Consider the following 56,237-nt stretch of genomic DNA (forward strand, 5'->3'; position numbering starts at 1 on the left):
GGGGGAATTCACCGCGCCGGAGAGCGGCGCATAGGCGAACCAGCCGAAATCGGCGGCCCCTTGGGGCGTCAGAAATCCTCCGACGGCGATCAGCGAACCGAAGAGATAGAGCCAGTACGCGAGCATGTTCAGCCGGGGAAAGGCGACATCGGGGGCGCCGATCTGGAGCGGCATGATCCAGTTCGCGAATCCGGCGAACAGCGGCGTCGCGAACATCAGCAGCATGATCGTGCCGTGCATCGTGAATGCCTGGTTGAACTGCTCGTTCGACACGATCTGGTGGCCGGGACGGGCCAGTTCGGCGCGCATCACCAGGGCCAGCAGACCGCCGAGGCAGAAAAAGGCGAACGCGGTGACCAGGTAGAGCGTGCCGATCGTCTTGTGGTCAGTGGTCGTCAGCCACTTCACGGGAAACTTCATGCCCGGTAGGTGTCCGGAGCCGTCGCGGTCCTCACCGGCGCGGGGGACGAGACGGGGTGGCAAGTCTCACCCCGGAGGGTGTGAAGATCGGGGCCATGCCGGACACCAAGGGTTCATGAGCACGGACGACGCCTTCGCCGAGGCCTATCGCGCGCACTACTGGGCGGTCAGCCGCTTCGTGGCGCGGCGGCTGGACGGGCAGGCACACGAGGTCGAGGAAGTGGTGGCGGAGGTCTTCTCCATAGCCTGGAGACGCCGCACCGAGCTCCCCGATGCGCCGCTGCCCTGGCTGTACGGGGTGGCCCGGAACACTCTGGCCAACACGGTGCGGGGGCTGAGCCGTTACCGGCGGCTGCTGCACCGGCTCGGCAGTCACGAGGCGGCGCACCGCCGGCAGACCGTGGACAGTCCGGACGCCGAGCGGCCCGGCTCCTGGGTGCACGAGGCGCTGGCCCGGCTCTCCCCCGCCGACCAGGAGGTGCTGCGGCTGACGGCCTGGGAGGAACTGACCATCGAGGAGCTGGCGGTGACCCTCGGGTGCGGTCAGAGCGCGGCGGCCATGCGGCTGCACCGGGCGCGCGGCCGGCTCCGTACCCAGATCGAGCGGATGCGCCAGCGCGGCACTGCCCGATCCGAGGCGCCCCCACCACGGCCCGAGGCGCCCCCCTCGCCGGAACCGGCGCCGCGCCCGGCCGCCTCCCGTCCCTTCACCCCCTACCCCGTACCGACCCGAGCGGGAGGCCGCCGCCATGACTGAGGAACTGGAGCTGCTGCGCCGCGCCGACCCCGTCTCCGCCGACGAGGGGCCCTGGCGCGACCGCCCGCTGACCGCACGGGCAAAGGCCCAACTGGCGGCACTGACGGCCGGTGCCGAGCCGGGCGGCCGCCCGCGTCCGCTGCGCCGGCGGCCCCTGCTGATGGGCCTGGCCGCCGCGTCGGCGGCGGCCGCCGCGGCCCTGGTGCTGACCTTCTCCGGCGCCGGCAGCAGCCCCGCCGTCGCCGCGCCGCTCGCCCTGTCCGTACACGCCGACGCGCCGTCCGTGTCGCTGGACACCCTCGCCCTCCGGGCGGAGGCCAGGGCGCGGGCGGCGGGCCGCGAGGACGGGCCGCGGCGGGGCAGCCACCTCCAGAGCTGGTACATGAGCATGGAGTCGGGCCCGGACGCCGCGCCCCCCGTAACCGTGCCCGAGGAGCGCATCACCAGCTGGAACGACGACGGCAGCGGCTCGGAGCTGGTCGTGGCCACCGACCCGCGGCACCCGGGCCGTCCGGTGATCCACGACAACGACGGTACCTGGCAGACCGTCAGCGACCGCAAGGTGCTGCACCGCAAGACCTACCCGGCGGGCTCGGAGGCCCGGCACAGCGGGCTGGCCGCCCGTACGAAGCCCGCGACGGACGCCGGGAAGCTGCGCGAACAGCTCTCCTGGCTGTACGGCGGAGCGGACGGCACCAGTACGACGCCGCAACTTCTGTCGGCGCTCTCCTCGTTCCGTCAGGAGTGGACGCCGGGGCCACGGGAGACGGCCGCCGTCGTCCGGATGCTGGCCGATGCGGACGGTCTGCGGCCGGCGGGGGTGGTCACCGACCGGCTGGGCCGGCGCGGGCAGGCGTATGTGTACGACGGCCCGGACGGCGCGATGAACTCCACCCGCCAGATGGTGATCCTCGACCCGCGGACCGGCGACCTCCTCGGGCTGGAGATCACCTTCACCAAGGACGAGCCGGAGTTCAAGATCAAGTCGGGTGAGGTCATGTCGTACGAGGCGTGGATGCCGTGAGGTCGCGGCGGCCCGGACCGCGGCACCGGGGTACCGGGCCGGGGCGCCCCCGAGTGGCGGGGCGGGCCGTCATGGCTGATCCTTGAGGGAACGCGACGATCCACCTCGGCGCGGCGGTGCGGTCTGGCCCGCCGCGCCGTTTTCCTGCCCGGCCGCACCCGCCTCCCATGGGGCATGGCACACGTCACAACGGGCCGATGGTTGCAGCGGATCTTCGCGATATGGATCACAGCCGCAGGTGTCCCAAAGTGTTTCCCGAAAGGGCGTTTCCCCTGCAAGGAGCGGGTATACGGCCGACTGCGCGGTCGTCCGCGCACCGTCCGTGATGATCCGGTCTGCCCCTATGGTCGACCTTTGCCCGTCGCGTCATGACGGGTTTTGCCCGCCTCCCCACGGCGGGCGATGTCATGTTGTCGTCCAAGAGAGCGCAGGCGAGCGAGCACGTGCCGACGCAGTCCCCCGTTGCCCCCGGGCCCCGTCACCCCGTCGGCAGTCGAGCAGATGCGGCATCCGGTGCCCCGCAGGACCGCGCCGCGGATTCCGCGCAGCACGCATCGGGCGAGGTGACCGTCGTCGACCCCGCGATGGTCAAGCGCGCGGTGTCGGCCGCGGCGCTCGGCAATGCGATGGAGTGGTTCGACTTCGGCGTGTACAGCTACATCGCGGTCACCCTCGGACATGTCTTCTTCCCGTCCGGGAATCCGACCGCGCAGTTGCTGTCGACGTTCGGAGCGTTCGCGGCGGCGTTCCTGGTGCGGCCCATCGGCGGCATGGTCTTCGGGCCGCTCGGTGACCGGATCGGCCGGCAGAAGATCCTCGCGATCACCATGATCATGATGGCGGCGGGCACCTTCGCCATCGGGCTGATCCCGTCCTATGCCTCCATCGGCGTCGGCGCACCGATCCTGCTGCTCGTCGCCCGCCTGGTACAGGGCTTCTCCACCGGTGGTGAATACGGCGGCGCCTCCACCTTCATCGCCGAGTACGCGCCGGACAAGAAGCGCGGATTCCTGGGCAGCTGGCTGGAGTTCGGCACCCTGGCCGGCTACGTCGGCGGCGCCGGCCTGGTCACGCTGATGACCGCGCTGCTGTCCACCGAGGACCTCAACTCCTGGGGCTGGCGGATCCCGTTCCTGATCGCCGGACCGATGGGCATCATCGGCCTCTACCTGCGGATGCGGCTCGAAGAGACCCCGGCCTTCGCGCAGTTGGAGAAGGAGGCGCGGACACAGGAGAAGGCGCGCCGCGAGGCCGAGAAGCGGATCGGCCTCCGCGAGATGATCTTCGGTCAGTGGCGGGCGCTGCTGCTGTGCGTCGGGCTGGTCCTGGTCTTCAACGTCACGGACTACATGCTGCTGTCGTACATGCCGAGCTATCTGACCTCGGAGCTCAAGTACGACGAGACACACGGGCTGCTGGTCGTCCTGGCGGTGATGGTCCTGATGATGGGCGTCCAGCCGTTCGCGGGCAAGCTCACCGACCGCTTCGGCCGCCGGCCGATCATCGGCGCGGGCTGCCTCGGCTTCCTGCTGCTGTCCGTGCCCGCCCTGCTGCTGATCCGGCAAGGGTCGCTGGCCGCCATCGCGCTGGGCATGGCCGCGCTGGGCCTGCTGCTGGTCACCTTCACCGCGGCGATGCCGTCCACGCTGCCCGCGCTGTTCCCGACCAAGGTCCGCTACGGCTCGCTGTCGATCGGCTTCAACGTCTCCGTGTCGCTCTTCGGCGGGACGACGCCGCTGGTGGTCACCGCGCTGATCGGCGCGACCGGCAACAAGATGATGCCCGCCTACTACATGATGGCGGCGGCCGTGATCGGCGGCATCGCCGTCCTGCTGATGTCGGAGAGCGCCGGTAAGCCGCTGCCCGGCTCCCCGCCGGCCGTCGAGACCGAGGCCGAGGCGCAGGAGGTCCGGCACGCGGCGCGCGGCGCGGCCAAGGCCGACGCGGCGGTCTGATCCGCGGACTGCCCCAGGCGTAGCGGGCCCGGCCGGATGCTTCCGGCCGGGCCCTCGGCGTCCCCCCGGGCAGGGGCGGGAACCGGCCACGCCCCGCCGCCGTCTGTGTCGCTGCCGATCACTTGACCGGCGGCGGTGAACGGGGGACGAGGATGGGCACGGCTACGGGCGCGGTGGCTGCACGCACCACAGGGCGGCGGCGCGCGCTGCTGGTGGTGCTGATGTTGCTGGCCGTGCAGCTGGTGTCGCTGGCCAGACCGGCGTACGCCTGTGGGTGCGGGGCGATGGTGCACGATCCGAAGACCACCATGGCGGTGGACCGCGAGACCTCGGTGGTGCGCTGGGACGGCCGGTCCGAGCGGATCGTGATGAGCCTGACGGTGAACGGCACCGCCCCCGACGCCGCGTGGATCATGCCCGTGCCACACCGGGCCACGGTGAAGCTGGGCGACCCCGGCCTGTTCGACCAGCTCGCCGCGCTGACCGCACCGTCCGTCGAGCGGCGCCACCACTTCTGGCCCCGGGGCGGCGACTGGCCGTTCGCGGGGGACGGCACCGCCGCCGGGGCCCCGGCTCCCGGAGCCCGCGGCCCCGGGGTCGGGGTGGTCGGCCGCGAGCGCCTGGGCCCGTTCGACGTGGCCCGGCTGACCGCCACCGACCCGCAGGCGCTGCGCAACTGGCTGAAAACCAATGGGTTCCAACTCCCCGACGCACTGGCCACCGAACTCCGCCCGTATGTGGCCCAGCGCTGGGAGTACGTCGCAATCCGCCTGGCCCCGGCCACAGCGCACCGCCCGCTGACCGGCACCCTCGAACCGCTGCGACTCTCCTTCGCCAGCGACCGGCTCGTCTACCCCATGCGACTCTCCCGCCTCGCCAAAACACCGCAGTCGCTGGGCCTTTACGTCCTCGCACCACACCGGATGGAGCCACGCAGCGCCCTCGGCGGCACCGATCCCGAGGTCTTCTTCGCGGGCCGGATCACCCCCGTGGGCGCCCTGCGCGAACTCGGCGGCACCAAGCGCACGTTCCTGACCGCGCTCGACCAGACCTTCCCGCAGCCCCGGCACATCACCGGCGACCACGAACTCGTCCGCACCGCCGGGGACACCCCGTTCCAGCGGGTCACCTACGCCTCCGCGCTCCTGAGGGTGGGCGGAATCCCGGCCTGGCTACTGACGGTCGGCGGCACACTGCTGCTCCTGGCGGCGGCCACGCTGGTGGCCGTGCTGCGCAGCCGCCGCCCCGTGCCGCCGCCGCGCCCGGTGCGGCCGCCCCTGACGTGACGGCGCCGAGGCCACCGGGCGGGGTGCCGCACGGCCGTGGCACCCGGCCCTGATCTGCGCCCCTCGGCCCGCGTGCGGCACGATGGTCGGTATGAGCATCGTGAAGATCAATGTACTGACCGTCCCCGCCGAGCAGCGCGAGGTCCTGGAGCAGCGCTTCGCCGCGCGCGCCGGGACCGTGGACTCCTCGGACGGCTTCGAATGGTTCGAGCTGCTGCGCCCCGTGGAGGGCACCGACCAGTACCTCGTCTACACCCGCTGGCGGGACGAGGAGTCGTTCCAGGCGTGGATGGAGGGGCCGATGAAGGCCGCGCACCAGCAGGGCAGCGGTGCCGCAGGCGGGGAGCGGCCCAAGCCGGCCGCGTCCGGGTCGACGTTGTGGTCCTTCGAGGTGGTGCAGCAGACCGGGCCGAAGCAGGGCTGAGTGTCACCGGCGGCGTCACCCGAAATGCGTTGCGCGGGGCCCCGGCCCGGCCGTGACAATGGCGCCATGAGTGACGCCGCCACCCTCCGTCTCCCCTGGGCCGTCTCGGCCGAACCGGTCGGCTCGCCGGACGCCGCGGCGCTGCTGCGGGACTACTACACCGAGGTGGCCGACCGCTACTTCGCGCTCCATGAGGACCGCCGCTCGACGGCGACGGAGATCGACGAGGGGCTGGCGGAGTACCCGAGCACCGATCTGGCACCGCCGGGCGGGGTGCTGCTGGTGGCGCGGCACGGCGGGGACGTGGCGGGCTGTGCCGGAGTGCGGCTGCTGGACGCGCGCACCGCGGAGCTCAAGCAGATGTTCGTACGGGCCGCCTGGCGCGGGCGGGGCGGCGCGGGCGCGCTGCTGGGGGCCGCCGAGACGGCCGCGCTGCGGCTGGGCGCCGAGCGGATGCGGCTCGACACCCGGCGGGATCTGGTGGAGGCCGTCGCGCTCTACCGGCGGCACGGGTTCGAGGAGATCGAGCCCTACCACGACGATCCCTACGCGGAGATCTTCTTCGAGAAGCGGCTGGCCGGGGGCCGTTGACGGTCCGGGGCCGGCGCCGCCCCCGCCGGCCGGGCTCACTTCGCCAGGTCCGGTGGCTGGGGCGCGGGCGGCGGGGTGCGCGGCACCGGCGGCCGGGCGTCGCCGTTGTGCGGCTCCTCCGCGTCCGAACCGCACAGCTCCGCCGTCAACTCATGGACGAGTTCGGTGAGATCGGTGGGCCGGTCCCTGGTCCACCAGTCACCCAGCATCTCCGCGAGCGACTCCTGACGCGCCGCCGCGAGCCGCTCCGCGGTGTCCCGTCCGCGGCCGGTGAGCAGCAGCAACAGCCCCTCGCGGGTGGCGAGTCCGCGTACCTCCATCTGCCGGACGCTCTCGCTGATCACGCCCAGCGGCACGGTGCTGCGTTCGGCGAGCAGTGCCGGTTCCACCGAGCCGTAGCGGTGGATGCGCAGGATCAGCCAGGCGGCGGCCGGTTTGAGGTCCAGTCCGGCCCGCGCGGCGATCTTCTCGTAGATGTGCTTACGGCCTTCCCGGCTGCCGAGGGTGGACAGGGCGCGGGCGACCTCGTCGCGTGAGGACCGCTCGACGGGGTTGGAGGACAGCACCTGGCTGGTGTCGGGCGCGGTGACACTGCTGCGCAGCGGCTCCTCCTTGAGGAACCAGGCCAGCGCGAAGGCCACCAGGACGACCGGGACGGCGTAGAGGAAGACATCGGTGATCGAGACGGCGTAGGCGTCCAGGACACCGGCCCGCAGCCCGGCCGGCAGCTGAGCCACGGTCCGCGGGTCCTCGGCGATCCTGGAGGGGGTGATGCCGGGCGGCAGTTGCTGCCCGGCGACGGCGTCCGCGATCCGCGGGCCGAGGTGGCCGGCGAAGATCGTGCCGAAGATGGAAACGCCGAACGAGCCGCCGATGGAGCGGAAGAAGGTGGCGCCGGAGGTGGCCACACCGAGGTCCTGGTAGGGCACCGCGTTCTGCACGATCAACACCAGCACCTGCATGACCAGGCCGAGTCCGAAGCCGAAGACGAAGAAGCAGGCGCTCATGCCGGCGACGCCGCTGTCCGGGTCGAGCTGGTGCAACAGCAGCAGACCGAGCGCCACGACACCGGTGCCGGCGATCGGGAAGACCTTGTAGTGGCCGGTGTGGCTGACGATCTGCCCGGAGCCGGTGGAGGCCAGCAGCATGCCGATCACCATCGGCAGCATGTGCACCCCGGACATGGTCGGGCTGATGCCCTGGACGACCTGGAGGAACGTCGGCAGATAAGTCATCGAGCCGAACATCGCGAAGCCGACGACGAAGCCGATGACGGCGGTGAGCGAGAAGGTGCGCAGCCGGAACAGGCGCAGCGGCAGCACGGGTTCGGCGGCCCGCCGCTCGATGCCGACGAAGACGCCCAGCAGGGCGAGGCCGAGGACGCCGCACCCCACGACCGGCCAGGACGCCCAGGGGTAGGTGACGCCGCCGAACGAGGTCATCAGCACGAAGCAGGCGGCGACCGCGGCGATCATCACGGTACCCAGGTAGTCGATCCGGTGCCGGGTGCGGGGGCGCGGGATGTGCAGCACGGCGGCGATGACGGCGAGCGCGACGATGCCGACGGGGACGTTGATGTAGAACACCCAGCGCCAGCTGAGCTGGTCCACGAACAGCCCGCCCAGCAGCGGACCGAGGACGCTCGCACCGCCGAAGACGGCACCGAACAGGCCCTGGTACCTCCCCCGTTCGCGGGGCGGCACGATATCGCCGACGATCGCCATCGACAGCACGATCAGCCCGCCGCCGCCCAGCCCCTGGAGGGCCCGGAAGGCGATCAGTTCGCCCATGTTCTGCGCGATACCGCACAGCACCGAGCCGATCAGGAAGATCACGATGGCGGTCTGGAAGAGCTTCTTGCGGCCGTACTGGTCACCGAGCTTGCCCCAGAGGGGCGTCGCGGCCGTCGCCGCCAGAAGGTAGGCGGTGACGACCCAGGAGAGGTGGTTGAGGCCGCCGAGGTCGCTGACGATGGTGGGCAGCGCGGTGGCGACGATGGTCTGGTCGAGCGCCGCGATGAGCAGGCCGAGCAGCAGCGCGCCGATCGCGACGAGGACGGTCCGCGGGGACCGGTCCTCGCCGGGGACGGCCGGAGCGCCGGTGTCCTGCGCCATGAGCGTCTTCCTCCGTTCCGGAGCGTCCCGTGCGGTGCCGGGGACCCGGAGCGGCCGGTGCGGTGCCGGGCCGTCCGTCCCGTCCCGGGCCGCCGCCGGCCGCCCTTGCCGTGCTGTGTCTCCTTCGGACTTCTTCCATCCTGGGCGGTTCCGCCGGATATGGCCCGCCGAGCGGCGCTCGGCATCAGGGGTCTCCCAAAGGACACGCGGGGTATGCCGGGCGGATGTCTTCGAGCGCCTGCGCGGACCGGTGCGGCGTCTGGATAATCGCTGCCGGTTCGATGCCTCCAGGGAGGGGAACACCCGTGACGGCACAGACCTGTCCGCACTGCTTCGCCCCCGTACGCGGCCACGGCCGGCCGGCCTGCCTGTGTGCGGCGACCGCGGCGGACGACTTCGATCCGCTGCGCGTTCGGCCGTACGTGTCACTGCCCGACGGGAAGGCGGAGGCATACGACCACGACGGCGGGGCGGACGGCACCGCGCTCGGCCGGGGTGACCTGCTGGACGACTTACCCGGGGTGGACGCGGCGGTGCACTACGCCGACGGGCCGTCATCGTCCGCCACCGGACCGCCCCCGGCCCCGGCCCCGGCCCCGGCCCCCGGGCAGAGCCTGACCCCCGGTCCGCCGGACGCGGTACCCGCCGACCCCCTGATACCCCGTATGCGTCACCGCCCCGCCGGCCCGGCCTCCCGGACGTGCAGCGCGTCGGAGGGACCGGAGGAGGAGCCGGCCGCCGGCAGCTCCACCGCCGCCCCGCGCCGGCGACGCGCGCTGCCGGCCGTACTGCTCACCGCCGGGGCCGCCCTGGCCGCCACCGCCGTACTGATCGGCACCGACGCCCTCTCCGGCGGCGACCGGACCCGGACGGCGGCGCCCGACCGCGGCACCGCCTCCCCCGACGCCGCCCTCCCCACCGGCAGCACCTCCGCCCGCGCACCCGGCGGCGCCCCCTCCCCCACCGCGACCCGCTCCCCGTCACCGGACGCGACCACCCCCGCGGCGAGCCTGCGGCCCTACCGGACCCCGGCCCCGCCTCCCCCCGCCCCCACCCGGGCCTCCGGCAGCGTCTCCGACTCCCCCGCCACCCCCGGCCCCAGCGCCCCGCCCACCGGGCCGATCGTGCTGCGCGAGGGGGCCGGCGGCCCGGAAGTGGTGGAGCTACAGGGGCGGCTGCGGCAGCTGGCGGTGTATCCCGGCCCGGAGGACGGCCGCTACGACGCGGACGTACGGGACGCCGTGGCGCGCTACCAGCGGGCCTATGGGGTGGCGGGCGATCCGGACGGGGTCTACGGCGCGCCGACCCGGGCGTCCCTGGAGTCCCGGACACACGCTCCGCAGACCTAGGGCGTGTCCCGGCGCGCAGAGCGCTGACCAGCCCCGATGCAGGGCGCTGACCAGCCCGGTTGTCCGCAGCCGCCGCGTTTTGTATCGTGAAGAAACAAAGTGGTTCCGCCCGCACTCCCTGACCGGCGGGCGGGACCGCTCTGTTTTCTTCCCTACGTGTCTTCCGTACGTGCGCGATCCGCACCGTCCGTAGCGCCCAGGAGCCCGCCGATGACGGCCACCACCACGCTCACCGCCCGCGCCCTGCTGCTGGACATGGACAGCACGATCGTGAACTCCGAGGCCGTAGTGGAGCGCTGCTGGCGCCGCTGGGCAACCGAGCAGGGGCTGGACGGCGACACGATCCTCCAGGTCGTCCACGGCCGGCAGGGCTGGGCCACGATGGCCGCGCTGCTCCCGGACCGCCCGATGGAGCTCAACCTGGCGGACAACCGCCGGATGCTGGCCCAGGAGACCGCCGATATGGACGGTGTGGTGCCGGTCCCCGGCGCCCCCGCGTTCATGGCCGCCCTCGCCGCGCTGCCGCACGCGCTGGTGACCTCCGCCGATATCGCGCTCTCCGACGCCCGGATGGCCGCGGCCGGGCTGCCGATGCCGGACGTGCGGATCACCGCGGAGAGCGTGAGCGCCAGCAAGCCCGACCCGGAGGGCTTCCTCAAGGGCGCCGCCGAGCTGGGCTTCGCCCCCGGGGACTGCCTGGTGTTCGAGGACTCCGAGGCGGGCATTGAGGCGGGCCGGGCGGCCGGGATGCGGGTGGTCGGCGTCGGCGACCGGGCGGCCGCGTTCGGGCCCACCGTGCAGATACCCGACCTCACCCACGTCCGCGTCGAGGCGTCGGCGGACGGCGTGATCGCGGTGCACATCGGCGGCTGAGCGCCGGGCGGCCCGGGACCCCGGGGGCCGGCCCCCGTCCGGGGCGGCGCCGGGCACACCGGGCCGGCCGAACCTCTCCTCTACACCCGCCCACCCCCCGAAGGGGGGTGGGCGGCGGGGAAAAAACTCAGCCCGCGATCGCCTCGTACAGGCTGAAGCCCGCCAGCAGCAGCATCACGGCCGCCGCGATCTTGGTGATGAGCGCGAGCGGCACATACTTCATCAGCGTGCGGCCGCCCAGGATGCCCAGGCCGGCCACCGCCCACAGCGCCAGGACGGCGCCGACGCCGACCGAGAGCGGGTCGTCGTAACGGGCCGCGAGGTTGGCGGTCATGATCTGGGTCAGATCACCGAACTCGGCGACCAGGATCATCATGAAGCCCGCCCCGGAGACCTTCCAGAAGCTCTGGTCGGTGGGCTTCTTCACCTCTTCCTCGTCATCGCCCTCGCGGAACAGCAGCACGGCGGCGCCCGCGAGGAAGAGGACACCGACCACGCCCTGCACCACGCGGTGCGGCAGCAGGGTCAGCACGCTGCCCGCGGCGATGGCGAGGGCGACATGCACCAGGAAGGCCGCGGCGACACCGGCGAAGACATAGGAGGCGCGGTAGCGGGTGCCGAGCATCAGGCCGGCGAGGGCGGTCTTGTCGGGAAGTTCGGCGAGGAAGACGACGCCGAAGACGACGGCGGCGATGGTGAAGCTGAACACGGGGTGGGATACCTCGATCGGTCGGGCCGCGCCAAAGAGCCCGGGAAAGGGGTCGCTTCGGCACGGCAGCGTCGAACACTGCGGCCGAAGGTCTCGCTGGCGCGGCACTGCTGCGTACCACGCTCCGGGCGCCGGCTCGCCACAACGGGCGGGCAGTATGTCGACGGTCCGGCAGAGAGCTACTCCCCTTCTGCTGGCGTCAAGGGTACGCGGTGCAGCCTTCCGCGCGCGACCAGCTCCAGCACCACCGCACAGGCCGTCGCCTGCACCGCCAGCAGCGCCACCAGGACGAACAGCTGCACCGCACCGGCCTGCACGGGCGAGGCCCCGCCCAGCAGCATGCCGACGAACGCACCGGGGAGTGTGACCAACCCCACGGTCCGGGTCTGGTCGAGCCCCGGCAGCAGCGCGTCCGACGCGGCCGGGCGGGCGACCTCCATCCGCGCGTCGCGGTCGAGCAGCCCCAGCGCCAGGCCCGCCTCGAACTCGCCGCGCCGGGTCTCCAGCTCGTCCAGCGCCCGCCGCCCGGCCAGGACGGTGGCGGTCAGCGCACCGCCGATCAGAATGCCGGTGACCGGGATCAGGGTGAGTCCGCGCGGCGGCACCAGACCGGCGAGCAGCAGCAGACCGACGACCGGGACGACCCCGACGGCGATCGGCGCGGCGGCCCACCACCAGGTGCGGTTCCGGGTGATCCGGCGCCCGGCGGTCCGTACCGCCACCGCGAACATCAGCAGGAGGAAGGCCAGCAGCCGGGGCACGGCGTGCACCACCCAGCCGATGAGGTAGGAGACGGCGGCGAGTTGGGCGGCGGCGCGCAGTCCGGCGACGGCGATCGCCCGGGTGTGGCCGAGGCGGGCCAGTGCGGCGACGGCCACGGCGGCGATCAGCAGGACGGCGAGGACGATCCCGAGAGTGGCGTTGACCGGCAGCAGCACGCGCTCACTGTAGGGGCGTGACGAGGGGCGCATACGCCGGAGCGACACAACCGGAGTGCCGTTGTGCAGTTATGCCGCCCCGTCAGCCCTTGAACTGACGTGGGCATGTCGTCACCCTGTTACCTGGTGCACGTCTCACGGAAACCCCACAGCGACACCATGAGCCGCGCACCGCACGTCAACTTCCCCCCACATTCCGGGAGTTTCGATGAAAAAGGTCTACGCGCGTCGAGTTTCCCTCGCCGCGGGCTCGGCCGCGGCCCTGGTCTGCACGCTGGCGCTGAGCTGCCAGTCCGCCCAGGCGGCACCGCCCAGCCCGCCGGACGCCGCGACCGCTCGGAAGTACCTCGCCGACATCAAGGAACAGGCCGAGGGCCCGCAGGACGGCTACAGCCGCGACAAGTTCCCGCACTGGATCGACCAGGGCAAGAACTGCAACACCCGCGAAGTGGTGCTCAAGCGCGACGGCACGGACGTACAGCAGGACAGCGGCTGCAAGGCGACCAGCGGCAAGTGGGTCTCCGCCTACGACGACGCGACCTGGACCGACCCGGCCGACCTCGACATCGACCATGTCGTACCGCTGTCCGAGGCCTGGAAGTCGGGCGCCGCGCAGTGGACCACCGAGCGCCGCAAGGAGCTGGCCAACGATCTCACCCACTCCCAGCTGATCGCCGTCACCGACAACCTCAACCAGGAGAAGGGCGACCAGGACCCGGCGAAGTGGCTGCCGCCCAAGACCTCGTACCACTGCGAGTACGCCCGGATGTGGGTGTCGGTGAAGCATGAGTACGACATGACCGCGGACTCCGCCGAGAAGGCCGCGCTGAAGAAGATCCTCGACGGCTGCTGAGCCCCGCTCCTCAGGGCTGCCGACCCGTGCGCCCGCCGGCCGGAAAATGACCGGCCGGCGGGCGCGCCGCCTCCCGGCCACCCGCCGCGCCCCTGGTGCTCCTATCCTCTGACCACGACGAAGGGGAGGCACCCGATGGCCGGACTGCGCTTGGGGCCGCTGCTGCGGTATGTCGACGCGGACAGCGCGACCGTATGGGTGGAGACCGACCGGCCGTGCGTGGTGCACGTCCGCTGCGACGACGGGGCGGCCGGCGCGGAGCACACCTGGCAGGTCGCCGGGCACCACTACGCGCTGGTCCCGGTGACGGGTCTGACGCCCGGCAGCGAGACGCCCTACCGGGTCCTCCTGGAAGACCCGGGGGCGACTCCCACCGGCAGCGGGGAGGAGGTCTGGCCGCTGCCCGGCAGCCACTTCCCCGCGAGCGCGATCCGTACCCTCCCCGCCTCCGCACAGGAGCCCCTGCACTTCGCCTTCGGCTCCTGCCGCTGGTCCGCGACGCCCTCGAAGGCGCACCACGACCCGGTCGGCCCGGACGCGCTGGACACCCTCGCCGCCACCCTGGCCGCCGGTTCCGGACGGCAGCGCCCCGACGTCCTGCTCCTGCTGGGCGACCAGGTCTACGCCGACCAGACCTCCGAGGCGACCGCGCAGGCGCTGGCCGGCCGCCGCGACCTCACCGAGCCGCCGTGGAAGCAGGTCGCCGACTTCGAGGAATACACCTACCTCTACTACGAGTCCTGGCTCGACCCGGAGGTCCGCTGGCTGCTGTCCACGGTCCCCAGCTGCATGATCTTCGACGACCACGATGTGATCGACGACTGGAACACCTCGGCGTCCTGGCTGGCCCGGATGCGCGCGACCCCGTGGTGGCGGGAGCGGATACTCGGCGGCCTGATGTCGTACTGGGTCCACCAGCATCTGGGCAATCTCTCGCCCGCCGAACTGGCCGCCGACGAGCTGTACGCGCAGGTCCGGGCGGTGCCGGACGCGACGGACCTGGTGCGGGAGTTCGCGGCCGGCGCGGACAACGATCCGGCGCACGCGCGCTGGAGCTACCGCCGCGACTTCGGCCGGGTGCGGCTGGTCATGATCGACACCCGGGCCACCCGGGTCCTGGACGAGGGCCGCCGGGCGATGCTCGACAAGACCGAGGGCGAATGGCTGCGGCAGGCGGTGCTGGACGGGCGCGGCAGCTACGACCATCTGCTGCTCGGCAGTTCGCTGCCCTGGCTGCTGCCGCATCTCATCCATGCCGGGGAGGGCTGGAACGCCGCGCTGTGCGCCGGTGAACGCGGCCCCCGCTGGGCCCGCCGCAGCGAGCTGCTGCGCCAGCGCGCCGACTTGGAGCACTGGGCGGCCTTCCCCGGATCGTTCACCGCGCTCACCGAGCTGATCGCCGAGGCCGGCTCCGGTCCCGGCGCCCCGGCCACGGTCTGTGTGCTGTCCGGCGACGTGCACCACGCGTATGTGGCGGAGCCGCACTGGCGCGGCGCCGGTCCGCACCCCACGAGCCGGGTGCTTCAGCTGACCTGCTCCCCCGTCCACAACAGCATCCCCGGCTCGCTCCAGGCCGGTTTCCGCTTCGGCTGGAGCCGGTCCGGCCGCTGGCTGGGCAAGCTGCTGGCCCGGCACGGGCGGCTGCCCCGGCCGGCGGTGAAGTGGCGGCGCACCGGCGGTCCCTGGTTCGGCAATCAGCTGATGACGCTGACCCTGGCGGGCCGGGCGGCGCGGCTGGCCCTGGACCAGACCCGCCGGGAGAAGCGGGGCGGTGTCCGGCTCGTCACGGTCTGGCGTGCCGCGCTGACCGATACCCGCGGGGGCGGGGAAACCGGTGGCACGGGCGGTCCGTCGGCGGGCACCGAACGGCCGAAGTCCGGATGATGCGGGCGTTCCGGCGTCCGTGACGCTCCGTCTGTGCGCCGGAGGTGTGCGTTCTGCGAATCCGCCGCGTTATTTTGCCCACTCGACTCCTCCGCCGGCGGAACGGGCGGTGATGATGGGGCGCACTTCTGCTCGTCGCCCGACTTCCCGGGCGGCCGCGCCCCGGCCGTCCACCGCCCCAGGGAGAGCCGCTTTTGGCCGCCGACCACTTCGCCGACCACCGCCCCCGGCCCGCCCTCGCGCTCGTCGGCGCCGGGCCGCGCGGGACGAGCGTGCTGGAGCGGATCTGCGCCTCGGCCGCCGAACTGGCCCCGGGCTCCCGGCTGACCGTCCATGTCATCGATCCCGCCCCGCCCGGCGCCGGCCAGGTGTGGCGCACCGCCCAGCCGCCCGAGCTCCTGATGAACACCGTGGCCTCGCAGGTCACCCTGTTCACCGATGACAGCGTGGCGTGCGCCGGCCCGATACGCACCGGGCCGAGCCTGTACGACTGGGAGGGGTGCGAGGTCGGCCCGGACGACTATCCGGGGCGCGCGCTGTACGGGCGCTATCTGGAGTGGTTCTTCCGCCACACGGTGCGCACCGCGCCCCAGGGCGTGCGGGTGGTGATGCACCCGGCCCGCGCGATGCGGCTGGCCGAGGCCCCCGACGGCTCCCAGTCCCTCACCCTCGACAACGGCCGGACGCTGCACGGCCTGGGGGCGGTGGTCCTCGCCCAGGGCCATCTGCCGGCCGTCGCGGACGCCGAGCAGCGGCGGCTGGCCGACTACGCCGCCGGGCACGGGCTGCACTATCTGCCGCCCGCCAACCCCGCCGATCTCTCCGCCGCCCTGGAGGCGCTGGCGCCGGGCCGTCCGGTACTGCTGCGCGGACTCGGCCTCAACTTCTTCGATCACATGGCGCTGCTGACGACGGCCCGGGGCGGGCGGTTCGTCCGGGGCACCGACGGGACGCTGACGTATCTGCCGTCCGGCCGCGAACCCCGGCTGTACGCGGGCTCCCGGCGCGGCGTTCCGTACCACGCGCGCGGCGACAACGCGAAGGGCGCGCACGGCCGTCATCTGCCGCTGCTGCTCACCGAGGACGTGATAGCGGCCTTCCGCAAGCGCGCGGACTCCGGTGAGCTGCCCGACTTCCTGGCGGAGGTCTGGCCCCTGGTGGCCAAGGAGGTGGAGACGGTCTACTACGAGGCGCTGCTGGCGCGGCGCGATGCGGGCGGTATGCCGGACCCTCTCTTCCGGGAGCGGTTCCGGCAGCGCTTCCTGGGCAGCGCGCACCGCAGCCCCGAAGAGGCCGCCGCCCTGGACGCGTTCGGGATCGGGCCGGGCGAGCGCTGGGACTGGGACCGGGTCTCCCGGCCGCACGCGGAGCGGTCGTTCGCCGGCCGCCCCGCCTTCCGGGAGTGGCTGCTGGACCATCTGCGGGCGGACATCGCCCACGCCCGCCAGGACAATGTGTCCGGCCCGGTCAAGGCGGCCCTGGACGTGCTGCGGGATCTGCGCAACGAGCTGCGGCAGATCGTCGACCACGGCGGGCTGGCCGGCGCGTCCCGCCGTGACCACCTGGACCGCTGGTACACCCCGCTCAACGCCTTTCTCTCCATCGGGCCGCCGCGGCGCCGGATCGAGGAGATGACCGCACTGATCGAGGCCGGGGTGCTGGAGGTGGTCGGGCCCCGGATGACGGTCCGGCCCGGCTCCGCCGACGGCCGCGAGCCCGGCTTCACGGCGCACTCGCCGGACGTGCCGGGCTCCACGGTGACGGCGACGGCCCTGATCGAGGCGCGGCTGCCGGAGCCGGATGTCCGGCGCACTGCGGACCCGCTGCTGGCCCGGCTGCTGGCCGAGGGCGGCGGCCGGCCGCACACCGTGGACGGCTACGAGAGCGGCGGGCTCGATGTGTCGCCGAGCCCATACCACCTCATCGGGGCCGACGGGCGGCGCCATCCGCGGCGGTTCGCGGTCGGGGTGCCGACGGAGGGGGTGCACTGGGTGACCGCGGCCGGGGCACGTCCCGGTGTCGGGTCGGTCACGTTGGCGGATACGGATGCGGTGGCGCGCGCGGCGCTGCGGGCGGCGGCCGGGGACGCGGACCCGACCGCGGGTGGCGGTATGCGTGCGGGCGTGACTTCGGCAACGGACGTGGCGTCGGCGGCGGGAGTGGTTTCGGGGCAGGTGCGGCCGCTTCCAGCCAAAGATCCCATATGGCCAGAGGTTGAACTTGCAAGTACAGATTAGGTGTCCCTAACCTGTGCCCTTCACGGTTACGTCGTCCCCAGAAGCCGTAGGAGTCCCCACGTGTCCACCCCGCTCACCTCATTCACCCAGAGATCCACGCCGCACGCGCTCGCGCTCTTCCGGATCGTCATCGGCCTGCTCTTCGCCTGCCACGGCGCCTCCTCGCTCTTCGGCGTCCTCGGCGGCGCCATGGGCCAGGGCGGCACCGTCCCCACCGGCAGCTGGCCGGGCTGGTACGCGGCCGTGATCCAGCTGGCCGGCGGCCTCCTGGTGATGTTCGGCCTGGGTACCCGCGCCGCCGCGTTCATCAGCTCCGGCTCGATGGCGTACGCGTACTTCTCCATGCACCAGGGTTCGGGGCTGTTCCCGATACAGAACGGCGGCGAGCCCGCCGCGCTGTACTGCTGGGCGTTCCTGCTGATCTTCTTCACCGGCCCCGGCGCATGGGCCCTCGACCGGGTCTTCTTCGGCGACCGCGGAGCGGAGGCGGCCCCGGCCGCCCAGCGAGAGCCCTCCGCCGTCTGACGCCCCACGCTTCGGCGGATCCCGGCCCGCCCCTCACGGCCCGTACGGCAGCTCTGCCGTACGGGCCGTAGCGCGCCCGGCGCCGGCCCACGGGCGGGACACGCCGGGCGCGGGCCGTTCCTCCCCATCAGGGGCATACCGCGCGTCCCGGGTGTCGCGCACCCAATGCCGCTTCCCGCGCATCCCACCCCCACCCTTTCGGCCACCGTGGCCAGGCGTACGCTGTATGGCTGTAGCGCCGCCCCTGCCGCACCGAGCGACTTAGCGGCGGGGTTCGGACCGGGAGAAGGACGTTGCTGGAAAGCCTGGGGTCCCTCGGCGGCAGCCCTTGGGTGTATGTGATCGTCAGCATCTCGATCGTTCTCGACGTCTTCGTCCCGATCCTGCCCAGCGGGGTCCTGGTGATCGCCGCGGCCACTACGGCGGCCGGCACCGGCACGGCGGCGGACGCGGTCGGCGGCGCCGGGGTCACCGCCACCGTTCACAGCGGTGCCCACCTGGCCGAAATGCTGTCCCTGATGCTGTGCGCGGCCACCGCCTCCGTGCTCGGCGACATGGTCGCCTACCGGCTCGCCCGGCGCGGCGGCGACCGCTTCGACCGCGCCATCGGCCGCTCCCGCCGGCTGGCCACGGCACAGGAACGACTCGGTACGGCGCTGACGCGGGGCGGCGGCGGCATCGTCGTCCTGGCCCGCTTCGCCCCCGCCGGACGCTCCGTGGTCAGCCTGGGCGCCGGTGTCGCGCACCGTACGGTCCGCGAGTTCCTCCCCTGGTCCGCACTGGCCGGCCTGGCCTGGGCGGCCTACAGCGTGAGCCTCGGCTACTTCGGCGGGCACTGGCTCGGCACCTCCTGGATGAGCACGGCCCTCTCCGTCGTCGCCCTCTTCGCCGCCGGTTCGGCCGCCGCCTTCCTGATGCGCCGCCCGGAGCGCCAGCCGGCGCACTGACGGGGCGGCGGCGGGCCGGAAATCCCTTGGCCGGACGTCGGCCCCCGGTGCGACGATGACGGCATGAGTGGCATCCACGCATCCGACGGCGCGCACGGGCCCGGCGACCGCGGCGCCGGGGGCCTGGCCGAGGGCCCCGCCCCCTGGCGTCCCCGTCCCGAGACCGCCGCGGACACCGCGGCCGTCCGCCGGATCCACCTCGCCGCCTTCGAGTCGGCCGGGGAGGCCGATCTCGTCGACGCGCTGCGCCTCGACCCGTCGGCCTGGCTGCCCGGCCTGTCCTATGTGGCCAACGCTCCGGACGGCACCCCGGCCGCCCATGCCCTGCTGACCCGCTGTCATGTCGACGAGGTGCCCGCGGTGGCGCTCGCGCCGTGCGCGGTGCTGCCCGAGTACCAGAAGCGCGGTGCGGGCGATGCGGTGATCCGCGCGCTCCTGGAGGCGGCGCGGGCCGCCGGGGAGCGGACCGCGATCGTGCTCGGCCATCCGCCGTATTACCCGCGCTTCGGGTTCGCCCCGGCCGCCCCCCGGTTCGGCATTCTGCCGCCGCAGCCCTGGCCGGACGAGGCCTTCATGGCGCTCTCCCTGGACGGCTCCCCACCGCCGCGCGGCACGGTGCGCTACGCCCGGGCCTTCGGCATCGGCTGACGCCGGGCCCTGTGCCGCCGCCCGTCCTCGTGCCGGTGCGGCCGAGACCGATCCCGATACGGAGTAAAGTCAACCGTCCCACCACCCCGCCCACCGTCTCCTGCGAGCGCACCGCTCCCCCGGCGCCGGACCGGCGCCGCTCCGAGGGCGGCACCCTGGGAGGGCTCCCACCACACACACGAGGCACTCTTCGGTGAACCACCCGCCGGTCGTCGAATGGACCGAGGCCGACCAGCCCCGCTCCGCCCGTTGGCGCTCCGAGAACGGCGCCCCGCCGCCGCGCCGTATCGTCCTCGCGGACGACCGGACCAAGGCCGACGACGCCTACCGGCTCGCCTGTGAGGGCACCGCGCTGTTGTGGCGCGGCGACTTCCACAACGCCCGTCAGCTGCTGACGGCGATGGCCCGCCGGATCGACCGGCGCCCCCGCAAGACGCCGCCCGCCGATGTCACCCAGGCGTTCCATCTGCACCGGGCCGCGCAGAATCACCGTGCCCGCATCCTGGGCATGCTGCTGGTCCCCCTGGACGCGACCTTCGCCGTCCCGCTGCACCGCGCCCCTGATGTCCGCGAGGCCTGCACCCGGGCGTACGGCCCCGGCGAGCCCGCCGACGCGCCCGCGTCCGGCCCCACGGCGGGTGCGGACCCGACCACCACTCTCGTCTCGCTGCGTGAGCTCCTCGCCCTGATCGGCGCCAATGAATGGCGCAAGAAGGGCGTCGAGATTCCGGCGCTCGGCGGCGACCGCATCCATCCGCACTACGGGGTCTTCTCCCCGGCCCGCGGCGAATACGTCGACCTGGTGGCCGAGGCGCCGCTGCCCACCGAGGAGCTGGCGTTCGACATCGGCACCGGTACCGGCGTGCTGGCCTCGGTGCTCGCCCGGCGCGGGGTGCGCAGGATCGTGGCCACCGACCAGGATCCGCGGGCGCTGGCCTGCGCCCGCGAGAACACCGAACGCCTGGGTGTCGCCGGGCAGGTGGAGGTCATCGAGGCCGATCTGTTCCCGGCCGGCCGCGCCCCCCTGGTCGTCTGCAACCCCCCATGGGTGCCCGCGAAACCGACCTCCCCCGTGGAGTACGCGGTGTACGACCCGGGCAATCGCATGCTGCACGGCTTCCTGAACGGCCTCGCGGACCATCTGACACCGGACGGCGAGGGCTGGCTGATCCTCTCCGACCTGGCGGAGCACCTCGGGCTGCGTCCGCACGCCGAACTCCTCGACGCCTTCGCCAAGGCCGGCCTCACGGTCCTGGGTCGGCTCGGTGTCACCCCGCGCCATCCGCGCGCCCGGGACACCTCCGACCCGCTCCATGTGGCCCGCGCCGCCGAGGTCACGTCCCTGTGGCGCCTGGGCCTCGCGGACCGGACCGACTCCGCCTCCTGACCCGCGGCCGTACGGTCAGGCCCGCAGTCCCGCACAGGCGTTGCGCAGGTAACGGCGCCAGTCCCCCGCGTCGTGCCGGATCACCGCCGCCAGCCCGCACACGATCATCACCACATCACCGACCTCGGCATCCGCGCGCACCGTGCTCTCCTCCTTGGCACGGGCGAGCAGCTGGGCCGCGACCGTCTCGGCCCGGTCCCGTCCCTCGCCGGTCGGTTCGGTGGATCCGAAGGCTGCCTCGATCGAGGCGGACAGCCCGCGTTCGGCGCTGAGCACCTCTCCGATGTGCGCGAGATAGGCGGCCAGCCCGTCGGCGGCGGCCGCGCTGGGCAGACAGCGGCTGCGCCCGAACTCCACAATCTCCGCCTGGCGTTGCTCCCCCACGGCGGCGATCAGCGCCGCCCGGCTGGGGAAGTGCCGGTAGACGGTCCCGATCCCCACCCCCGCGGCCCGGGCGACCTCGGGCATCTGCGCCTCGTCGCCACGCGCGCGGAACACCTCCCGCGCGGCGTCCAGCACACGGGTGCGGTTGCGCTCGGCGTCGGCGCGCGGTCTGCGCGGGGGCGTGGAGGAGGTCGAAGTGGGTGCCACACGGCCGATGCTACTGCTAGGCTCGTGAAACGGAATCGGATTCCGATTCCATATCGTCGCTCGCCGCACCGGCGCCGCACCGGCCGCACCGGCCGCATCGCCGCCCAGGTGTCCGGACGGCCCGGACGGCCCGGTGGACGGCCGACGGCCGACGGCCGACAGACCCGGAGAGGACCCGCGATCACCATGTCCAAGGAACGCTTTCTCGTACTTCAGCCCGGCGAACGGCGACCGGGGCGCGTCCCCCTGCCGCCCGGATGCGACGTCAAGGCCCGCACCGCCGACACGGAGGGCCGGCTCGCCATCCTGGAGAACCAGCTCGACGTCGACATCCCCCCGCACATCCACCACCACGCCGATGAGTTCCTCTACGTCCTCGACGGCGTGATGGAGGTCGACCTCGACGGCACCACCCATCGCCTCACCCCCGGCATGTGCGCTCTGCTGCCGCACGGCGTACCGCATGCCCTGCGCAACGCCTCCCAGCCGCCCGCCCGGTGCCTCCAGATCTCGGCGCCGGGCGGCTGGGAGGAGTTCGTGGAGGACATCTGCGAAGCCGGCCCGGTCATGCGGAAGGGCGGCCACCCCGACCTCGACCGCCTCAACGAAATCGGCGCCAAGTACGGGATGGAGTACCTCGGCTGAGAAACGGAGGCCGGGCGCGAGCCGGAAGAGCGGAGCGTGGCGGCGAGCGAAGGATTGCGTCGAGTTGCCGACGCGGCCGGCCGGCGCCGGGCCGCCGGTCGGGGCGCCTCCGGCCGCTGCGCCGCCGATCGGGCACGATGGACGCACCATGGATCCCCGGCAACTCTTCTCCCGCGCCCGCCGGCTCGCCGAGCCCGCGACGCCCGCCCGGCGACGGCTGCTCGGCATCACCGGGCCGCCCGGCGCCGGCAAGTCCACCCTCGCCGCCCATGTCGTGGCGGAGCTGGCCGGGCAGGCGGCACTCGTCCCCATGGACGGCTTCCATCTCGCCGAGGCGGAGTTGCGCCGCCTGGGCCGTACGGACCGCAAGGGCGCGCCGGACACCTTCGATCCGGCCGGATATGCGGCGCTGCTGGCGCGGCTGCGCGCACCGGAGCCGGACAGCGCGGTCTATGCCCCGGCGTTCGACCGCCGGATCGAGGAGCCGGTCGCCGGCAGCATCCCCGTGGCACCCCATATCCCGCTCATCGTGACCGAGGGCAATTACCTGCTGCTCGACTCCGCCCCCTGGTCGCGGGTCCGCGCACTGCTCGACGAGGTCTGGTACGTGGACCTGGACACCCCGGAGCGGATCCGGCGGCTGGTCGACCGGCATGAGCGCTTCGGGCGCCCGCGCGCCGACGCCGAGCGCTTCGTCCACGCCTCGGACGAGGCCAACGCCCGGGTGGTGGCGGCCACTCGCGACCGCGCCGACCTCGTCATCACCTTCACACCTGAAGAGGCCCTGCCGCCGGCGGGCTCATAACCTCCCGCCGCCGCCCGCCGGCGAGCAGCCCGGCCACCGACAGCGCACCCCACCCCACGGACACCGCCACCGCCGCCAGCTTCCGGTCCCGGCCGGGCAGCGTCGCGCCGAGCAGCACGGCGTCCCCGAAGTCGGCCGCGATCCGCACATACGCGGCGGTGCGCAGCGCCGGGCCCTCCGGGGCCACCGCCAGCGCCAGCCCGCTCACCGCATCCCGCCAGGCCAGCGGGCGCAGCGAGGTGCGCGTCGCCCGCTCGGTCCGCCCCTCCTCGCCGACCAGCCCCGAGGGCCGTGCCAGCAGAGCGGGCACGGCGGTCACCGCCACCCCGTAGACCGCCGTGGCGACCCCGACCGCACGCAACAGACCGACCTTCATCCGCCGTCCACCTCTCCTCGCCCCGACCACACGAGCCTCATCACACCCATCCACCCCCTCAACTCCATTCCGCGGCGGGCCCCTTCCCAAACGACATCAGCAGTGTCATCATGACATCACGAGTGTCATTGAGGGGGATGTCAATGAAGAGGTCGTTGAAGAGGTCGATGCGGACGTCGATGCGGACACCGATGGGGATGCCGAGGGACCTGAGGGGGCTGCGGTGAGGGGTACCGAGGCTGAGCGCGCCGGGAGGTCGGCGGCCACCGAAGATCTGCTGTACGACGTCATCCGACGCCTGTGGCCCCTGCACCGCACGGTCGTGCGCGCGGTGGAGCGCGAGCTGGCGGACACCGGCATGACCGCCGGCGAACACGCACTCCTGGACGCCTTGCGCACCGAAGGTCCTCGTACGGTCCCGCAGTTGGCGCGTGCGATGGGGCTCGACCGCCAGCCGGTGCAGCGCTGGGTGAACCACGCCGCGGAGCTGGGCCTGGTCGTCACGGCCCCGAATCCCGCCCACCGGCGCTCACCCCTGATCCGGCTGACGACCGAAGGCACGGCGGCGATACGCGGGGTCCAGCAGTTCGAGGCGACGGAGCTGCGGCAGCGGCTGGCCGACCTGCCCGCCGAAGACGTCCGCACCACGCTGCACGTACTCGACCGACTCGGTGCGGAATTCCGGCACCTGGCGAACGGCCCGCGCGTTCCACCGGAGGAAACCGACAGTCAGGGCAGTCGGGACAGTCGTCGCAGTAAAGCCAGTAACGGCAGTAACCGTAGTAACGGCAACCCCGAAGGCCACGACGACAGACCCGCCCCGCCCCCTCTCATGCACAAAGGACGGTCAGGAGAATGACGCAGAGAATCACCGCCTGGTCCGAGATCGACAACGGCATCGTGCCGATCGACGAGGGCGAGCTGTTCTACGAGACGGCCGGCTCGGGCCCCGCGGTGGTGCTGCTGCACGGCGGCATGCTCGACCAGCACATGTGGGACGAGCAGTTCACCTGGCTGGTCAACTCCGGCCTGCGCGCGATCCGTTACGACGCCCGTGGCCACGGGCTGTCGTCCACCGTGACCGGCGACTTCTCCCATCACGACGACCTGTGTGCCCTGCTGGACGCCCTCGATGTCCCCAGCGCCGTCCTCGTCGGCCTTTCCCACGGCGCGCGGGTCGCCCTGGACACCGCCCTCGCCCACCCCGGCCGGGTGACGGCCCTCGCGCTCGCCTCCCCGGGAATCAGCGGCCGGGCCTTCACCGACCCCTTCGTCCTCGCGCACATCAAGGAGCAGGTGGCGGCGATCGGCGAACCGGACGGCGCGGAGCGGTATGTCGAGCACTTCCTGCGGATATGGGTGGACGGGCCGCATCGTGAGCCGTCCGCGGTGCACCCGGGATTCCGCGAACGGATGCGCGCCTCGGCCGCGGCCAATGTGGAGGTCCATGCCGACGGAATGGGCGCCGGAATGCCCCTCGAAGTCGGTGCCGCCGACCGCCTCGGGGAGGTCCGGGTGCCGACGGTCGTGTTCGACGGCGACCTCGACAGCCGGGACATCTCCGCCAACGCCCATGCGATAGCCCTGACCGTCCCCGGCGCCCGAAGGGTCCGAATACCGGGTGCGGCCCATATGGTCAACCTGGAGAACACCCCGCTCTTCGACCACGAACTGCACACCTTCCTCTCGTCCCTGGACTACTGACCCACCGGGACCGTCAGCCCACCGCAACCGGCCCTCTGTGAACGGCCCGTTGAGGGGCGCCCCCGCGAACGGCGGAAAACCCCCACACACCTCGTGCCACGGGGGCGGCGGCTAGAGTGGCCGGGCCGTGGTGTTCGGGAAGCCGGTGACGGACCTTGTGGTCCCAGCCCGGAGCGGCCCTCGCCACTGTGATCGGGGAGTTTCCACCCCTTCCGCGGGCGCCTGGCGCGCCCGCGGCGCCACTGACCGCAGCCCGCGGCCGGGAAGGCGGGGGCGGACGCGGGCACCCTTCCCCAAGCTCTAAAGGAGCAGGGTGATACCCCTAAGCCAGGAGACCGGCCACGGCATCTCACGAACTGATCCACGAGGTGCTGGAGCGTGACCGTCCGGATGGCCCTGTCCACCGATACCCCGAACTCCCCTGCCCCCGCCGCATTCCGCTGGCGCCGGCAGGACACCGTCCGTACCGCGGGCCTGATGGCCGTCATAGCCGGGCTGCATGTCGTGGCCTTCGGCGTGCTCTTCCTGCTCGTGGTCCCGAACCACTACTCCGTCGGCAGCCAGGTCTTCGGCGTCGGGCTCGGCATCACCGCGTACACCCTCGGTATGCGGCATGCCTTCGACGCCGACCACATCGCCGCGATCGACAACACCACCCGCAAGCTGATGGCCGACGGCAAGCGGCCCATCTCGGTCGGCTTCTGGTTCGCCCTCGGCCACTCCAGCGTGGTCGTGATGATGGCGGCCCTCGTGGCCGGCGGCGCCCAGCTCGCCGGCACGCTGCTCAACAACGAGTCCCGTACGCACCAGATCCTGGGCACCGTCGGCACCACCGTCTCGGGCACCTTCCTCTACCTCATCGCCGCCCTCAACCTCATCGCGCTGGCCGGGATCTGGCGGGTCTTCCGAGGGATGCGGGACGGCCACTACGACGAGGCCGAGCTGGAGCAGCGCCTCGACGCACGCGGCTTCATGAACCGCTTCCTGGGACGGTTCACCCGCTCCATCTCCCGCCCCGGCCAGATGTTCCCGCTCGGTTTCCTCTTCGGGCTCGGCTTCGACACCGCGACCGAGGTGACCCTGATGGTGATGGCGGGCAGCGGCGCGGCGGCGGGCCTGCCCTGGTACGCGATCCTGTGTCTGCCGCTGCTGTTCGCCGCCGGGATGAGCCTGTTCGACACCCTGGACGGCACCTTCATGAACTTCGCCTACCAGTGGGCGTTCGCCAACCCGGTGCGCAAGGTCTACTACAACCTCACCATCACCGGCCTGTCGATCGCCGTCGCCTTCTTCATCGGCACCATCGAGCTGGTGACGGTGCTGCACGACAAGCTCGGCCTCAACGACGCGCTGACCGGCTGGATTTCCGGCCTCGACCTCGACAACGTCGGCTTCATCATCGTCGGCCTGTTCGTGGTGGTGTGGGCCGCGGCGCTGGCGTACTGGCGCCTGTCCGGCGTCGAAAAGCGCTGGGCGGAGCGGGCCGGGCGAGCCGAGTCGCCGGGGCGGACCGCGCCAGAAAGCTGAGGAACCGCGGGCCCGCCCGACCTGACCCCGCGCCCTCAGGTCGCCGAGCCCGCCGCGGCGCCCGTCTCCCGGTCCGGCCCCCACTGCTCCAGCGCCGCTGCCAGATCGAGGGGCAGCAGCCGGTCCGGCTGGTCCGGGCCCGGCCAGTCCTCCCGCGGGACCCGCCACATCACCTCGAACTCGTTGCCGTCCGGGTCCTTGGCGTACAGCGACTTGGCGACGAGGTGGTCGGTCGACCCCACCAGGGCGTCGCGCTCGGTGAGCCGGGTGTGGGCCGCGACGAGTTCGCGGAGCGTGCCGACCTCCCAGGCCAGGTGGTACAGCCCGACCCGCCCGGTCCCGGGGCCCGGCGCGTCCGGCGCCACCGCGAACAGCCCCAGATCGTGATCGTTGAGTGAGCCGGGCGCGCTGAGAAACGCGGCCCGCCCCGGTATCTCGACATCCACCGTCAGCCCGAGGGCCTCGGTGTAGAACGCCACCGACCGTTTCACATCGCGGACGTTGAGCACCGCGTGGTTCAGACGTCGTACGGACATGGAGCTGTTCTCCGTTTCTCCCGGCCGCGACACCGCCGTGGCGCCGCCGCTCACCCCTACTTCTGCCTACCTCGCACACCCCGCCCCTGCCCAGGGCCTGCCGGCCGGTAGCCGGCCGGCAGACGTCCCGTCCGCGGCGCACTCCGGGTGCGCACGGGGCAAGGCAGCCTCTCCGGGGACTCGTCCCGGCGTCACTTCCGTACCAGCAGCACCCCGCCTGCCAGGACCACACCCAGCACCAGCGCGATCACGCCGTGGACCGTCCGATGGGAGCGCAGCCCCGGCAGCAGACGGTCGACGGCGTAGCGACCGGGCCCGGTCAGCGCCAGGGCCGCCGCACCGGCGGTCAGCAGCAGCTCGTACTCCACACCCTTGGGCGCGAAGAAGCCGCCGCCCCACTTGACGGCAAGGGCATTGATCATCGTGCCGACGACCGCGGCCGCGGCCAGCGGCGTGAGCAGCCCGGCCGCCAGCCCGAGCCCGCCGAGCGCCTCGCTCAGCCCGGCGACGACGGCCATCGTCCGGCCCGCCGGATAGCCGCTCATCGTGAAGAACTGCCCGGTCGCGTCCAGCCCCGGCCCGCCGAACCAGCCGAACAGCTTCTGGGCGCCGTGGGTCGCCATGGTCAGTCCGAGCGCGAGGCGCAGCAGAAGAAGTCCGGCGTCGTAACCAGTCGGAGAGGGGGCACGGCGGGTGGAGATGTCGAGGCGCGAGGACGCGAGAGTGCCGAGGGGGGACGTCATCAGAAGCCGCTCTTTCGCAGGTCGGGTCCGGCCCCGCGAGGCCGCGAACAAGTACTTGAAACTTCAAGCCACTACTTGCGACGATACACAGCACCCGCACGGCGAACAACAACGCCTGCGGCGGGCCCCCACCCCTCATCACCGCCCGTCGCACGTCCTGCCTACCAAGCTCTGGCTCGTGATCGCTCAAGCTCCGGACGGAATGCGCCAGAGCGGAGCCTGATATCGCTCCGGGCGGCTGCCGAGCAGAAGAGCTCTCAGCTCCAGGCGTTGCGTACCACTGAGCCCCAAGGCTTCGGTGAGCCGGCGAAATGTCGTGTGCGTGATGCCGCGCCCTCGCGCATCGGCCTCGAAATCGTCGAGCTGCCGAAGTACCGCTTCCGGATCGATCGCCGGCGGCGCCTGCCCGCCGAGCCGCCCGGCCTGGTGCCGTTCGTCATCGATTTCGGAGAAGCCGCAGATCTCCCGGCTGTACTGCTCGACCTGGTGCAGATTCTCCGTGGCGAGGATGGCCCCGGCGAGCTGATTCCGGTGGAGCGCTTCCTCAAGATCGGCCTCGTACACAACGGGCCCCTCATCGGTCAGCGGCACCGGCGCACCGGCGCCGCTGACCTCGCACCGGCCGCGCGCACCCCGCGCGGCGGCGGCCAGCATGGCCGTGGCCTCAGAGGGGTGCCACTCCAGGACCGGGCTGACGGGCGCAACGTGCTCCGCGCCGAGAGTCACAGCAACCGGCCCCAGACGGTCGCGCAGCACCTCGGCGGCAAGCTCGCCATCGAGGCCGGGTCCGGCGACCAGAAGCCGCACCGGGAAGTTGAGTTCACAGCACGCCGCGAGGGTGAGGGCATCGGCCAGCGGACTGCGGAGCGTGGGCTCGTCCCCCCGGGCGAGGATGTCACCGCCGACATCCAGGAGGTCAACGGATTCCGGCTCCAAGTACTGCACCAGCTCTTCGAGTTGGCGAACGATTCCCTCGGTGCCGTGGTGCGGATCAATGAGCGCGAAGGTCTGCCGGAGCTCAGCGGCCAGCCGGGGAAGCGTCGACCCCGCAGGAGCGATCGCCGTGGCATCGGCAGGAACGATCGGCACGCTGCGGGTGAGAGGACGCAGCCCCCTGAAGTTGGCCGGCCCTCTCGGCCCCGGCACCGGGTCGACCAGGAGCCGGTCCCACGCGTAGGAGAACACCACCGCCGGCGTCTCGCCCCCGTAGAGAGCCGCATCCAGCATCACAGCGGCGACCGCATCGCCGCCACCGCCTGCCGCCACGATCACACGCGTCACATTCGCCAGCGTACGGGCTTCGACGCCGGCGAGCGGGGACGGCGGGGCGGCGGCCCGCGAGCCGGCGTGTCGGCCGGGACGCCCGGCTGCCATGCGCGCTGCACTGCATGTGCACCAACAGCCGAGGGCCCTCCGCGCATCCGCACGAAGGGCCCTCTGACCTGCTATTTCTCTGTGGGCACAACAGGATTTGAACCTGTGACATCTGCTTTGTAAGAGCAGCGCTCTACCGCTGAGCTATGCGCCCTGGCCGAGCCGACAGACTACCTTGCCTTCCGGGCTGAACTGCAAACCAATGCGCGAAGGGCGAACTTACCGGCCGGTGTGTTCGTTTCCGGTGAGTGGGAGAATGACATTCGGTCCTGGGGCGATCCGATCGGGAGAGGGAAGTGACGGCGACAGACACTCAGCCGCATGAGCAGCGAGCACGCCGTCGCAGCCGTGGGGGCCCGGTCCGGGATGTGGTGGCGCTCATGTTGCTGCCGTTGCCGCTGGTGGTGGCGATGGCGCCGTGGTCGTTCGCGGGTGGCGGGACCCGTCGCTGGTTCGGGCGGGGGGAAGGCCAGCGGGCCGATGCGCAGGCCGCCAAGGATGCCGCGGCGGCGTCGTTCTACGAGCTGGACACCGCGCACCGGGATCTGCGGATCTCCATAGAGACGATCACCGCCGTCGACACCTCGCCGCCCGCGCGGAAGGCGGCACAGGAGTACGAGGGCTTCGGCCGGCGGATCGACGAGGTCAGTCAGGGGTACATCACCGCGGTCGACTCCCACGATCTGGACCGGGACGACCTCGACGGAGCCGCGATGTCGCGGGCGCGGGCCGATCTGACCCGTGCCAAGCAGGAGCTGGACCGGGTCAAGGGCGAGCTGGACCGGTTCGCGCAGGGGCTGGGGCCGCTGCTTCAGTCCGCCGAGACGCAGCTGGCGCGGCTGGCACCGGCCGTGGAGCGGGCGCGGCAGGCGCTGCTGGCGGCGAGCAATGCGCTGGACGCGGTCCGTGCGCAGGGTCTACAGGCCGATGATCTCGCGGCCCGGCTGGCGGCGCTCGGGCCGGAGCTGACCAAGCTCAATCAGGGCGCCGGGCAGCATGGCGTCCAGGAGACGATCCGGCGCGCCGACGATGTGCTGCGCCAGGCCGAGGGCGTACGGGCCGAGGCCGAGCGGCTGCCGGGGAAGGCCGCGGAGATCGACAAGCGGCTGGTGTCGCTGCGGACCCGGGCGCAGGCGATCACGACGCGTGCCGGGAAGGTCGACCCGGTCCTCAGCGAGCTGCGGCGGCGGTACAGCGCGGCGTGCTGGCAGGACCTCCAGCAGGTGCCGGAGCAGGCCGCGCAGTCCGTCCAGCAGGCCGAGGTCAAGCTGCGGGAGGCGCAGCAGGCGCGGGACGAGCAGCGCTGGGCGGATGCCACGAGCCGGCTGGCGACCGTACGGGCGCTGCTGGACACCACCGATGAGGCGGTGTCGGCGGCCGGTGACCGGCTACAGCGACTCGATGCGGTCTCGTTCGACCGGCAGAAGGAGGTTGAGCGGACCCGCTTCGCCGTACGGGACGCGCAGCGGCTGGCGATGAGCGGGCGCAGCACCCCCGATCCGCGGCATGCCGGCCCCCTGGACGATGCGGTGGCGCGGCTGGACCGGGCGGTCGCGGGCCTGGAGGGGCGCCATCCGGACTGGTGGCACTTTCTGATGGAGACCGAGGCTGTACGGGAGACGGCGGCCCGGGTGGTGCAGGAGATCCGGGAGGCCAGGGGCGGCACCGGCGGCTGAGCCCCGGGATCAGCCGCGGGGCCGGGCCCGGTGTGCGGGCTGGTGCCTGGCCGGAAGCCCGGCGGGCCAGGAGGGCGACTCCGCGCTGCCTCGCCACCGGGCGCGATGGCGTGAACTGCCCCCCTGGCGGATCCTGGAGTGGAGTACGGCCCAGTCGGCACCTGCGCGAAGGAGGCCGGACATGGCTACTGGGGCTACTGGCCAGACCCTGCAAGGGCCCGCGAACCCGCTCCACCGGGTGAAGAAGCGGCACCACACACGGCTCGACGAGCATCTGCCCGTGGACCACCGGCTCAGCAAGGTCTACCGCATCGGCGCCGGGCTGATGGGCCTGGTACTGATCGCGTTCGGCATCCTCGGGCTGACCCACCACATCGGCTACTTCGACACCGGCGGCGACACCGTTGCCGGGCTGAACACCAATGGCACGCTGAGCGTGCTCTCGATCGTCGTCGGAGCCATCCTCGTCGTCGGCATGGTGATCGGCGGGAACTTCGCCTCGACCCTCAACATCGTGCTCGGCGTGCTCTTCCTCCTGAGCGGTTTTGTGAACCTGGCGCTGCTGGACACCGGCGTGAACTTCCTGGCCTTCCAGATCCAGAACGTCCTGTTCAGCTTCCTGGTCGGGCTGATGCTGCTGGTCTTCGGGATGTACGGGCGGGTCAGCGGCGGCCTCTCCCACGACAATCCGTACTGGCGCGCCCGGCACCCCGAGGAGGCGGAGCAGTTCGACCGCGGACAGCTGCGTCCCGTCTCCGGTATGACGGCCGCACGGCAGGCGGCGCGGATCAAGATGCAGGGCGCCTCGCATGCCGGGCGCGGTTCGTTCGGCGCCGGCACCAGCGGGAGCAGAAGGCACACCACTTCCCTGGATCCCGGCACCCGGTCCGGTGGCGAGCGCAAGGAGCCCTGAGCCGGGGCGCGGAGACGTCAGGGCGTACCGAGGTGGGAATGGGGTGCTCGGTACGCCCTGATGGCTGGGGTGGGTGGGGTGAGTGTGATGGGAGCAGCACCATGAGCCGTACGGGGCACGCCGCCTCCTCAGGACACGGGGCTCATCATGGGGCGGTCGAAACGCTCGCCAAGCGGATCTTCAAGGGCACGTACAGGGAGGGCGAAAGCCTTGTGCTGCCGGAGGTGATGGCGGAGCTGAACGTGAGCCAGACCGAGCTGCGGGAGGCGATCAAGGTGCTGACCACCAAGGGGCTCCTCGGGGCCGACAAGCAGCGGGGCACCTTCGTCCGCCCCCGGGAGGACTGGAACCTCCTGGACACGGACGTACTGCGGTGGAAACTGGCGGCCGGCGTCTCGTCCGACTTCTTCGCCGATGTGCTCGAACTGCGTCGTTCCATCGAGCCCGCGGCCGCCGCGCTCGCCGCGGAGCGCCGTACCGACGAGGATCTGGCGGCCCTGGACGCCGCGTTGAGCGCGATGGCCGCGTCCGACAACGATCCGGCGCTGCTCGTGGAGGCCGACGCGTCCTTCCACACGGCGATGCTGATCGCGTCGAACAATCGCTTCTACGCGCAGATGCACCGGGTGATCGTGCCGGTGCTCGTCCAGCGCGACCGGGCGGTGCTGGACGAGTACGGCGCGTTCGACCACCCCCATGCGATCCATGCCGCGGTCGTCGAGGCCGTACGGAACCGGGACGTCGACGGGGCCTATATGGCGATGCTCGAACTGCTCGATGTGTCGGCGCGGGAGCATCCGTAGTTGCGGGAGGAGCCGTAGTTGCGGGAGCACCTGTAGTGGGGGGCGGATGTGGCGGGGGCGGACGGGTGCGTTCCGGGGAGCGGCGTTCGGTTACCGCGGCGACGTGGGTGGGCAGGAGGTCGCGGACAAGGTCGGCGCATGCCTGGCCGGGGGCGTACGGCCGGCGCGGGCCGTACATCCGACTCGCCCGCGCGCCGCTCGCCGCCGGCCGCACGCCGAAAGGACGGACCGGTCCATGAAGATCAGCCGCATCGAGACGTTCCTCGCCCCGCCACGCTGGATGTTCGTACGGGTGGAGACCGATGAGGGCGTCGTCGGCTGGGGTGAGCCGGTGGTCGAGGGGAGGGCCGAGCCGGTCCGGGCGGCCGTGGAGGTGCTGGCCGAATACCTCCTGGGGCAGGATCCGGCACGTATCGAGGACCACTGGCAGGTCATGACCAAGGGCGGCTTCTATCGCGGCGGGCCGGTCCTCTCGTCCGCCGTCGCCGGCCTGGACCAGGCGCTGTGGGACATCAAAGGGAAGCGGCACGGTGTCCCCGTCCACCAGCTGCTCGGCGGGCCGGTCCGCGAGAAGATCCGCGCCTATGCATGGGTGGGCGGCGACGATCCGCATGCCATCCGCGACGCGGTCACCGCGCAGACCGAGGCGGGCTTCACCGCCGTCAAGATGAACGGCTGCGGCAGGATGACGCCGGTGGCGACCCGCGCCGAAGTGCGGGCATGTCTGCTGCGCGCCGAGACCGCGCGCGAAGTCCTCGGCGACGAACGGGACTTCGGCCTCGACTTCCACGGCCGGGTCTCGCCCGCCAACGCCCGCAGACTCCTCCCCCTGCTCGCCGAATACGCCCCGCTGTTCGTCGAGGAGCCCGTCCTCTGCGACTACTCGCATGCCCTCCCTGACCTCGTGAACGCTTCCTCCATCCCCCTCGCACTCGGTGAACGTCTCTTCACCCGGCAAGAGTTCCTGGCTCCGCTGCAAGCCGGTGTGGCGATCCTCCAGCCCGACATCTCGCATGCGGGCGGCATCTCCGAGCTGCGCCGGATCGCCGCGCTCGCGGAGGCATACGGGGCGCAGCTCGCGCCGCACTGCCCCCTCGGCCCGGTCGCGCTGGCCGCCAGCCTCCAAGTCGCCTTCACCACCCCGAACTTCCTGATCCAGGAGCAGTCCATCGGGATCCACTACAACCAGGGCGCCGAGCTGCTGGACTATGTCGCGGATCCGGAGCCGTTCCGCTTCCACGGCGGCTCACTGCTGCGGACCGAGCGCCCCGGCCTCGGCGTGGAGGTGGACGAGGCCGCCGTGCGGGCGGCGGATCAGCGGGGGCACGCCTGGCGGAATCCCGTGTGGCGCCATGAGGACGGGGCGTTCGCCGAATGGTGAGGTTGGGCGGGAGCTAGGGGCTGTCCCGTAGGAGCGCTGATCGTTTCACCTCGGTCCGGGGCTCGATCCCACCCGCCCTGCCCGGAATAATCAGAGGTGTCACCCGTGCGCCCGAACGGCCCGGTCGCGCAGTACGCACGCGGCGGGGTGCAGGAGAAAGCAGGAACGCCATGGACTTCAGCACAGCGCTCCGGACCGAGCGGCTGATCGCCATCATCCGGGGCAGAGATGCGGAGGCGTCGTTCCGTACGGTCATGACGCTCGCGGAGGCCGACCTTCCGCTGATCGAGGTCTCGCTCAGCGGACGCGACGCCCTCACGGTCATCCAACGGGCGCGTGCCGAGCTCGGCGATGCGGCCTGGCTCGGCGCCGGCACCGTCCTGACCGCCGCCGACGCCCGGCGCGCCGCCGAGGCCGGAGCCAATCTCATCGTTACGCCGGGCCTGGGAGCCGGTCTGGAGGAGTCCGTACGGCAGGGTCTCTCGACGCTCGCCGGGGTGCTGACGCCGTCCGAGGTGATCGCGGCCGATGCGCTGGGCGTCTCGGCGCTGAAGTTGTTCCCGGCGTCGGTCGGCGGGCCCGGGTATCTGCGGGCGCTCCGTGCGCCCTTCCCCGAGCTGCCGTTCGTGCCGGTCGGCGGGGTGGACGCGGCCGCTGCGCCGGCGTACTTCGCCGCCGGGGCGGTGGCGGTGGGCGTCGGCTCACCGCTGATCGGAGACGCGGCGGACGGCGGCGACCTGGACGGACTGCGCAAGCGCGCGGCGGAGTTCAAGGCGGCGTGCGCGGGATGACGGGGCAGCCGACGGCCGGGGGCGGCGAGGACCGTCGGGGTGCCGACGCTCCCCGCCCCTGGGCGGCGGCCGGCCGGCCGCTGCTTCCCGGCCGGCCCGGCCGCCCGGACGTCTTCACCTTCGGGGAGACGATGGTCGCCCTACGGGGCAGCGGCCCGCTGAAGCTCGGCGGCACGATGAACGTCTCCATCGCCGGGGCGGAAAGCAATGTCGCGATCGGCCTGGCCCGGCTCGGGCACCACGTCCGCTGGGCGGGTGCGGTCGGCGAGGACGAGGCCGGACAGCTGGTGCTGCGTACGCTGCGTGCCGAAGGCGTCGTGATATCCGGCGCCACGACCGACCCCGGCGCCCCGACCGGGCTGCTGCTCTTCGAGCCGCGGCTGCCCGAGGTCACCCGCGTGCACTACTACCGCGCGGGGTCGGCCGGCTCCCGGCTCACCGCGGAAGTGATCCAGCGCGCCTTCTCCGCCGCTCCGCCCCGCATCCTGCATCTGACGGGCATCACTCCGTCCCTGAGTCCCACGACCCGCTCGGCGGCCCGGTGCGCCCTGCAACTGGCCCGGGAACACGGCTCGTTGGTCTGTCTCGATGTCAACTTCCGCGCGCGCCTGTGGACCGCCGAAGAGGCCGCCGAGGTCCTCCGCGAGTGGATTCCCGCGGTGGATGTCCTGATCGCCTCCGACGACGAGCTGCCGCTGTGCCTGCCCGGCGGCGGTGGCGGGGAGGGCTCGCCGCTGCCCTTCCCGCCTCAGGAGGTCCCGGCCGACGAGGCGACGGCCACCGTGGCGACGCAGGCCGGGGCCCTGCTGGACCGGGGTGTCGGGGAGATCGTGGTCAAGCTCGGCAGGACGGGGGCGACGGCCTTCACCCACAGCGGCTCCCTGCACCGGCCCGCCAAACCAGTACGCGCGGTGGACGCCGTGGGCGCCGGTGACGCCTTCGTGGCGGGCTATCTGTCGGCGCTGCTGGACGGCGAAGGGCCGGCCGGACGTCTGGAGCGCGCCGTCACCACCGGGGCGTTCGCGGTCGCGTCGCCCGGCGACTGGGAGGGCGCGCCGACCCGCTCGGAGCTGGGCATGCTGGGCGCGCCGCCCGGCACCGTCGTGCGCTGAGCGGCGCCGCGGCTAACCTGTGCCCATGCCTCGTTACGAATACCGGTGCCGCCCCTGTGGCTCCACCTTCGAGCTGAACCGGCCGATGGCCGAGTCCTCCGCCCCGGCCGTCTGCCCCGAGGGCCACGAGGACACCGTGAAGCTCCTCTCCACGGTCGCCGTCGGCGGCTCCGCGTCCGCCCCCGTCCGCGCCCCGAGTGGTGGGGGCGGCGGAGGCGGCGGCTGCTGCGGAGGCGGCTGCTGCGGCTAGGGCGCACCGGGCTGCCCGCGTACTGGCCGCGCCGGGCCGCGCTCGTCCCGACGCGGACCAGGGCTGCTACCGCTTGCGCGCCAGCGTCACACCGTCCGCCACGGTGAGGATCACCGCCTCCATACGAGGGTCCGCCAGCACATGGTCATTGAACGCCCTGATCGCCAGGGCGTTCCCGGTGGCCGCCGGGTCGGCGACCTCCCCGTGGTACAGGACGTTGTCCGCGACGATCAGACCTCCCGGACGCAGCCGGGGCACCAGCTCCTCCCAGTAGGCGATATAGCCGCCCTTGTCCGCGTCGAGATAGACGAGGTCGATATGCGGCTCCTCCGGCATCGCCCGCAGCGTTTCCAGCGCGGGCGCGATCCGCAGATCGATACGGTCCGCGACCCCGGCCTTCGCCCAGGACTCCCGGCCGTAGGCGGTCCACTCCTCGGAGACATCGCACGCGATCAGCGTGCCGTCCGCGGGCATCGCCTGAGCCATGGACAGCGTCGAGAACCCGGTGAACGTCCCCACCTCGACGACATGCCGGGCCCCGGTCAGCCGCACCAGGAACGCGAGCAGCGGCCCCTGTTCCTCCGCCGACTGCATCCCCGCCGCCTCGGGGAACTGTTGGTGTGTGAGCTCCACGATGTCCCGCTGCGCGGCGTTCAACGGCGGATTGTGGGCGAGGACGTACTCGTACATCTCCGGTGTGATCGGCGTGCTCTTGGACTCCACCACTGGCTCTCCTCTTGATCAAGGATCGCGGTCTCGGCCGATCACCGGACGGTGCAGCCGACCGCCTCGGCGAGACTAGCCGAGCCGCTCGCCGACCGGCCGCAATCCCCCGTCTCATGTCCCCAAGTACCGCAACACCGCCAGCACCCGGCGCGAATAACCGGAGGTGCCGGTCAGACCGAGCTTGTCGAAGATCGCGTTGATGTGCTTCTCCACGGCACTCTGCGAGATGTGCAGCCGGACCGCGATTGCCGCGTTGGTGTGGCCCTGCGCCATCTCCCGGAGCACCTCCTGCTCGCGTGCGGTCAGCGTGCCCAGCGGATCCGTGCGACGGCTGCGCATCAGCAGCTGCCGTACGACCTCGGAGTCGAAGGCGGCCTTTCCGGTACTCACCCGTTCCAGCGCGTCCAGGAACTCGTCCACCTGGACCACCCGGTCCTTGAGCAGATAACCCACCCCCTCGCTGTCATCGGTCAGCAGCTCTGTCGCATAGCGGCGCTCGACATACTGTGAGAGCACCAGGACGCCGATGTCGGGCCAGCGCTCCCGGATCTGGACGGCGGCGCGCAGCCCCTCATCGGTGTGCGTCGGCGGCATCCGGACATCCACGACCACCGCGTCCGGCTGCTCCCCCTCCTCCCCCGCCTGCGCCAGCACGGCGATCAGCTGATCGCCGTCGCCGACCGCGGCTGCCACCTCATGCCCCTCCTCGGCGAGCAGACGCACCAGGCCCTCGCGCAACAGGATCGAATCGTCGGCCAGCACTACGCGCACGGCAACTCCGCGGTGATGATGGTCGGTCCGCCGGCCGGGCTGTCCACCCGGAACCGGCCGTCGACGGCGGCGACCCGGCGGGCCAGCCCGAACAGGCCGCTGCCGGCGGAATCCGCGCCGCCCGGTCCGTCGTCCTCGATGTGCACAAGCACGGCGTCCTCGCCTGGGGCGACGCGGACCGTTATCCGTCCGGCGCCGGAATGCTTGACGGCGTTGGTGACGGCTTCGGAGACCACGAAGTAGGCGACCGTGGCCACGGCGGGGTCGGGTTCGGTGGCGAGTGCGTAGTCAAGGCGCACGGGGATGGCGGAGCGTTCGGCGACCGTCTCCAGGGCTGCGCGCAGTCCCGCTTCGTCCAGCACCGTGGGATAGACCCGCCACGCCACTTCGCGCAGCTCGGTCAGGGCCTGGCCGCTCTCTTCGTGGGCCTGCCGCAGGAGTTGCTCCGCGCGCCGCGCGTCCTGGCTGCGCAGCGCGCGGCCGAGCAGCATCCCCAGGGCGACCAGCCGCTGCTGCACACCGTCGTGCAGATCGCGTTCGATACGGCGGCGCTCGTCGTTGACCGCGAAGAGGACGCCGGCCCGGGTGGCGGCCAGTTCCTCGATGCGGCGCTCCAGCGTCTCGTGGTGGCTGGGGCCGAGGTAGTACCGCGCGAGCCTGGTCTCCAGCCCTGCGACCCCGAAGGTGCCCTGAAGGCTGAGGAAGAGGAGGAAGAGGCCGCCGATGCTCGAGAGCGCGAGAGTGCCGGGGTGGCGGACGTCGGTGAGCAGCAGGATGAAGATCCACGAGATGCCGTACGCCGCTCCGATCAGCGCCGCGCCCAGGACAAGAGCGCCGAGCACGCCCAATCCCCAGCGCAGGGACAGATATTGCAGGGCGCGGTGGTCCGCGTACGCGTCCGAGGTGTCGGCCGCGATATAGACCCGGAGGCGGCGCCGATGGGTCTCGGTCAGGGCTCGCGCGACGGCGGCCAGGGGCTTGAGGACCGCGCGGCGGCCGCACGGCCAGGCGAACACGCACAGCAGGGAGAGGCCGGAGAGCACGACGAAGGGGAGCTCGGTCACCGCGAGCACGGCACCGAGCACCAGACCTGTCGCCAGACGCAATCCGCGCCGCGCAATTCCCAACATGATCAAAACGCTAGCCGCATCGCGGGTCCACGCACACTGCGGAAAACCGCAGTCTTTCGTGCGGTGTACCGCAATGTGCCGCGAGACGAGAATTCTTAGCGTCGAAACATGACCGAAAGCATCGGAAGCACCGCACCCGGCTGGATCACCGACCTCATGGACACGCTCGGCGCGCCCGGCGCGGGTCTGGCCATCGCCGCCGAAAACCTCTTCCCGCCGCTGCCGAGCGAGGTGATCCTGCCGCTGGCGGGCTTCGCGGCCGCCCGCGGCAGCATGCCTCTGCTCTCCGCCCTCGCGTGGACGACCCTCGGCTCGGTGACCGGCGCCCTGGCGCTCTACGGCGTGGGCGCGTTGCTCGGGCGCGAGCGTACGGTCGCGATCGCCTCGAAGCTGCCGCTGGTCAAGGTCTCCGACATCGAGAAGACGGAGCGCTGGTTCCGGCGGCACGGGACGAAGGCGGTGTTCTTCGGCCGCATGATTCCCCTCTTTCGCAGCTTCATCTCGATACCCGCCGGAATCGAGCGCATGCCGATACCGGTCTTTCTGACCCTGACCACCCTCGGCAGCCTCATCTGGAACGCGATCTTCGTCCTCGCCGGCTATCTGCTCGGCGACAGCTGGGAGGAGGTGACGGGATATGTGGACGTCTACTCGAAGGTGGTCCTTGCGACAACTGCGCTGGCGGTGGCGGTCTTTGTCATGGTCCGTATCAGCCGGCGTGGCCCGGGGGTACGGCGCCCCGGATGAAGGCCCGCACGATTTCCTCGCCCGCGGCAACACCCCGCTCTTCGAGCGCCGTGACATGGGGGGCGCTCCAGCCGGAGTCCGCCAGTTCCCCGTGTCCGGGCCGCCATCCGCGGTCCGCGGCCAGCAGCAGATCGGCGTCGAGGAGGGAGTCGCCGGCCGCGAGGATCTCGGACGCCCCGGTGCGGCGCGCCACCTCCGCCACGGCTGCGCTCTTGGTCAGCGGCTGCGGCACGGCATAGATCTTGCGGCCCTGAAGCGAGACGGTCCAGCCGCGTTGGTCCGCCCAACCGGCGAGGTCCTTCACCCAGGTGTCCGGCAGCAATGGCCGCTCCACGACGAGATAGGCGAAGAGGTCCTCCGCGACCCGCTCCTTGAGCAGCCAGGCCGGGTCGGCGGTGCGCACGAGATGCGCGCGGACCTCATCGAGCGGCGCGCACTGCGCGGCGAGCCGCTCGGCGACGGTGCGCTGCCAGTCCGGGTCCGACTCTCCCCGTACCAGCAGATGGCCGCCATTGGCGCAGATGGCGAACTCCGGTGCCGGGCCCGGGAGATGGATGCGGACGTACTGCTCGCGGGTGCGGGTGGTGGCCGGCACAAAGGTGGTCCTGCCGGCCAGTTCGGCGAGCAGCCCGGCGGCCGTCTCCGTCATGTAGGACAACGGCTTGCGCTCATATGTCTCCACGCACAGGAGGCGGGGGGCCTCGGCATCGGGCATGGCGAGGCCCAGCGCAGCCGCCGAATAGATCAGGGTGCGGTCGAGGTCGCTGGCGATGATCGCGCTCATCAGGAGGCCACCGCCTTGCCGTCAGCACCCGTGGCCCCGCGAGTGAAGCGGGGGTGAATCAACCCCACACAGGTATAGGGCAGTTCGTCGACCTCTTCGACGGGCACGCCCCGTTGTTCAGCCAGGAGGCGCACATGATCGAGATCGGTCCCGGCACCCCGCCGGGCCAGGATCTTCCAGGGGACCCGGCGCAGCAGTACGCGCGTGGTTTCCCCGACACCGGGCTTCACGAGGTTCACGTCGTGGATGCCGTATTCCTCGCTGATCCGCTCGACGGCTGCCCAGCCCTCCCAGGTGGGGGCCCGGTCGGCGGCGGCCAGTTCCTTCACCTCTTCGGCGACGTCCGGGGCGACCTCGTCGAAGCGGGCGCTGATCGCGTCCAGGAAGGCGCGCGACACATCGGTCGTGGCCAGCTCGCGGTAGAACTTCGCGCCGTGGAAGTCGTCGGGGCCCACGAGGTCGTGGCGCAGGACGGTGCGCGATATGAGGCCGGAGACAGTGGAGTTAAGGCAGGCGGACGGGATGAGGAAGTCATCGCGGGTCCCGTAGGTCTCGACACAGCCGCCAGGGTCGGCAAGCACGGCGATCCGCGGGTCGAAGCCCGGGAAGTCCTCCAGAGCCTGGGCGAGTTCGCGGGTGATGGCGCCCTTGCCGGTCCAGCCGTCCACGAAGACGACATCCGCCGGATCGTGGTGGGCGGCCAGCCACCGGAGCGCGGTGGTGTCGATGCCCCGGCCGCGGACGATCGAGACCGCGTAGTGCGGCAGGTCCAGGCCGTGCATGTGCTGCGCCCAGCGACGCATCAGCACCCCGACGGGGGTACCTGCCCGGGCCAGCGACACCAGCACGGGACGTGGGCTGCGTTCGGCGAGCACGGTCTCGGTGACCGTCCCGACGGCCCGCGCAATCCGGCTCGCGGAGGTCCGCAGCGCGCTGTGAAAGAGCGCCTGGTAGTCCTCGCTCGGCTGGTATTCGACGGGCAGCGACTCCGCGTAGTGGGCGCCACCGCGCTGAATAGCCTCCTCGCGCTCCTCGGTCGGCGCCTCCAGGGTGACCCCGGAGAGATCCTGAAGCAGCCACCCGACCTCGTCGGCGGTGTAGGAGGAGAAGGCAGGGCCGCGCAGCGGCTCGGGAAGGTGCACGGGTCCGGCCTGTGGTTGCGGGGCGTACGAGGGGAGGACGGCGAGCAGCAGCCGGTCGGTGTGCGCGGCGAGCCGGCCCAGCAGGCCCTCGGGGGCGTGCAGTTCGGGGAGGTCGCCCTGCGAATCCACGACGGCCACGATGGCGTCGAAGCGACGCTCCGGGTCGGTACCGGCCGCCACGTTGTAGGCGTACCGCTCCCCCAGCCCGTCGGCGGGATCGTCGTGAGCGGGGAAGGACAGCCTGGTCCGTATCGCGTAGCCGGGGTCGTCGACGGCGAGCACCGGCGACCGGGTGGTGGTGGAGAAGAAGACACCCGCGCCTGTGGTCGAGGCGGACGGCTGACCGTCCCGCGGCGCGAGGGCAGCGCCCGCCGCCCCGGTGCCGTCACCGGCCGCCGCCGCGTCGGCGCTGTCCCGCGCGACAAGGGCGTCCAGAGCCTCGGCTATCCGCAGCGGTGCGTACATCAATTCCTCGTTGCCGAGGACGAGGATGCGGCGGGCACCGTCCAGTCGCCGCGCGATACGGGTCGCCATGCCCGGCAGCCCGGCCTCCAGCCGTGTCCGGTGCTCCGGTGTGAAGCCGTGCCGGCCGCCGTCCGGCAGCCCGGCGGGCCAGCCGAGGTCGACCCGTACGACGTCCGCGTCGCGGCCCTCGGGTGCCGCCGGAGCGCCTGCCGCATTCTGCTCGTCGCCCACGGGAGCCGACGTGCTCCCCGGGGCAGCCCCCGACTCCTGTGCCGTACCGGCCTCGTGTGCGGCGACGAGTTCCTGGCCGCGGGTCAGCACGTCCTCGGGGAGCCGTACGCCGCCCGCGGCCAGTGCGATGAGGTCGACGCGGGCGCCCAGTTCCGCCGCGAACTTCTCCAGCCGGCTGCGGTCCGCGTCGGAGCGCATGTCGACCAGGGCGACGACCACGTACCGCTCGCGCGGGAAGTGCGCATGCAGTGCCTTGATGGTGTTCAGCACGGTCCGGCCGGTGGAGAACTCGTCGTCGACGAGCACCAGCGGTCCGTCTCCGGCCAGGAGTGCGCGGTCCTCGGGGAGCAGCAGATGGGAGGTGGCATGGCTGTGCTCCTCCTCGAATCCACCCACCTGCGCGACACCCGGCACCGGGCGTCGGGTGGAGTGCAGATACGGCGCGAGGGCCAAGCCGTCGGCGACCGAATGTCCCAGGCCGGTGGCGGTCTCGGCGTAGCCCAGGACGACGGAGCGGGCGGCGGCCTCGTCACCCAGCAGCTTGCGCACCCGGCGTCCCAGCCCGACACCTGCGCCATGGACCACGCCCGGTCGCTGCGGCACATGCTTGCCGAGCACGTTCGACACGAGCAGATGGGCCCGCTTGGGGTTACGCCGCAGCGCGAGCCCGAGCAGTTCCGGCAGCTCGTCCCCGCCGTTCAGCGAGACCCCGAGCCGACCGGCGACCCATTCTCCTGTCCAGACCACGCGTTTCGTCTCCTCCGTCGTCATGTTCATCTCGATCACCGCAGATCAGGTCTGCGGCACACTCGCCGTCAGCAGCTCCACGAAGCCGACGCCCTCCCGCGCGACACCGAACGCCTCGGCGCGCAGCAGGGTCCGCTCGGCCCAGGCACGATGCGGCTTCACCTCGTTCATCTTGTTCGTGTACGAGGAGCGCAACACCCCACCGTCGCCCCGTTCGGGCCGCAGGATGTCGACCGCGTCGCTGAACTCCTCATGGCTGACGACCGAGAGGGCGTGCACCGGAGCGACATGCGAGGGGTGGATACAGGTCTTGCCCTGAAGGCCGTTCGCGCGGTCGAGTTCGATCTCGCGCAGCAGGCCGTCCATATCGTGCTCGATCAGTGCCGTCCGCAGTTCCTCGGCGCGTCCGAGGAACGGGCTGCGCCGCAGCTGCGGCTTGAACATCCGCTCATGCAGCCGGAAGTACTCCCACACCGGGCCGGTGACCGTGAAGCCCGTGCCGTCCGCCCGTCCGAGCACATTCACCACGTCGGCGATCACGGAGGCGACGATCTGGACGTCGTATGCCGTCATGTCGGGCGGTCTGCGCAGGCCGTAGGCGGAGCAGAAGTCCGTGACACCGAGCCGCAGGGCCAGCACCCGGTCCCGGTATTTGTCGACGGTCCTGGCGATGCCCTGAAGGGTCTCGGCGCGGGTCTCCAGATGCAGCAGCTGCGGAGATTCCAGTACCGGCATCGCGAAGAGCCGACGGGAGCAGTCGGACTCGGCCGCGGCCAGCGCCTCGAGGAACGGGACGCCACGTTCCTCGGTGAATTTCGGAAGTACAAATCCAGACAGTCTGTGGACGGCAGTTCCCATGCGGCGCACCAGATCCGGTATCTGGCCGGGGGTGCGGACGCGGACGAACAGCAGCGGAAGGCCGGTGCCGGCGGCGGCCGCCTCGTCGAGAAGAGCGAGCTGCCGTACGAGATTCTCCTCGCCGGCCTCGACATCCCCGTCCCCTATGGAGTCCTCGAGGCACAGCACCATGGACATCACGCCGCGCCCGGCCTGTTTGAGGACGTCGGCAGCGAGGCTCGGGCGGGTGGCGGGGCTGTAGAGCGTGGCACCCAGAGCGACCGCGAGCGTGCCCGCCGGAGAATCGGCGGTGAACTCCACCGGCTCCTGGTGGAACAGCGCCTTCCGAGCCTCGGGCGCAAGATGCCCAAAATGCTGCATATAACTCCCCGTTTGCCTGTGGGACCCGGGCGCCCCCGCTGCGTCTCGCTGTCTGGATCCAGCCGGTAATCGTACGTGTGTGGGGGCCTGGTTAGTTCCCGCGTGCGTGAAAATCACGTAACCCCCACGAGGCTCTCAGGTGTCCCCAATCGCGGGCCCCGCATGCCTCCGGGGCCCCCGCGTTGTCGCTGCGACCTCAGGGAAGGCAGGATTACGGCATGACGCACGCGATGCTGAAAGGGTCGAACGTACCCCTCGATGCCACGGCTGTTCGGGCCGTCCTGCGCTGGACGCCCGGCGCCGGAGTCCCCGATGTCGATGCCTCGGCCCTGCTGGTGAGCCCCGAGGGAAGCGTGCGCTCCGACGAGGACTTCGTCTTCTACAACCAACCGCGCCACCCCAGCGGCCTGGTGCGGCATCTGCCCAAGACCCAGCTCGCCGACAAGCTGACCGACACCATCGAGGCGGATCTGGCGGCGCTGGAACCGTCGGTGGACCGGGTCGTGCTGGCCGCGTCCTCGGACGGCGGCGCGTTCGCGGGCGTGACGGATCTCCAGGTCCTGCTGTACGACGCGGCGGCGAGCGACGGCGAGCCGCTCGCGGTCTTCGACGTGGTGCCCGAGACGGGCGATGAAACGGCGCTGATCTGCGGGGAGTTGTACCGCCGCGCCGACACCTGGAAGTTCCGGGCGCTGGGGCAGGGGTACGAGACCGGACTGGTCGGCCTGGCGACCGAGTTCGGGATCTCGGTGGACGAGAACGAAGCGGCCTCCGGACGCTCCGCTTCGCCGGCCTCGGAGGCACCGGTGTCGGCGTCGCCCGCCTCGGAGCCCACGTCGGCCGACGAGCCGCCCACGGAGGGCGCGCCCGCCCCGTCCGCCGCAGCCCCCTCCGGCTCCTCCGCCGGCCCGTCCACCTCCGGCCCGGGGAGCAGCCCCGCCGGCTCCCCCGTGACCCCGCCGCCCAGCACCTGGCCGGAAGAGGCTTCGGGCCCGCCCTCCGCTGCGGACGCGCAGACATACCCGACGGACCCCGATGCCGTCACCCAGCATGTGGCGGACGCACTGCCGGAGCAGGGCTCGTCCGCACCGCCGCCCCTGGCCGCCGCTCCCCCTGCGGGGCCCCCGCCCACGAGTGGCGGCTACGGCTACCCGCAGCATGTTCCGCCACCGCCGACGCAGCCCCCGGCCCAGCCCGCCTACGGCTACCCGGGACCGCCGCCGCAGTACCAGCCCCCACAGCAGCCACCGTCCGCGTACGGCGCTCCGCAGCAGCAGCCTGCCTCGACGTACGGCTACCCGATGCAGCAGCCGTTCGTGCCGGACCCGTCCTTCGTCCTGCCGCCCCAGGGACCGCAGTTCCAGCGCCGTTAGCGGAGAGTCGGCGGGGCCGCCCCGCCGGCGAGCGCACCCGCCGGCGGCGCGCCACCCAGCGGAGCCCCCTGCGGGGCGCCGCACCGTCAGCGCGCCACACGGGGCGCGGCTCACACCTTGGTCTTGTAGCCCCGCCCCCACTGGAGCCCCCAGCCGTACAGCCGGTCGAGCTCCGCCTGGAAGCCGTAGACGTACTTCACCTCGCGGCGCACCGTCAGCTCGTCCTTGGTCTTCTCGAGCGTGAAGACGGCGCAGGAGCGGGCCTGTGGCGCGCGCTCGTCCAGCTTGACGTCCACCCGTGGTCCGCTGCTCGGGTAGAGCGTCACGACGGCATGCGTACGGTCGAACGCCGGGGTGCCGTCGTAGATGTAGACGAAGATCAGCAGCCGCTTTATCTCGTCGCGGTGATCCAAGTTGATGTAGAGCGTCTCGCCGGATCCCGAACCGAAGCGGTCGTCACCGCTGAGCTTGACGTAGGGCGGCCCATTGAGGTCACCCAGGAAGTTGCCCAGCGGCTGCACCACGCCCCGGGTGCCGTCCGTGAGCTCGTACAGACAGGCCAGGTCAAGGTCGACATTGACCACGGCCGGGCCCTGCGCCTGCACGACCTCGGGCTTGAACAGCTTGCCCGGGTGCCGTAGCAGCCCGCCCCGGCCCTGCCCGCCCCGCTCATGAAAGTCCGAGGTCCGCATCTGCCAGTGCAGATTGACCCGCAGATGCCCGGTGGCCGCCCCCTGCTTGGTCAGCGAGACGACCGGATTCCGTTTCGTCAGCTCGACGACGTACGACGCACCACCGCTGTCGAAGTCAAACTTCTGCGCGCCACCGCGCCACAGCTTCCCCAGGAACGACACTTGCCCACCCCATTGCTCGACCCCAACTACTGCGGGGCGGCCCGAGGTCCGCACCTCAAGCCGCCCCGCAGAGAGCGTTCCTCAATCAGCGCCGCGTCACACTCCGGACACGACTTCCGGCTTGTCTCCGGAGGTGTCTCCCGGCCTGCCCTCACGCCGGTTCCGGGCCACGGAGGAGGCGAACGAGAGGCCGATCAGCACGACACCGACCAGGCCGGTGACGACCTCGCTGATCTCGTACTTGATCGTGATGAGCAGGATGACGGCCAGCGCGCCGATCGCGTAGTGGGCGCCGTGCTCCAGGTAGACGTAGTCGTCCAGGCTTCCCTTGCGGACCAGGAAGACCGTCAGCGACCGGATGTACATCGCGCCGATGCCCAGGCCCAGCGCCATCATGAAGATGTCGTTGGTGATCGCGAAGGCCCCGATGACGCCGTCGAAGGAGAAGGACGCGTCGATGACCTCGAGGTAGAGGAACATGAAGAACGCGGCCTTGCCGGCCAGGCCGACGGCCGAGCCGTTGCCCTTCATGGCGGGAGCCGCCGCGGCCTCGTCGGCCTCCTCGTCCTCGTCCTCGTCCTCGTCCTCCAGCTTGGCTTCGAAGTAGCCGGAGACCCCGCCGACGATGAGGTATGTGATGAGGCCCGCGACGCCGGACAGCAGCACCGTGGCGCTCTTGTCACCGCCGCCGTGCGCGACGTCGGTGGCCACGGTCATCGCGGTCACCAGCAGGACGACCAGCGCGATGATGACGGACAGGGTGTCCAGCTTGCCGATCTTGGCCATCGGCTTTTCGATCCAGGACAGCCACTTGTAATCGCGCTCCTCGAATATGAAGTCGAGGAAGATCATCAGCAGGAAGATACCGCCGAAGGCCGCGATGGCAGGATGGGCGCTGGTGACCAGTTCCTGGTATTGCGCCTTGTCATTGATGGCGAGGTTGACCGCCTCGATCGGTCCCAGCTTCGCGGTGATCGCGACAATGGCGACCGGGAACACCAGCCGCATGGCGAACACGGCGATGAGGATGCCGACCGTAAGGAAGATCTTCTGCCAGAAGGCGTTCATCTTGCGCAGGATGCCCGCGTTGATGACGGCGTTGTCGAACGAGACGGAAACCTCCAGGACGGACAGGATCCCGACAATCGCCAGCCCCTGCCACCCCCAGAGCACGCCCGCCAAGGCGAGGCCGAGCGCCGTGATGGCGAACGACCAGCCAAAGGTTTTCAGGAGCACTGCCTACCCAATCCCTCGCTGTGTGGGGTCCCCCGCGCGCAGCGCGCGGCGCTTTACGAAACGTTGACCCCGAAGTCTAGAGCGATGCCCCGGAGACCCGACGCGTACCCCTGCCCCACCGCCCGGAACTTCCATTCGCCCTTGTAGCGATACACCTCACCGAAGATCATCGCGGTTTCGCCGGAGGCGTCCTCGCTGAGGTCGTAGCGGGCGAGCTCACTGCCGTCGGCCTGATTGACGATTCGGATAAAGGCGTTGCTGACCTGGCCGAAGCTCTGGCCGCGCAGATCGGCCTCATGGATCGAGACCGGAAAGACGATCTTGTCGACCTGCTCGGGCACCTGGGAAAGATCCACCAGAATCGACTCGTCATCGCCCTCACCTTCGCCGGTGAGGTTGTCCCCGGTGTGCTCCACGGAGCCCTCGGGACTTTTGAGGTTGTTGTAGAAGACGAAGTACTCGTCCCCCAGCACCCGGCCCGACCCGCACAGCAGCGCGCTGGCGTCCAGGTCGAACGGCGCTCCGGTCGTGGACCGCGCGTCCCAGCCGAGGCCGACCATGATCTGCGTGAGATTCGGAGCGGCCTTGGACAGGGAGACATTGCCCCCCTTGGCAAGCGTGACGCTCATCGTTCGCTTCCTCCCCGGTGTCGGTGCGGGCCCGCCCGGCGCGCGACCCGCCACCCTCGTTCAAGCGCGTCCGGCGCCGCACTCCCCGGAAAGGGACGTACGGCGCCGGACGCGGTGGTTCCTGGCTCGGACGGCTGCTACGGCAGCGCTGCCCGGCCGGGCGTCGACGATCGGACCTCGGATCCGGCCGGTCAGACGTTGACGCCGAAGTCCTGGGCGATGCCGCGCAGGCCCGAGGCGTAGCCCTGGCCGATGGCCCGGAACTTCCATTCGGCGCCGTTGCGGTACAGCTCGCCGAAGACCATGGCGGTCTCGGTCGAGGCGTCCTCACTCAGGTCGTAGCGCGCCAGCTCATTGTTGTCGGCCTGGTTGACGACGCGAATGAAGGCGTTACGGACCTGGCCGAAGCTCTGCTGGCGGGTCTCGGCGTCGTAGATCGACACCGGGAAGACGATCTTGGCGACATCGGCCGGCACAGCGGCCAGGTTCACCTTGATCTGCTCGTCGTCGCCCTCGCCCTCACCGGTGATGTTGTCACCGGTGTGCTCGACCGAACCGTCCGGGCTCTTCAGGTTGTTGAAGAACACGAAATTCTGGTCGTTGGCGACCTTGCCCTGGTCGTTGGTCAGCATGGCGCTGGCGTCCAGGTCGAAGTCCGTACCGGTGGTGGTACGCGCATCCCAGCCCAGACCGACGATGACGGCGGTCAGATTGGGGGCTTCCTTCGTCAGCGAGACGTTGCCGCCCTTGCTGAGGCTGACTCCCACGAGTCCTCCCATAGATTCGAGGGGTACCTGCGCCCCCATCGTGCATGGCATCGGATCAACGAATTGATCCTAGTGACCGGTTCCCACCGATTGCAGATATCGCACCTGGATCATGCGGATGTCGGCCCGGCGGGCGCAGGGTGGCCGGTGGAGGCGCCGGCTCAGAGGTTGCCGAGCGCCTTGACGTAGTCGTTCAGGTCGCGGGCGTCGGGCAGGCCGTTGACGACCGTCCAGCGCACCACGCCCTCCTTGTCGATGATGAAGGTGCCGCGCACCGCGCAGCCCTTCTCCTCGTCGAAGACGCCGTACGCCCGCGAGGCCTCGCCGTGCGGCCAGAAGTCGGACAGCAGCGGGTACTCCAGGCCCTCCTGCTCGGCGAAGACGCGCAGCGAGAAGGGCGAGTCGTTGGAGACGGCCAGCAGCTGGACCTCGTCGTTGACGAACGCCGGCAGCTCGTCACGGAGCGCGCAGAGCTCGCCGGTGCACACACCGGTGAAGGCGAAGGGGTAGAAGAGGAGGACGACGGCCTTCTCGCCGCGGAAGTCGGAGAGCTTGACCAGCTCGCCGTGCTGGTTCTTCAGCTCGAAATCCGGAGCCTTCGTGCCGACCTCGATCGCCATGGGGTGCTTCCCTTCCGCTCACTCTCAACAGGACGCGACCAACCCTACGCGCAGCGGTGCACGCCCGGGGAACCCCTCCTGAACAGGGCCGAGCCCCCTCCGGAACAGGGCGGAGGGGGCTCGGTGGCGAACGTCGGGTCGGTGCGGCTCAGCGCTTGCCGGACTTGGGTGTGACCAGGCGGCTGCCGGTCCAGTCCTTGGCCGCGTTGATGCTCTTGGTCTGGGACAGACCCGCGGTCTGCGCGGCCTCATTGATGTCGCTCGGCTCGACATAGCCCTCACGGCCGGTCTTCGGGGTCAGCAGCCAGATCTGCCCGCCCTCGTCGATCAGGCCGATGGCGTCCACCAGAGCGTCCGTGAGGTCGCCGTCCTCGTCGCGGAACCACAGCACGACGACGTCGCACACGTCGTCGTAGTCCTCGTCGACGAGATCCTGGCCGATCACGGTCTCAATGCCTTCGCGGAGATCCTGATCGACGTCGTCGTCGTAACCGATCTCCTGGACCACCTGTCCGGGCTCGAACCCCAGCCTGGCGGCAGGGTTGGTCCGCTCCTCCGCGTGGTCCGCGGTCGCGCTCACGGATTGCCTCCTGTCATGTTTCGGAAATGCTCGGGGACCCCGCGCGTGCGCGGAGCATTGGGCGTAGTCCACACGGGCCGGGCGGATCGCGCAAGTACCCGGCGGTCCAGACCGCCGAAACGGTGACGTTTGGAGGCGTCTCACCGCAACCACGACCCCAGTGGGACAGGCCGAAGTGATTCACGCCACAGCGTTCTCCAGGGTTTATCGGGTACTCGCGCCGGACTGGTCCCTTCGGGGGGCGGCCGCGGCCCGCGGACCTGATTTCGGGGTCCGCACGTCCGTACGCGAAGCACTTTCGACATGGGCGTATGGTTGCGATTTGGCCGACCAAAGAAATCGGCCTTTTCAGCGCCATCTCTCTACGGATGGGTTACCCATCAGTAGAGGTGACGTATCCGTGTGGCTCGGTACACGATGGAAGACGGCGCGACACCAAGGCAGAGACAGCATTCGTCCGTGCGCAGCATCAAAATCCTGCCGGGCACGACACGAACCGAACACGAAGGAACAGCGTGGCTTCCGGATCCGATCGAAACCCGATCATCATTGGCGGCCTTCCCAGCCAGGTCCCGGACTTCGATCCCGAAGAAACCCAGGAATGGCTCGACTCGCTCGACGCGGCCGTCGACGAGCGAGGCCGGGAACGTGCCCGCTACCTCATGCTCCGCCTGATCGAGCGCGCCCGCGAGAAGCGTGTGGCCGTGCCCGAGATGCGCAGCACGGACTACGTCAACACCATCGCGACCAAGGACGAGCCGTTCTTCCCGGGCAACGAGGAGATCGAGCGCAAGGTCCTGAACGCGACCCGGTGGAACGCCGCCGTGATGGTCTCGCGCGCCCAGCGTCCGGGCATCGGCGTCGGCGGCCACATCGCCACCTTCGCCTCCTCCGCCTCCCTCTACGACGTGGGCTTCAACCACTTCTTCCGGGGCAAGGACCAGGGCGACGGCGGCGACCAGATCTTCTTCCAGGGCCATGCCTCGCCCGGTGTCTATGCCCGCGCGTACCTCCTGGACCGACTGTCCGAGGGCCAGCTGGACGCCTTCCGGCAGGAGAAGTCCAAGGCTCCGGACGGGCTGTCCAGCTACCCGCACCCGCGGCTGATGCCGGACTTCTGGGAGTTCCCGACCGTCTCCATGGGCCTCGGCCCGCTCGGCGCGATCTACCAGGCGCGGATGAACCGCTACATGGAGGCGCGCGGGATCGCCGACACCTCCAAGTCGCACGTCTGGGCGTACCTCGGTGACGGCGAGATGGACGAGCCCGAGTCGCTCGGCCAGCTGTCCATCGCCGCCCGCGAGGGCCTGGACAACCTGACCTTCGTCGTCAACTGCAACCTCCAGCGCCTCGACGGCCCGGTCCGCGGCAACGGCAAGATCATGCAGGAGCTGGAGTCGCAGTTCCGCGGCGCGGGCTGGAACGTCATCAAGCTGGTGTGGGACCGCAGCTGGGACCCGCTGCTCGCGCAGGACCGCGACGGCATCCTGGTCAACAAGCTCAACACCACCCCCGACGGCCAGTTCCAGACGTACGCCACCGAGACCGGTGCGTACATCCGCGAGCACTTCTTCGGTGACGACCAGCGGCTGCGCGCGATGGTCGAGAACATGACCGACGACCAGATCCTGCACCTGGGCCGTGGCGGTCACGACCACAAGAAGATCTACGCGGCGTACGCGGCGGCCAAGGCCCACAAGGGCCAGCCGACGGTGATCCTCGCGCAGACCGTCAAGGGCTGGACGCTCGGTCCGAACTTCGAGGGCCGCAACGCGACCCACCAGATGAAGAAGCTGACGGTCGAGGACCTCAAGGGCTTCCGTGACCGGCTGCACCTGCCGATCCCGGACAAGGACCTGGAGGACGGCCTGCCGCCGTACTACCACCCGGGCCGCGACTCCGAAGAGATCCAGTACATGCACGACCGCCGCAAGGGCCTGGGCGGCTATGTGCCCACCCGCGTCGTGCGCGCCGAGCCGCTGAAGCTGCCGGACGACAAGGCCTACGCGGGCGCCAAGAAGGGCTCGGGGCAGCAGAAGATCGCCACGACCATGGCGTTCGTCCGGGTCCTGAAGGACCTGATGCGGGACAAGGAGATCGGCAAGCGCTTCGTGCCGATCGCGCCCGACGAGTACCGCACCTTCGGTATGGACGCGTTCTTCCCGTCGGCCAAGATCTACAATCCGCTGGGCCAGCAGTACGAGTCGGTCGACCGCGAACTGCTCCTGGCCTACAAGGAGTCGCCGACCGGCCAGATGCTGCACGACGGCATCACCGAGGCGGGCTGCACGGCGTCGCTGATCGCGGCGGGCTCCGCCTATGCGACGCACGGCGAGCCGCTGATCCCGGTCTATGTCTTCTACTCGATGTTCGGGTTCCAGCGCACCGGTGACCAGTTCTGGCAGATGGCCGACCAGCTCTCCCGCGGCTTCGTGCTCGGCGCCACCGCCGGCCGTACGACGCTGACCGGTGAGGGTCTCCAGCACGCGGACGGTCACTCCCAGCTGCTGGCCTCGACCAACCCGGCCTGTGTCGCCTACGACCCGGCCTACGGCTACGAGATCGCGCACATCGTCAAGGATGGTCTGCGCCGGATGTACGGCGAGAACTCCGAGGACATCTTCTACTACCTGACCGTCTACAACGAGCCGATCCTGCACCCCGCGGAGCCGGCCGATGTCGACGCCGAGGGCATCCTCAAGGGTCTGCACCGCGTCAAGCCCGGTGAGAAGGGCGAGCACACCGCCCAGATCCTCGCCTCGGGTGTGGCGGTGCCGTGGGCGATCGAGGCCCAGCAGATCCTCGCGGACGAGTGGAACGTCAAGGCCGATGTCTGGTCGGCGACGTCCTGGAACGAGCTGCGCCGCGACGCGGTGGAGATCGAGGAGTACAACCTTCTGCACCCGGAGGAGGAGCAGCGCGTCCCGTACGTGACGCAGAAGCTCCAGGGGACTGAGGGCCCGAAGGTCGCGGTCTCGGACTGGATGCGTGCGGTTCCGGACCAGATCGCGCGCTGGGTTCCCGGCACGTACCAGTCGCTGGGTGCCGATGGCTTCGGCTTCGCGGACACCCGTGGTGCGGCCCGTCGCTTCTTCCACATCGACGCGCAGTCCATCGTCCTGGGCGTGCTCACCGAGCTCGCCAAGGAGGGCAAGGTCGACCGGTCGCTGCTGAAGCAGGCGATCGACCGCTACCAGCTCCTGGACGTCGCGGCCGCCGACGCGGGTGAGGCCGGCGGCGACGCCTGACCTCTCCGCGGCCTCCCGCCGCACCGCTTCCGCCGCGCCCCCCGACCAGCGTCCGCCGCCGGTCGGGGGGCGCGGTGCTGTGCGAGGGGGTGTACGGGCGGGCGGCGGGCCCACGGGCGGCCGGGTCAGCGCTCCCATACCTTGAACGCCCTTACCCGGTACGGGGACCGGGGCACCCAGCTGCCGCCGCCCGGATAGGTGTCGAACTCGGCGGTCTCGGCGCACTCCCCGCTCTGGTAGGTGGTGACCGGCCGGCCGGTGCGGTTGGCGAAGGCGGCGGCGGCGCTCCCCTTGGGCTGCGGGACGCAGCTCTCGATATCGATGCCGGACAGCTCGTAGGTCCGCCGGCCGCCGTGGAAGCCGGCCTTCGGCCAGAGGCAGAGCTGGCCCGCGTCGCAGGCGCCGGACGCGGCGGCCGGACGGCCGGTGGCCGCGTGGGCGGCCGGGCTGCCGAGGGTGGGTGGCGCGGCGAGTGCCGCGGTCAGGGCGGCCAGCAGGCCGGTGAGCAGCGCGGTGGTCCGGAACGTGTGCAGGCGCATGGAAATCTCCCCCGTGGAGTACGACGCTCAGGCCCCGCGGCGGGCCGGTTGCCCGCGGCGGGTTCGTCATCGAGCTTCGCGAGGGCGGGGTGCGGATGCCAAGCCCGTGGCGGCGCTACCACCCGGATCAGGTATGTGGACAGCCCACCGCGCCGGGGCGGGGCGACCGGTGCGCGAGATTGACGTGCGGCGGGGCGGCGTGAGTGGGCCGCGGAACCGTTCCTGCCGGTGTCTGCCGGGGTGCGGTGGCCGCGGATGGCGCGCCGCGCGCCGTAGTGGAACGGCGGGGTTCCCGGACCGGCTCATCCGGATGAGGGATTCGGCCCGCCGGGGGAGGTCAACTGCCGCCTGGGATAGGGCAGATGGGGCTCGACCGGGGTCCGGGGCGGTGGGTTGACGGGCGGGCGCGGTGACGCGGTGGCGCGGGGACGGGACGGGCGGTGGGCCACGCCTGCCAGGCCACGCCCCCTCCCCACATGCGACAGCGCGCGGCCGCCGAGGACACCTCGTACATACCGCGCGCCGATCGCGGCGGGCAGGCTCCCGGTGGTACGTCGCCCCACGGTGCGGGCGCCGTACCACCGGGGCACCGGTCAGATGTGGCCGACGCCGGCGCCCGCCTCGGCGTTTGCGCCGCGCTTGGTGAAGAAGGCGACGACCGCCGCGACGACCGCCACACCGCAGGCGACCGTGAAGGCCTGGCCCATGCCGGACACAAAGGTGTCGTGGGCAACGGAGGTGATCTTCTGGGCGAACTCCGGCGGGGTGCCCTTCGGGATCGGCGCGATACCGGCCGAGACGGCGTCGGAGAGCTGGGACGACTGCGCGGGCGGGACCGGCGGGAGGCCGGCCGACCGCCAGTTGTCCGGGAGGTCGCTGTCGACGCGGGAGGCCATCACCGCGCCGAGCACGGCCGTACCGAGGCTGCCGCCGACCTGCATGGCGGCCTGCTGGAGACCGCCGGCGACGCCGGAGAGCTCCAGCGGGGCGTTGCCGACGATGACCTCGGTGGCGCCGACCATGACGGGCGCGAGGCCCAGGCCGAGCAGCGCGAACCAGAGGGACATCAGGCCGGTGCCCGTACCGGTGTCGAGGCCGGACATGCCGTACATGGCGACGGCGGTGAGGACCATGCCGCCGACCAGCGGGATGCGCGGGCCGAACTTGGTGATCAGCGCGCCGGCCAGCGGCGAGCCGACGATCATCATGCCGGTGAGCGGCAGCAGGTGCAGACCGCTGTCGACGGGCGTCATGCCGTGCACGTTCTGGAGGTAGAACGTCACGAAGAACAGGCCGCCCATGAAGGCGAAGGCCATCAGCACCATCAGAACGGTGCCGGCGGTCAGCGGCAGGGAGCGGAACATCCGCAGCGGGATGAGCGGTTCGCGGACCTTGCTCTCCAGGAGGGCGAACAGGGCGAAGAGGACCACGGAGGCGATCAGGAAGCCCCAGGTCTTCATGCTGTCCCAGTGCCACTCCCCCGCCTTGATCAGCGGCCAGATGAGGCAGAACATCGCGCCGGAGAGCAGCACGATGCCCGGGATGTCGAACGAGCGGGGGGCGTTCTCCGCGCGGTGGTCCTTGAGGATCACCAGGCCGAGGACGAGTGCCAGCACACCAACCGGGACGTTGATGAAGAACACGGACTGCCAGTTGACGTGCTCGACCAGCAGTCCGCCGACTATCGGGCCGCCGGCGGTGGAGGCGCCGATGACCATGCCCCAGATACCGATCGCCATGTTGAGCTTCTCGGCCGGGAAGGTGGCACGCAGCAGCCCCAGCGCGGCGGGCATCAGCAGCGCGCCGAACAGGCCCTGGAGCACCCGGAAGGTGACGACCAGCGCGACCTCGCCGGAGAACCCGATGGCGGCGGAGGCGGCGGCGAAGCCGAGGATGCCGATGAGGAAGGTCTGGCGGTGGCCGAAGCGGTCACCCAGCTTGCCCGCGGTGATGAGCGCGATGGCCAGCGCGAGCATGTAGCCGTTGGTGATCCACTGCACGTCGGCGAGCGAGGCGCCGAGGTCCTGCTTGATGGCCGGGTTGGCGATGGCGACGATCGTGCCGTCCAGGGCGACCATCATGACGCCGATGGCGACCGAGAAGAGGGTCAGCCACGGATGACCGCGCAGCCCCTTCGGCGGATCCGGTACGGAGAGGTCCGGTGCCACGTCGGCGACCGGGGTCTGAGAACTCATAGGACGAGGCTAATGACAGCCGCTGACATTTGACAAAGCATTTCATGAGTCGGTAACTGTCATCTCGCTCACAGGTAACCTGAGCAG

At 71.4% G+C, this 56,237-nt stretch carries 52 protein-coding genes, 1 tRNA gene, 1 pseudogene and 1 riboswitch; of the genes and pseudogenes, 30 read left to right on the forward strand and 24 right to left on the reverse strand.

Features of this window, described 5'->3' with window-relative positions; all coding sequences use genetic code 11:
- On the reverse strand, positions 1-420 hold a 420-nt coding region (locus AC3EUV_RS08900; protein WP_435602594.1), incomplete at its 3' end, for a cbb3-type cytochrome c oxidase subunit I.
- A 115-nt stretch (positions 421-535) separates the two neighbouring features.
- Here AC3EUV_RS08900 and AC3EUV_RS08905 point away from each other — a divergent pair.
- The 6 genes from AC3EUV_RS08905 to AC3EUV_RS08930 all read left to right on the forward strand — a co-directional run bounded on the left by AC3EUV_RS08905 (position 536) and on the right by AC3EUV_RS08930 (position 6,457).
- A complete protein-coding gene (locus AC3EUV_RS08905) occupies positions 536-1,177 on the forward strand; it encodes an RNA polymerase sigma factor (RefSeq protein WP_432141777.1) in 642 nt (213 codons plus the stop codon).
- On the forward strand, positions 1,170-2,201 hold the full coding sequence (locus AC3EUV_RS08910; RefSeq protein WP_432141776.1) for a CU044_5270 family protein: 1,032 nt from the start codon (positions 1,170-1,172) through the stop codon (positions 2,199-2,201). The genes AC3EUV_RS08905 and AC3EUV_RS08910 overlap by 8 nt, the downstream gene beginning before the upstream one ends.
- A gap of 443 nt (positions 2,202-2,644) precedes the next feature.
- On the forward strand, positions 2,645-4,156 hold the full coding sequence (gene proP, locus AC3EUV_RS08915) for a glycine betaine/L-proline transporter ProP (protein ID WP_432141775.1): 1,512 nt from the start codon (positions 2,645-2,647) through the stop codon (positions 4,154-4,156).
- 152 nt (positions 4,157-4,308) lie between these two features.
- Complete coding sequence (locus tag AC3EUV_RS08920; RefSeq protein WP_435602595.1) at positions 4,309-5,442, forward strand: DUF2330 domain-containing protein; 1,134 nt, start codon at positions 4,309-4,311, stop codon at positions 5,440-5,442.
- 91 nt (positions 5,443-5,533) lie between these two features.
- Positions 5,534-5,866 (forward strand): antibiotic biosynthesis monooxygenase family protein, encoded by a 333-nt coding sequence (locus AC3EUV_RS08925; RefSeq protein ID WP_432141773.1) that lies wholly within the window; start codon positions 5,534-5,536, stop codon positions 5,864-5,866.
- Between the two features lie 66 nt (positions 5,867-5,932).
- Positions 5,933-6,457, forward strand: a complete 525-nt coding sequence (locus AC3EUV_RS08930) for a GNAT family N-acetyltransferase (protein ID WP_432141772.1) — start codon at positions 5,933-5,935, stop codon at positions 6,455-6,457.
- A gap of 35 nt (positions 6,458-6,492) precedes the next feature.
- Here the strand turns inward: AC3EUV_RS08930 and AC3EUV_RS08935 are convergent, their stop codons facing one another.
- Positions 6,493-8,571: an MDR family MFS transporter gene (locus tag AC3EUV_RS08935; RefSeq protein WP_432141771.1), complete on the reverse strand. Its 2,079-nt coding sequence runs from the start codon at positions 8,569-8,571 to the stop codon at positions 6,493-6,495.
- A 305-nt stretch (positions 8,572-8,876) separates the two neighbouring features.
- Between AC3EUV_RS08935 and AC3EUV_RS08940 the strand changes: the two genes are divergently transcribed.
- Together AC3EUV_RS08940 and AC3EUV_RS08945 are read left to right on the forward strand one after the other, a co-directional pair.
- Complete coding sequence (locus tag AC3EUV_RS08940; RefSeq protein ID WP_435602596.1) at positions 8,877-9,920, forward strand: peptidoglycan-binding domain-containing protein; 1,044 nt, start codon at positions 8,877-8,879, stop codon at positions 9,918-9,920.
- A gap of 210 nt (positions 9,921-10,130) precedes the next feature.
- Positions 10,131-10,793, forward strand: coding sequence for an HAD-IA family hydrolase (locus AC3EUV_RS08945; RefSeq protein WP_432141769.1), 663 nt, complete (start codon positions 10,131-10,133; stop codon positions 10,791-10,793).
- Positions 10,794-10,920: 127 nt separating this feature from the next.
- Here the strand turns inward: AC3EUV_RS08945 and AC3EUV_RS08950 are convergent, their stop codons facing one another.
- Together AC3EUV_RS08950 and AC3EUV_RS08955 are read right to left on the reverse strand one after the other, a co-directional pair.
- Entirely contained in the window at positions 10,921-11,502 is a 582-nt protein-coding gene (locus tag AC3EUV_RS08950) for a TMEM165/GDT1 family protein (RefSeq protein ID WP_435602597.1), read from the reverse strand.
- A 179-nt stretch (positions 11,503-11,681) separates the two neighbouring features.
- Positions 11,682-12,440: an ABC transporter permease gene (locus AC3EUV_RS08955; protein ID WP_435602598.1), complete on the reverse strand. Its 759-nt coding sequence runs from the start codon at positions 12,438-12,440 to the stop codon at positions 11,682-11,684.
- Between the two features lie 208 nt (positions 12,441-12,648).
- Between AC3EUV_RS08955 and AC3EUV_RS08960 the strand changes: the two genes are divergently transcribed.
- The 7 genes from AC3EUV_RS08960 to AC3EUV_RS08990 all read left to right on the forward strand — a co-directional run bounded on the left by AC3EUV_RS08960 (position 12,649) and on the right by AC3EUV_RS08990 (position 20,921).
- A complete protein-coding gene (locus AC3EUV_RS08960) occupies positions 12,649-13,293 on the forward strand; it encodes an HNH endonuclease family protein (protein WP_432141766.1) in 645 nt (214 codons plus the stop codon).
- A gap of 135 nt (positions 13,294-13,428) precedes the next feature.
- A complete protein-coding gene (locus tag AC3EUV_RS08965; protein WP_432141765.1) occupies positions 13,429-15,177 on the forward strand; it encodes an alkaline phosphatase D family protein in 1,749 nt (582 codons plus the stop codon).
- A gap of 194 nt (positions 15,178-15,371) precedes the next feature.
- Positions 15,372-17,414 (forward strand): FAD/NAD(P)-binding protein, encoded by a 2,043-nt coding sequence (locus AC3EUV_RS08970; RefSeq protein ID WP_435602599.1) that lies wholly within the window; start codon positions 15,372-15,374, stop codon positions 17,412-17,414.
- A 60-nt stretch (positions 17,415-17,474) separates the two neighbouring features.
- On the forward strand, positions 17,475-17,939 hold the full coding sequence (locus tag AC3EUV_RS08975; RefSeq protein WP_432141763.1) for a DoxX family protein: 465 nt from the start codon (positions 17,475-17,477) through the stop codon (positions 17,937-17,939).
- 293 nt (positions 17,940-18,232) lie between these two features.
- Positions 18,233-18,886 carry a DedA family protein gene (locus tag AC3EUV_RS08980; protein WP_432141762.1) on the forward strand — a complete coding sequence of 218 codons (654 nt, stop codon included), beginning with the start codon at positions 18,233-18,235 and terminating at the stop codon, positions 18,884-18,886.
- Between the two features lie 63 nt (positions 18,887-18,949).
- Positions 18,950-19,534 (forward strand): GNAT family N-acetyltransferase, encoded by a 585-nt coding sequence (locus AC3EUV_RS08985; protein ID WP_432141761.1) that lies wholly within the window; start codon positions 18,950-18,952, stop codon positions 19,532-19,534.
- 193 nt (positions 19,535-19,727) lie between these two features.
- Positions 19,728-20,921: a methyltransferase gene (locus AC3EUV_RS08990; RefSeq protein ID WP_435602600.1), complete on the forward strand. Its 1,194-nt coding sequence runs from the start codon at positions 19,728-19,730 to the stop codon at positions 20,919-20,921.
- A 15-nt stretch (positions 20,922-20,936) separates the two neighbouring features.
- On the opposite strand, the gene AC3EUV_RS08995 is transcribed toward AC3EUV_RS08990, so the two are convergent.
- Entirely contained in the window at positions 20,937-21,512 is a 576-nt protein-coding gene (locus AC3EUV_RS08995; protein ID WP_432141759.1) for a TetR/AcrR family transcriptional regulator, read from the reverse strand.
- A gap of 186 nt (positions 21,513-21,698) precedes the next feature.
- Here AC3EUV_RS08995 and AC3EUV_RS09000 point away from each other — a divergent pair, with 186 nt between their 5' ends.
- Together AC3EUV_RS09000 and AC3EUV_RS09005 are read left to right on the forward strand one after the other, a co-directional pair.
- Positions 21,699-22,157: a cupin domain-containing protein gene (locus tag AC3EUV_RS09000; RefSeq protein ID WP_435602602.1), complete on the forward strand. Its 459-nt coding sequence runs from the start codon at positions 21,699-21,701 to the stop codon at positions 22,155-22,157.
- A 148-nt stretch (positions 22,158-22,305) separates the two neighbouring features.
- Positions 22,306-22,962: a nucleoside/nucleotide kinase family protein gene (locus tag AC3EUV_RS09005; protein ID WP_435602603.1), complete on the forward strand. Its 657-nt coding sequence runs from the start codon at positions 22,306-22,308 to the stop codon at positions 22,960-22,962.
- Here the strand turns inward: AC3EUV_RS09005 and AC3EUV_RS09010 are convergent.
- Complete coding sequence (locus AC3EUV_RS09010) at positions 22,925-23,338, reverse strand: hypothetical protein (protein ID WP_435602604.1); 414 nt, start codon at positions 23,336-23,338, stop codon at positions 22,925-22,927. The two genes, AC3EUV_RS09005 and AC3EUV_RS09010, sit on opposite strands and share 38 nt — an antisense overlap.
- A gap of 223 nt (positions 23,339-23,561) precedes the next feature.
- Here AC3EUV_RS09010 and AC3EUV_RS09015 point away from each other — a divergent pair, with 223 nt between their 5' ends.
- The 3 genes and pseudogenes from AC3EUV_RS09015 to nicT all read left to right on the forward strand — a co-directional run bounded on the left by AC3EUV_RS09015 (position 23,562) and on the right by nicT (position 26,569).
- Positions 23,562-24,197, forward strand: a complete 636-nt coding sequence (locus AC3EUV_RS09015) for a MarR family winged helix-turn-helix transcriptional regulator (RefSeq protein WP_435602605.1) — start codon at positions 23,562-23,564, stop codon at positions 24,195-24,197.
- Positions 24,194-25,042, forward strand: coding sequence for an alpha/beta fold hydrolase (locus AC3EUV_RS09020; protein ID WP_435602606.1), 849 nt, complete (start codon positions 24,194-24,196; stop codon positions 25,040-25,042). The genes AC3EUV_RS09015 and AC3EUV_RS09020 overlap by 4 nt, the downstream gene beginning before the upstream one ends.
- 111 nt (positions 25,043-25,153) lie before the next feature.
- Positions 25,154-25,400, forward strand: a riboswitch (cobalamin riboswitch).
- A 10-nt stretch (positions 25,401-25,410) separates the two neighbouring features.
- Positions 25,411-26,569 (forward strand): annotated as a pseudogene (nicT, locus tag AC3EUV_RS09025) (Nickel transporter NicT).
- A gap of 35 nt (positions 26,570-26,604) precedes the next feature.
- Here nicT and AC3EUV_RS09030 read toward each other — a convergent pair.
- From AC3EUV_RS09030 to AC3EUV_RS09045, 4 genes are all read right to left on the reverse strand, one after another.
- Positions 26,605-27,105 carry a VOC family protein gene (locus tag AC3EUV_RS09030; protein ID WP_432141753.1) on the reverse strand — a complete coding sequence of 167 codons (501 nt, stop codon included), beginning with the start codon at positions 27,103-27,105 and terminating at the stop codon, positions 26,605-26,607.
- 191 nt (positions 27,106-27,296) lie between these two features.
- On the reverse strand, positions 27,297-27,848 hold the full coding sequence (locus AC3EUV_RS09035; RefSeq protein WP_435602607.1) for a DoxX family protein: 552 nt from the start codon (positions 27,846-27,848) through the stop codon (positions 27,297-27,299).
- A gap of 186 nt (positions 27,849-28,034) precedes the next feature.
- Positions 28,035-29,075 (reverse strand): DUF1152 domain-containing protein, encoded by a 1,041-nt coding sequence (locus AC3EUV_RS09040; RefSeq protein WP_432141789.1) that lies wholly within the window; start codon positions 29,073-29,075, stop codon positions 28,035-28,037.
- A 229-nt stretch (positions 29,076-29,304) separates the two neighbouring features.
- Positions 29,305-29,376 (reverse strand) — tRNA-Val (locus AC3EUV_RS09045).
- A gap of 142 nt (positions 29,377-29,518) precedes the next feature.
- Between AC3EUV_RS09045 and AC3EUV_RS09050 the strand changes: the two genes are divergently transcribed.
- From AC3EUV_RS09050 to AC3EUV_RS09080, 7 genes are all read left to right on the forward strand, one after another.
- Positions 29,519-30,898: a coiled-coil domain-containing protein gene (locus AC3EUV_RS09050; protein ID WP_432141751.1), complete on the forward strand. Its 1,380-nt coding sequence runs from the start codon at positions 29,519-29,521 to the stop codon at positions 30,896-30,898.
- Between the two features lie 181 nt (positions 30,899-31,079).
- Positions 31,080-31,811, forward strand: a complete 732-nt coding sequence (locus AC3EUV_RS09055) for a DUF4383 domain-containing protein (RefSeq protein ID WP_432141750.1) — start codon at positions 31,080-31,082, stop codon at positions 31,809-31,811.
- Positions 31,812-31,912: 101 nt separating this feature from the next.
- Complete coding sequence (locus AC3EUV_RS09060) at positions 31,913-32,614, forward strand: FadR/GntR family transcriptional regulator (protein ID WP_432141749.1); 702 nt, start codon at positions 31,913-31,915, stop codon at positions 32,612-32,614.
- A gap of 235 nt (positions 32,615-32,849) precedes the next feature.
- Entirely contained in the window at positions 32,850-33,995 is a 1,146-nt protein-coding gene (gene dgoD / locus AC3EUV_RS09065; protein ID WP_432141748.1) for a galactonate dehydratase, read from the forward strand.
- A 170-nt stretch (positions 33,996-34,165) separates the two neighbouring features.
- A complete protein-coding gene (locus tag AC3EUV_RS09070; RefSeq protein ID WP_432141747.1) occupies positions 34,166-34,786 on the forward strand; it encodes a bifunctional 4-hydroxy-2-oxoglutarate aldolase/2-dehydro-3-deoxy-phosphogluconate aldolase in 621 nt (206 codons plus the stop codon).
- Positions 34,783-35,898: a sugar kinase gene (locus AC3EUV_RS09075; RefSeq protein WP_435602608.1), complete on the forward strand. Its 1,116-nt coding sequence runs from the start codon at positions 34,783-34,785 to the stop codon at positions 35,896-35,898. Before AC3EUV_RS09070 ends, AC3EUV_RS09075 begins: the two co-directional genes overlap by 4 nt.
- 25 nt (positions 35,899-35,923) lie before the next feature.
- Complete coding sequence (locus tag AC3EUV_RS09080) at positions 35,924-36,148, forward strand: FmdB family zinc ribbon protein (protein ID WP_388192166.1); 225 nt, start codon at positions 35,924-35,926, stop codon at positions 36,146-36,148.
- A gap of 66 nt (positions 36,149-36,214) precedes the next feature.
- Here AC3EUV_RS09080 and AC3EUV_RS09085 read toward each other — a convergent pair whose 3' ends face one another.
- From AC3EUV_RS09085 to AC3EUV_RS09095, 3 genes are all read right to left on the reverse strand, one after another.
- The gene (locus AC3EUV_RS09085; RefSeq protein WP_387239000.1) at positions 36,215-36,838 is read right to left on the reverse strand and encodes an O-methyltransferase; all 624 of its coding nucleotides are present in this window, start codon (positions 36,836-36,838) and stop codon (positions 36,215-36,217) included.
- A gap of 147 nt (positions 36,839-36,985) precedes the next feature.
- Positions 36,986-37,645 (reverse strand): response regulator transcription factor, encoded by a 660-nt coding sequence (locus AC3EUV_RS09090; RefSeq protein WP_435602609.1) that lies wholly within the window; start codon positions 37,643-37,645, stop codon positions 36,986-36,988.
- Positions 37,636-38,775 carry a sensor histidine kinase gene (locus AC3EUV_RS09095; protein ID WP_432141744.1) on the reverse strand — a complete coding sequence of 380 codons (1,140 nt, stop codon included), beginning with the start codon at positions 38,773-38,775 and terminating at the stop codon, positions 37,636-37,638. Before AC3EUV_RS09095 ends, AC3EUV_RS09090 begins: the two co-directional genes overlap by 10 nt.
- A gap of 108 nt (positions 38,776-38,883) precedes the next feature.
- Between AC3EUV_RS09095 and AC3EUV_RS09100 the strand changes: the two genes are divergently transcribed.
- On the forward strand, positions 38,884-39,522 hold the full coding sequence (locus AC3EUV_RS09100) for a DedA family protein (RefSeq protein ID WP_432141743.1): 639 nt from the start codon (positions 38,884-38,886) through the stop codon (positions 39,520-39,522).
- On the opposite strand, the gene AC3EUV_RS09105 is transcribed toward AC3EUV_RS09100, so the two are convergent.
- Genes AC3EUV_RS09105 through AC3EUV_RS09115 form a run of 3 tightly spaced genes read right to left on the reverse strand, consistent with a single transcriptional unit; the run spans position 39,485 to position 44,109 of the window.
- On the reverse strand, positions 39,485-40,306 hold the full coding sequence (locus AC3EUV_RS09105) for an HAD family hydrolase (protein WP_432141742.1): 822 nt from the start codon (positions 40,304-40,306) through the stop codon (positions 39,485-39,487). The genes AC3EUV_RS09100 and AC3EUV_RS09105 overlap by 38 nt on opposite strands.
- On the reverse strand, positions 40,306-42,921 hold the full coding sequence (locus AC3EUV_RS09110) for a phosphoribosyltransferase (RefSeq protein ID WP_435602610.1): 2,616 nt from the start codon (positions 42,919-42,921) through the stop codon (positions 40,306-40,308). Before AC3EUV_RS09110 ends, AC3EUV_RS09105 begins: the two co-directional genes overlap by 1 nt.
- 15 nt (positions 42,922-42,936) lie before the next feature.
- Positions 42,937-44,109, reverse strand: coding sequence for an HpcH/HpaI aldolase/citrate lyase family protein (locus AC3EUV_RS09115; protein WP_435602611.1), 1,173 nt, complete (start codon positions 44,107-44,109; stop codon positions 42,937-42,939).
- A gap of 218 nt (positions 44,110-44,327) precedes the next feature.
- Between AC3EUV_RS09115 and AC3EUV_RS09120 the strand changes: the two genes are divergently transcribed.
- Entirely contained in the window at positions 44,328-45,482 is a 1,155-nt protein-coding gene (locus AC3EUV_RS09120) for a TerD family protein (RefSeq protein ID WP_432141739.1), read from the forward strand.
- Positions 45,483-45,592: 110 nt separating this feature from the next.
- Here AC3EUV_RS09120 and AC3EUV_RS09125 read toward each other — a convergent pair whose 3' ends face one another.
- From AC3EUV_RS09125 to AC3EUV_RS09150, 6 genes are all read right to left on the reverse strand, one after another.
- Positions 45,593-46,336, reverse strand: coding sequence for a TerD family protein (locus tag AC3EUV_RS09125; RefSeq protein WP_432141738.1), 744 nt, complete (start codon positions 46,334-46,336; stop codon positions 45,593-45,595).
- 96 nt (positions 46,337-46,432) lie between these two features.
- Positions 46,433-47,572 (reverse strand): DUF475 domain-containing protein, encoded by a 1,140-nt coding sequence (locus tag AC3EUV_RS09130; RefSeq protein WP_432141737.1) that lies wholly within the window; start codon positions 47,570-47,572, stop codon positions 46,433-46,435.
- Between the two features lie 53 nt (positions 47,573-47,625).
- A complete protein-coding gene (locus tag AC3EUV_RS09135; RefSeq protein WP_085926186.1) occupies positions 47,626-48,201 on the reverse strand; it encodes a TerD family protein in 576 nt (191 codons plus the stop codon).
- A 191-nt stretch (positions 48,202-48,392) separates the two neighbouring features.
- Entirely contained in the window at positions 48,393-48,968 is a 576-nt protein-coding gene (locus tag AC3EUV_RS09140; protein ID WP_085926185.1) for a TerD family protein, read from the reverse strand.
- Positions 48,969-49,129: 161 nt separating this feature from the next.
- The gene (locus AC3EUV_RS09145; RefSeq protein ID WP_085926184.1) at positions 49,130-49,588 is read right to left on the reverse strand and encodes a peroxiredoxin; all 459 of its coding nucleotides are present in this window, start codon (positions 49,586-49,588) and stop codon (positions 49,130-49,132) included.
- 148 nt (positions 49,589-49,736) lie between these two features.
- A complete protein-coding gene (locus tag AC3EUV_RS09150) occupies positions 49,737-50,168 on the reverse strand; it encodes a DUF3052 domain-containing protein (RefSeq protein WP_006605843.1) in 432 nt (143 codons plus the stop codon).
- A gap of 515 nt (positions 50,169-50,683) precedes the next feature.
- Between AC3EUV_RS09150 and aceE the strand changes: the two genes are divergently transcribed.
- Positions 50,684-53,416 (forward strand): pyruvate dehydrogenase (acetyl-transferring), homodimeric type, encoded by a 2,733-nt coding sequence (gene aceE / locus AC3EUV_RS09155; RefSeq protein ID WP_432141736.1) that lies wholly within the window; start codon positions 50,684-50,686, stop codon positions 53,414-53,416.
- Between the two features lie 125 nt (positions 53,417-53,541).
- On the opposite strand, the gene AC3EUV_RS09160 is transcribed toward aceE, so the two are convergent.
- On the reverse strand, positions 53,542-53,955 hold the full coding sequence (locus AC3EUV_RS09160) for a peptidase inhibitor family I36 protein (protein WP_435602612.1): 414 nt from the start codon (positions 53,953-53,955) through the stop codon (positions 53,542-53,544).
- Positions 53,956-54,548: 593 nt separating this feature from the next.
- A complete protein-coding gene (locus AC3EUV_RS09165; protein ID WP_432141734.1) occupies positions 54,549-56,150 on the reverse strand; it encodes an MFS transporter in 1,602 nt (533 codons plus the stop codon).
- Positions 56,151-56,237 lie beyond the last annotated feature (87 nt).

This window comes from Streptomyces sp. bgisy130 (genome assembly GCF_057708345.1).

What these genes read in the sequence shown, in the direction of transcription:
- AC3EUV_RS09135 (WP_085926186.1), bottom strand. Translation starts at nt 48,201, where the DNA reads ATGAGCGTCACGCTTGCCAAGGGGGGCAATGTCTCCCTGTCCAAGGCC.
- AC3EUV_RS08960 (WP_432141766.1), top strand. Translation starts at nt 12,649, where the DNA reads ATGAAAAAGGTCTACGCGCGTCGAGTTTCCCTCGCCGCGGGCTCGGCC.
- AC3EUV_RS09070 (WP_432141747.1), top strand. Translation starts at nt 34,166, where the DNA reads ATGGACTTCAGCACAGCGCTCCGGACCGAGCGGCTGATCGCCATCATC.
- AC3EUV_RS08925 (WP_432141773.1), top strand. Translation starts at nt 5,534, where the DNA reads ATGAGCATCGTGAAGATCAATGTACTGACCGTCCCCGCCGAGCAGCGC.
- AC3EUV_RS09100 (WP_432141743.1), top strand. Translation starts at nt 38,884, where the DNA reads ATGACCGAAAGCATCGGAAGCACCGCACCCGGCTGGATCACCGACCTC.
- AC3EUV_RS09040 (WP_432141789.1), bottom strand. Translation starts at nt 29,075, where the DNA reads ATGCTGGATGCGGCTCTCTACGGGGGCGAGACGCCGGCGGTGGTGTTC.
- AC3EUV_RS08985 (WP_432141761.1), top strand. Translation starts at nt 18,950, where the DNA reads ATGAGTGGCATCCACGCATCCGACGGCGCGCACGGGCCCGGCGACCGC.
- AC3EUV_RS09160 (WP_435602612.1), bottom strand. Translation starts at nt 53,955, where the DNA reads ATGCGCCTGCACACGTTCCGGACCACCGCGCTGCTCACCGGCCTGCTG.
- AC3EUV_RS09165 (WP_432141734.1), bottom strand. Translation starts at nt 56,150, where the DNA reads ATGAGTTCTCAGACCCCGGTCGCCGACGTGGCACCGGACCTCTCCGTA.
- AC3EUV_RS08945 (WP_432141769.1), top strand. Translation starts at nt 10,131, where the DNA reads ATGACGGCCACCACCACGCTCACCGCCCGCGCCCTGCTGCTGGACATG.
- AC3EUV_RS09005 (WP_435602603.1), top strand. Translation starts at nt 22,306, where the DNA reads ATGGATCCCCGGCAACTCTTCTCCCGCGCCCGCCGGCTCGCCGAGCCC.
- AC3EUV_RS09075 (WP_435602608.1), top strand. Translation starts at nt 34,783, where the DNA reads ATGACGGGGCAGCCGACGGCCGGGGGCGGCGAGGACCGTCGGGGTGCC.
- AC3EUV_RS08930 (WP_432141772.1), top strand. Translation starts at nt 5,933, where the DNA reads ATGAGTGACGCCGCCACCCTCCGTCTCCCCTGGGCCGTCTCGGCCGAA.
- AC3EUV_RS08905 (WP_432141777.1), top strand. Translation starts at nt 536, where the DNA reads ATGAGCACGGACGACGCCTTCGCCGAGGCCTATCGCGCGCACTACTGG.
- AC3EUV_RS09110 (WP_435602610.1), bottom strand. Translation starts at nt 42,921, where the DNA reads ATGAACATGACGACGGAGGAGACGAAACGCGTGGTCTGGACAGGAGAA.
- AC3EUV_RS09105 (WP_432141742.1), bottom strand. Translation starts at nt 40,306, where the DNA reads ATGAGCGCGATCATCGCCAGCGACCTCGACCGCACCCTGATCTATTCG.
- AC3EUV_RS08910 (WP_432141776.1), top strand. Translation starts at nt 1,170, where the DNA reads ATGACTGAGGAACTGGAGCTGCTGCGCCGCGCCGACCCCGTCTCCGCC.
- AC3EUV_RS09055 (WP_432141750.1), top strand. Translation starts at nt 31,080, where the DNA reads ATGGCTACTGGGGCTACTGGCCAGACCCTGCAAGGGCCCGCGAACCCG.
- AC3EUV_RS09080 (WP_388192166.1), top strand. Translation starts at nt 35,924, where the DNA reads ATGCCTCGTTACGAATACCGGTGCCGCCCCTGTGGCTCCACCTTCGAG.
- AC3EUV_RS09085 (WP_387239000.1), bottom strand. Translation starts at nt 36,838, where the DNA reads ATGTACGAGTACGTCCTCGCCCACAATCCGCCGTTGAACGCCGCGCAG.
- AC3EUV_RS08935 (WP_432141771.1), bottom strand. Translation starts at nt 8,571, where the DNA reads ATGGCGCAGGACACCGGCGCTCCGGCCGTCCCCGGCGAGGACCGGTCC.
- AC3EUV_RS09115 (WP_435602611.1), bottom strand. Translation starts at nt 44,109, where the DNA reads ATGCAGCATTTTGGGCATCTTGCGCCCGAGGCTCGGAAGGCGCTGTTC.
- AC3EUV_RS09060 (WP_432141749.1), top strand. Translation starts at nt 31,913, where the DNA reads ATGAGCCGTACGGGGCACGCCGCCTCCTCAGGACACGGGGCTCATCAT.
- AC3EUV_RS08965 (WP_432141765.1), top strand. Translation starts at nt 13,429, where the DNA reads ATGGCCGGACTGCGCTTGGGGCCGCTGCTGCGGTATGTCGACGCGGAC.
- dgoD (WP_432141748.1), top strand. Translation starts at nt 32,850, where the DNA reads ATGAAGATCAGCCGCATCGAGACGTTCCTCGCCCCGCCACGCTGGATG.
- AC3EUV_RS09020 (WP_435602606.1), top strand. Translation starts at nt 24,194, where the DNA reads ATGACGCAGAGAATCACCGCCTGGTCCGAGATCGACAACGGCATCGTG.
- AC3EUV_RS09000 (WP_435602602.1), top strand. Translation starts at nt 21,699, where the DNA reads ATGTCCAAGGAACGCTTTCTCGTACTTCAGCCCGGCGAACGGCGACCG.
- AC3EUV_RS09145 (WP_085926184.1), bottom strand. Translation starts at nt 49,588, where the DNA reads ATGGCGATCGAGGTCGGCACGAAGGCTCCGGATTTCGAGCTGAAGAAC.
- AC3EUV_RS08920 (WP_435602595.1), top strand. Translation starts at nt 4,309, where the DNA reads ATGGGCACGGCTACGGGCGCGGTGGCTGCACGCACCACAGGGCGGCGG.
- AC3EUV_RS09010 (WP_435602604.1), bottom strand. Translation starts at nt 23,338, where the DNA reads ATGAAGGTCGGTCTGTTGCGTGCGGTCGGGGTCGCCACGGCGGTCTAC.
- AC3EUV_RS09120 (WP_432141739.1), top strand. Translation starts at nt 44,328, where the DNA reads ATGACGCACGCGATGCTGAAAGGGTCGAACGTACCCCTCGATGCCACG.
- AC3EUV_RS09035 (WP_435602607.1), bottom strand. Translation starts at nt 27,848, where the DNA reads ATGACGTCCCCCCTCGGCACTCTCGCGTCCTCGCGCCTCGACATCTCC.
- AC3EUV_RS09030 (WP_432141753.1), bottom strand. Translation starts at nt 27,105, where the DNA reads ATGTCCGTACGACGTCTGAACCACGCGGTGCTCAACGTCCGCGATGTG.
- AC3EUV_RS09095 (WP_432141744.1), bottom strand. Translation starts at nt 38,775, where the DNA reads ATGTTGGGAATTGCGCGGCGCGGATTGCGTCTGGCGACAGGTCTGGTG.